43 protein-coding genes, 2 tRNA genes and 1 pseudogene are annotated in these 45560 nt (G+C 72.6%); 19 read left to right on the top strand and 27 right to left on the bottom strand.

The genetic code is table 11. The annotated features are described in order from the left end of the window. Positions 1-72: 72 nt before the first annotated feature. The 3 genes from IEZ31_RS48415 to IEZ31_RS48405 are packed head-to-tail and all read right to left on the bottom strand — an operon-like array spanning position 73 to position 3433. A complete protein-coding gene (locus IEZ31_RS48415) occupies positions 73-1545 on the bottom strand; it encodes a hypothetical protein (protein WP_190256894.1) in 1473 nt (490 codons plus the stop codon). Further along, the gene (locus IEZ31_RS48410) at positions 1542-2660 is read right to left on the bottom strand and encodes a hypothetical protein (RefSeq protein ID WP_190256893.1); all 1119 of its coding nucleotides are present in this window, start codon (positions 2658-2660) and stop codon (positions 1542-1544) included. Before IEZ31_RS48410 ends, IEZ31_RS48415 begins: the two co-directional genes overlap by 4 nt. Further along, on the bottom strand, positions 2657-3433 hold the full coding sequence (locus tag IEZ31_RS48405; protein WP_190256892.1) for a hypothetical protein: 777 nt from the start codon (positions 3431-3433) through the stop codon (positions 2657-2659). Before IEZ31_RS48405 ends, IEZ31_RS48410 begins: the two co-directional genes overlap by 4 nt. A 191-nt stretch (positions 3434-3624) precedes the next feature. Here IEZ31_RS48405 and IEZ31_RS48400 point away from each other — a divergent pair, with 191 nt between their 5' ends. The 6 genes from IEZ31_RS48400 (at position 3625) to IEZ31_RS48375 (ending at position 10428) form a co-directional block, all read left to right on the top strand. Then, a complete protein-coding gene (locus tag IEZ31_RS48400; RefSeq protein WP_190256891.1) occupies positions 3625-3948 on the top strand; it encodes a helix-turn-helix domain-containing protein in 324 nt (107 codons plus the stop codon). 55 nt (positions 3949-4003) lie between these two features. Beyond that, positions 4004-5059: an endonuclease domain-containing protein gene (locus IEZ31_RS48395; RefSeq protein WP_190256890.1), complete on the top strand. Its 1056-nt coding sequence runs from the start codon at positions 4004-4006 to the stop codon at positions 5057-5059. A 6-nt stretch (positions 5060-5065) separates the two neighbouring features. Continuing rightward, positions 5066-5728: a hypothetical protein gene (locus tag IEZ31_RS48390; protein WP_190256889.1), complete on the top strand. Its 663-nt coding sequence runs from the start codon at positions 5066-5068 to the stop codon at positions 5726-5728. Further along, positions 5725-8829, top strand: a complete 3105-nt coding sequence (locus IEZ31_RS48385; RefSeq protein WP_229837011.1) for an ATP-binding protein — start codon at positions 5725-5727, stop codon at positions 8827-8829. Before IEZ31_RS48390 ends, IEZ31_RS48385 begins: the two co-directional genes overlap by 4 nt. Before the next feature lie 154 nt (positions 8830-8983). Continuing rightward, positions 8984-9520, top strand: coding sequence for an RNA polymerase sigma factor (locus tag IEZ31_RS48380; protein WP_190256888.1), 537 nt, complete (start codon positions 8984-8986; stop codon positions 9518-9520). After that, a complete protein-coding gene (locus IEZ31_RS48375) occupies positions 9517-10428 on the top strand; it encodes a CU044_5270 family protein (protein ID WP_190256887.1) in 912 nt (303 codons plus the stop codon). The genes IEZ31_RS48380 and IEZ31_RS48375 overlap by 4 nt, the downstream gene beginning before the upstream one ends. Before the next feature lie 45 nt (positions 10429-10473). Here the strand turns inward: IEZ31_RS48375 and IEZ31_RS48370 are convergent, their stop codons facing one another. After that, on the bottom strand, positions 10474-11967 hold the full coding sequence (locus IEZ31_RS48370; protein ID WP_229837010.1) for an arabinofuranosidase catalytic domain-containing protein: 1494 nt from the start codon (positions 11965-11967) through the stop codon (positions 10474-10476). 167 nt (positions 11968-12134) lie between these two features. Here IEZ31_RS48370 and IEZ31_RS48365 point away from each other — a divergent pair, with 167 nt between their 5' ends. Beyond that, positions 12135-12545, top strand: a complete 411-nt coding sequence (locus tag IEZ31_RS48365) for a hypothetical protein (protein ID WP_190256886.1) — start codon at positions 12135-12137, stop codon at positions 12543-12545. Here IEZ31_RS48365 and IEZ31_RS48360 read toward each other — a convergent pair. Together IEZ31_RS48360 and IEZ31_RS48355 are read right to left on the bottom strand one after the other, a co-directional pair. Continuing rightward, positions 12526-13212, bottom strand: a complete 687-nt coding sequence (locus tag IEZ31_RS48360) for a response regulator (RefSeq protein ID WP_190256885.1) — start codon at positions 13210-13212, stop codon at positions 12526-12528. The two genes, IEZ31_RS48365 and IEZ31_RS48360, sit on opposite strands and share 20 nt — an antisense overlap. After that, a complete protein-coding gene (locus tag IEZ31_RS48355) occupies positions 13209-14381 on the bottom strand; it encodes a sensor histidine kinase (RefSeq protein ID WP_190256884.1) in 1173 nt (390 codons plus the stop codon). The genes IEZ31_RS48360 and IEZ31_RS48355 overlap by 4 nt, the downstream gene beginning before the upstream one ends. A gap of 169 nt (positions 14382-14550) precedes the next feature. Between IEZ31_RS48355 and IEZ31_RS48350 the strand changes: the two genes are divergently transcribed. Together IEZ31_RS48350 and IEZ31_RS48345 are read left to right on the top strand one after the other, a co-directional pair. Further along, complete coding sequence (locus IEZ31_RS48350; protein WP_190256883.1) at positions 14551-16710, top strand: MMPL family transporter; 2160 nt, start codon at positions 14551-14553, stop codon at positions 16708-16710. Between the two features lie 44 nt (positions 16711-16754). Then, positions 16755-17189, top strand: a complete 435-nt coding sequence (locus IEZ31_RS48345; RefSeq protein WP_229837008.1) for a GNAT family N-acetyltransferase — start codon at positions 16755-16757, stop codon at positions 17187-17189. Here the strand turns inward: IEZ31_RS48345 and IEZ31_RS48340 are convergent. Further along, positions 17153-17608 carry a MarR family winged helix-turn-helix transcriptional regulator gene (locus tag IEZ31_RS48340; RefSeq protein WP_229837006.1) on the bottom strand — a complete coding sequence of 152 codons (456 nt, stop codon included), beginning with the start codon at positions 17606-17608 and terminating at the stop codon, positions 17153-17155. The genes IEZ31_RS48345 and IEZ31_RS48340 overlap by 37 nt on opposite strands. Before the next feature lie 94 nt (positions 17609-17702). Between IEZ31_RS48340 and IEZ31_RS48335 the strand changes: the two genes are divergently transcribed. Continuing rightward, entirely contained in the window at positions 17703-18119 is a 417-nt protein-coding gene (locus IEZ31_RS48335; protein WP_190256882.1) for a MarR family transcriptional regulator, read from the top strand. On the opposite strand, the gene IEZ31_RS48330 is transcribed toward IEZ31_RS48335, so the two are convergent. The 3 genes from IEZ31_RS48330 to IEZ31_RS48320 form a co-directional block, all read right to left on the bottom strand. Next, the gene (locus IEZ31_RS48330; protein WP_190256881.1) at positions 18116-18400 is read right to left on the bottom strand and encodes a hypothetical protein; all 285 of its coding nucleotides are present in this window, start codon (positions 18398-18400) and stop codon (positions 18116-18118) included. The two genes, IEZ31_RS48335 and IEZ31_RS48330, sit on opposite strands and share 4 nt — an antisense overlap. 17 nt (positions 18401-18417) lie before the next feature. Next, positions 18418-18490 (bottom strand) — tRNA-Met (locus IEZ31_RS48325). Beyond that, positions 18481-19260, bottom strand: coding sequence for an alpha/beta fold hydrolase (locus tag IEZ31_RS48320; protein ID WP_190256880.1), 780 nt, complete (start codon positions 19258-19260; stop codon positions 18481-18483). The genes IEZ31_RS48325 and IEZ31_RS48320 overlap by 10 nt, the downstream gene beginning before the upstream one ends. Positions 19261-19308: 48 nt before the next feature. Between IEZ31_RS48320 and IEZ31_RS48315 the strand changes: the two genes are divergently transcribed. Continuing rightward, entirely contained in the window at positions 19309-22248 is a 2940-nt protein-coding gene (locus IEZ31_RS48315; RefSeq protein ID WP_190256879.1) for an AfsR/SARP family transcriptional regulator, read from the top strand. 11 nt (positions 22249-22259) lie between these two features. Here IEZ31_RS48315 and IEZ31_RS48310 read toward each other — a convergent pair whose 3' ends face one another. The 6 genes from IEZ31_RS48310 to IEZ31_RS48285 form a co-directional block, all read right to left on the bottom strand. Further along, positions 22260-22811 (bottom strand): dihydrofolate reductase family protein, encoded by a 552-nt coding sequence (locus IEZ31_RS48310; RefSeq protein WP_190256878.1) that lies wholly within the window; start codon positions 22809-22811, stop codon positions 22260-22262. 137 nt (positions 22812-22948) lie between these two features. Beyond that, positions 22949-24619 (bottom strand): ankyrin repeat domain-containing protein, encoded by a 1671-nt coding sequence (locus IEZ31_RS48305; RefSeq protein ID WP_190256877.1) that lies wholly within the window; start codon positions 24617-24619, stop codon positions 22949-22951. A gap of 26 nt (positions 24620-24645) precedes the next feature. After that, positions 24646-24718, bottom strand: a tRNA-Arg gene (locus IEZ31_RS48300). A gap of 14 nt (positions 24719-24732) precedes the next feature. After that, positions 24733-25254: a hypothetical protein gene (locus IEZ31_RS48295; RefSeq protein WP_190256876.1), complete on the bottom strand. Its 522-nt coding sequence runs from the start codon at positions 25252-25254 to the stop codon at positions 24733-24735. Positions 25255-25275: 21 nt separating this feature from the next. Further along, complete coding sequence (locus IEZ31_RS48290) at positions 25276-25764, bottom strand: SRPBCC family protein (protein ID WP_190256875.1); 489 nt, start codon at positions 25762-25764, stop codon at positions 25276-25278. Beyond that, the gene (locus tag IEZ31_RS48285) at positions 25761-26102 is read right to left on the bottom strand and encodes a metalloregulator ArsR/SmtB family transcription factor (protein ID WP_190256874.1); all 342 of its coding nucleotides are present in this window, start codon (positions 26100-26102) and stop codon (positions 25761-25763) included. The genes IEZ31_RS48290 and IEZ31_RS48285 overlap by 4 nt, the downstream gene beginning before the upstream one ends. Before the next feature lie 50 nt (positions 26103-26152). Between IEZ31_RS48285 and IEZ31_RS48280 the strand changes: the two genes are divergently transcribed. Next, positions 26153-26656: a GNAT family N-acetyltransferase gene (locus IEZ31_RS48280; RefSeq protein WP_190256873.1), complete on the top strand. Its 504-nt coding sequence runs from the start codon at positions 26153-26155 to the stop codon at positions 26654-26656. On the opposite strand, the gene IEZ31_RS48275 is transcribed toward IEZ31_RS48280, so the two are convergent. Together IEZ31_RS48275 and IEZ31_RS48270 are read right to left on the bottom strand one after the other, a co-directional pair. Then, the gene (locus tag IEZ31_RS48275; RefSeq protein WP_190256872.1) at positions 26637-27797 is read right to left on the bottom strand and encodes an aromatic ring-hydroxylating oxygenase subunit alpha; all 1161 of its coding nucleotides are present in this window, start codon (positions 27795-27797) and stop codon (positions 26637-26639) included. The genes IEZ31_RS48280 and IEZ31_RS48275 overlap by 20 nt on opposite strands. A gap of 53 nt (positions 27798-27850) precedes the next feature. After that, positions 27851-30367 (bottom strand): LamG-like jellyroll fold domain-containing protein, encoded by a 2517-nt coding sequence (locus IEZ31_RS48270; RefSeq protein ID WP_190256871.1) that lies wholly within the window; start codon positions 30365-30367, stop codon positions 27851-27853. Between the two features lie 737 nt (positions 30368-31104). Here IEZ31_RS48270 and IEZ31_RS48265 point away from each other — a divergent pair. Beyond that, positions 31105-32703, top strand: coding sequence for a glycoside hydrolase family 64 protein (locus IEZ31_RS48265; protein WP_373294811.1), 1599 nt, complete (start codon positions 31105-31107; stop codon positions 32701-32703). Further along, positions 32700-33167 (top strand): ribonuclease HI, encoded by a 468-nt coding sequence (gene rnhA, locus IEZ31_RS48260; RefSeq protein ID WP_190256870.1) that lies wholly within the window; start codon positions 32700-32702, stop codon positions 33165-33167. Before IEZ31_RS48265 ends, rnhA begins: the two co-directional genes overlap by 4 nt. On the opposite strand, the gene IEZ31_RS48255 is transcribed toward rnhA, so the two are convergent. The 5 genes from IEZ31_RS48255 to IEZ31_RS48235 all read right to left on the bottom strand — a co-directional run bounded on the left by IEZ31_RS48255 (position 33154) and on the right by IEZ31_RS48235 (position 38212). Further along, positions 33154-34050, bottom strand: coding sequence for a carbohydrate-binding protein (locus IEZ31_RS48255; protein ID WP_190256869.1), 897 nt, complete (start codon positions 34048-34050; stop codon positions 33154-33156). The two genes, rnhA and IEZ31_RS48255, sit on opposite strands and share 14 nt — an antisense overlap. 155 nt (positions 34051-34205) lie before the next feature. Next, positions 34206-35408 (bottom strand): MFS transporter, encoded by a 1203-nt coding sequence (locus IEZ31_RS48250; RefSeq protein ID WP_190256868.1) that lies wholly within the window; start codon positions 35406-35408, stop codon positions 34206-34208. Continuing rightward, a complete protein-coding gene (locus IEZ31_RS48245; RefSeq protein WP_229837003.1) occupies positions 35405-36049 on the bottom strand; it encodes a TetR/AcrR family transcriptional regulator in 645 nt (214 codons plus the stop codon). Before IEZ31_RS48245 ends, IEZ31_RS48250 begins: the two co-directional genes overlap by 4 nt. After that, a complete protein-coding gene (locus tag IEZ31_RS48240; protein WP_190256867.1) occupies positions 36050-36610 on the bottom strand; it encodes a sugar O-acetyltransferase in 561 nt (186 codons plus the stop codon). A 516-nt stretch (positions 36611-37126) separates the two neighbouring features. Next, on the bottom strand, positions 37127-38212 hold the full coding sequence (locus IEZ31_RS48235; RefSeq protein WP_229837002.1) for a glycoside hydrolase family 6 protein: 1086 nt from the start codon (positions 38210-38212) through the stop codon (positions 37127-37129). A 124-nt stretch (positions 38213-38336) separates the two neighbouring features. Between IEZ31_RS48235 and IEZ31_RS48230 the strand changes: the two genes are divergently transcribed. After that, a complete protein-coding gene (locus IEZ31_RS48230; protein ID WP_190256866.1) occupies positions 38337-40271 on the top strand; it encodes a glycosyltransferase family 2 protein in 1935 nt (644 codons plus the stop codon). Here IEZ31_RS48230 and IEZ31_RS48225 read toward each other — a convergent pair. Genes IEZ31_RS48225 through IEZ31_RS48215 form a run of 3 tightly spaced genes read right to left on the bottom strand, consistent with a single transcriptional unit; the run spans position 40268 to position 41905 of the window. Further along, complete coding sequence (locus IEZ31_RS48225; protein ID WP_190256865.1) at positions 40268-40888, bottom strand: hypothetical protein; 621 nt, start codon at positions 40886-40888, stop codon at positions 40268-40270. The genes IEZ31_RS48230 and IEZ31_RS48225 overlap by 4 nt on opposite strands. A 1-nt stretch (position 40889) precedes the next feature. Next, positions 40890-41492 carry an RNA polymerase sigma factor gene (locus tag IEZ31_RS48220; protein ID WP_229837001.1) on the bottom strand — a complete coding sequence of 201 codons (603 nt, stop codon included), beginning with the start codon at positions 41490-41492 and terminating at the stop codon, positions 40890-40892. Next, the gene (locus IEZ31_RS48215; protein ID WP_190256864.1) at positions 41489-41905 is read right to left on the bottom strand and encodes a hypothetical protein; all 417 of its coding nucleotides are present in this window, start codon (positions 41903-41905) and stop codon (positions 41489-41491) included. Before IEZ31_RS48215 ends, IEZ31_RS48220 begins: the two co-directional genes overlap by 4 nt. Before the next feature lie 73 nt (positions 41906-41978). On the opposite strand from IEZ31_RS48215, the gene IEZ31_RS48210 reads away from it, so the two are divergent. Next, positions 41979-42989, top strand: a complete 1011-nt coding sequence (locus IEZ31_RS48210; protein ID WP_190256863.1) for a M4 family metallopeptidase — start codon at positions 41979-41981, stop codon at positions 42987-42989. Between the two features lie 50 nt (positions 42990-43039). Here the strand turns inward: IEZ31_RS48210 and IEZ31_RS57755 are convergent, their stop codons facing one another. Next, positions 43040-43468 carry a MarR family winged helix-turn-helix transcriptional regulator gene (locus tag IEZ31_RS57755; RefSeq protein ID WP_229837000.1) on the bottom strand — a complete coding sequence of 143 codons (429 nt, stop codon included), beginning with the start codon at positions 43466-43468 and terminating at the stop codon, positions 43040-43042. A gap of 48 nt (positions 43469-43516) precedes the next feature. Between IEZ31_RS57755 and IEZ31_RS57750 the strand changes: the two genes are divergently transcribed. The 3 genes and pseudogenes from IEZ31_RS57750 to IEZ31_RS58715 all read left to right on the top strand — a co-directional run. Then, positions 43517-44623: a substrate-binding domain-containing protein gene (locus IEZ31_RS57750; protein ID WP_229836999.1), complete on the top strand. Its 1107-nt coding sequence runs from the start codon at positions 43517-43519 to the stop codon at positions 44621-44623. A 219-nt stretch (positions 44624-44842) separates the two neighbouring features. Further along, on the top strand, positions 44843-45058 hold the full coding sequence (locus IEZ31_RS48195) for a hypothetical protein (RefSeq protein WP_190256860.1): 216 nt from the start codon (positions 44843-44845) through the stop codon (positions 45056-45058). Between the two features lie 29 nt (positions 45059-45087). Next, positions 45088-45560: pseudogene (locus tag IEZ31_RS58715) on the top strand (hypothetical protein); the annotation flags it as partial.

Below are 45560 nucleotides of genomic sequence, written 5' to 3'. Positions count from 1 at the left end.
CGCTTCGCTCCGGCCGCATGCCTTCCAAACTGAGCCCACGATGACCGGCCCCTCCGCTTCGCTCCGGACCGGTCATGACCAGGCCTCCACGGCGTCCTCCTCGGTCGGCTGCGGCGACGCGGGCGGGCCGCCGTGCGTCCACGGCGTCTCGGCGGCGGGCGGGAACTGCCCGGCGGGCTGGTAGGCGTCGGTCAGCGTGCTGTAGGTGACCCACTCGCCGCGGGCGGGGACGCTGCCGGCCGGGGCCTGCAACGAGCGTCCCATGCCGCCGGTGAGCTCCAGCAGCACCTCCAGGCCGTCCGCGGTCGGCGTCAGCGCCAGGATCTCGGCCTTCTGGGCCGGCCGGGCCGGCGACTGCACCGAGACGCCGGTGCCGAGCCGCAGCCCGTCCCGCGTGCGGACGGTGACGTGCGGCCGCAGCCTGCGCCGGGCGCCGGACGCGTCGACCCGGTCCGGCTCGGCCGCCACCACCTCGCCGGCGAACGCCTCGCCGGACAGCCGGTACTCGGCCATGACCAGCGGGTCGTCGAGCGCCCGCTGGGCGTCGTACTGCGCCTGGGCCCGCTCCAGCCGGGCCAGCCGGCGGGCCGCGGCGACGGCCCCGTCCCGGCGCGGCTGGGGCACCGGGTTGTCGCCGGCCAGGTGGTGGACGTAGTCGGTGTAGGCGTCGCGGTCCTCGGCCCAGCGCGACTCGACCCGCGAGCCGGCCGGCAGCGCGCGCAGCAGTTCGAGGCCGCGCCACATGAGCCGCCAGGTCGGCGCGAGCTGGCTCTCCAGCACCGCCTCCAGCGCGGCCCGCGCGGCGGGGGCGCCGCCGCTGCGGGCGTACCGGTTGATGGCCGGCTCCAGCTGTGCCTTGTCGAACACCGGGTCGGTGGCCGGGCCGGCCGGCGGCCAGCGCTCGGGGTCCTCGGCGTCGAGCGCCGCCTCGAACGGCGAGCGCCCGGCGGGCGGGTCGATCCAGGCCATCAGCGCGGCCAGGTTGGCGTCCTCGACCGCGCTCTGCCCGGTCGCCCAGTGCGCGCCGAGCTCGCCGGTGAGCGCGAGCATGAGCGCCGAGCCGGGGTGCTCGGCCCGCTCGGCGAAGAACGTCAGCCACTTGCCGAGGGTGGGCACGACCCGGTCGACGGCATACTCGCCGTAGGTGCGGCGCAGGCGGGTCGAGCGCCCGAAGAGCCGCACGAACTCGACGCCGCCGGGGTTGGGCACGACGAGCTGCGGCGCGTCGGTGGACCGGCGGCGTCCGCGCTGCTCCTCCTGGTGGCGGGCGAAGCCGTCCACGTAGGACACGAGCAGCCGGCCGAGCGCGGCGGCGAAGGCGAACCGCTGGTCGCGGTTGCGCGGCTGGGGAACGATCAGCAGCCGCGGCGCGGCGGGGTCGTCGCCGGCGAGCGCCGCCAGCGGGGCGTTGGCCTCGCCGGCCAGCGCGAGCGGGATGAGGACGAGCGGCCGGTCGGCGACGTGCGTGTGGCGGACGGTGGTGAGCCGCTGGGCCGTCTCGTCCCGGACCGCCAGGGCACGCGCGAGGGAGGTCAGCGACGTCATGCCGGCAGCCCGAAGCACTCGTTGCGCAGGCGCAGGGCTGCCCGCAGTACACCCGCCGCCTCATGCTGCTCGGGAGAGGGAGCGAGCCGGCCGCCGGCCAGGGCGAGCGCCGTGTCGATCCACTCGACGCTGCCGAGCTCCTCGCTCACCGACCGCCCCAGCGCGTGGGTGGTGCCCCGGGCCTCGTCGCGGCAGAAATACGACAGCTCGCACATCGCGAGGCAGTCGGGGGAGTAGCGGGCCGGGATGTGCCCCAGCGCCGAGCGCAGCTCGCTCTCCGGTCGGGTCGGGCTGCCGTCGCGGTCCGGCACCAGGTCGAAGGTGAGCTCCTCGTCGAGCGGCTCCAGCAGCGTGTCGATGCGCTTCATCCGGGCCAGTTGCCGTTCGAGGACGGTGAGCTGGCGGCGCACGTCGACCTTGGTGGCGACCGCGTGGTTGGAGAAGTTCTCGGGATTCACCAGGACGACGTCGTGCGAGACGCGCCCCGGGTCCTCGCCGAGGTCTTCGAGCAGCCGGCGCAGCGCGATCACGTAGACCGCCGACTGGACCGCCGCCGCGGCGACCTTCCCGCCGTCGGCCTGCCCGTCGATGACGGCGAACGACTTGATCTCGACGATGTAGAAGGTGCCCTCGTAGCGGAACGCGATGAGGTCGGGCTCCAGGAACACCTGCCGCCCGCCGACGGGCAGGCGCAGCAGCGGGTGGTCGAAGAGGGTGCCGCCGGCCTGGGGCGCTGCCTGGATGATCCGGCGAGCGAGGGCGTGGCGGACCTCCGGCGAGGTGTTGCCACCGGCCTCCTCCAGGTCGTGGTACGCCACCTCGGGGATCGACAGGTCGAGCACCTCGCGCAGCATCCGCAGCAGCTCGGCGCAGCCGTTGGCCTTGACCTGGCCCTCGAACGCGCGGGTGCGGGTGATCGTGAACGGCGACTGCCCGTAGGGCGGGGGGAACCCGACCCGGGCGGCCACCCGGCGCTTGTCGACGCCGGCCGAGTCCATGACGGCCCGGCGGGAGCACGCGGGGTTGGTGGTGAGCGCGGCGATCGTGCGGGCGTTGTGCGGCACCGGCGGCACCGGGCCCCGCAGCTGGTCGAGCCGCTGTTCGGTAGTGGTCACGGCTGTGCTTCCTCCACCGGCTTCAAGGGACTGCCGAAGAGGCGGCCGACGTCGTCGAGCTGGGCGCGGGCCCGCGCGGCGGCCGCTTCGCGGTGCGACCGGTCGGTTGCGGCGTGGGTGCTGAGTTCGGCCTCCGCGGCGCGGATGACCGCGGCGGGCTTCGCCGACCCGATCCCGTCGGCGGCGCCCGGGATGTTCTCGGCGAACAGCCACAGCAGCCGGGCGGTCGCGCGGTCGACGTCGACTCGCTCCGCGTGCCGGGCGATGTTGATGGCGGCGTTGAGGAAGTCGACGCGCGGGCTGAGCGCGCCGATGACGCGCTGCTCCAGCTCCCACGTCGACACCGCCAGCAGCCCGCGCACGGGTGCGAGGCGGTCGGCGGTGAGCGCGGCGCACAGATAGTACGGCCGGGCGAACGGCGCGGTGCGGAACGAGCGCTCCTCGTCGCGCCGCAGGCTGGTGAGCTTGTCGCCGCGCATGTCGCCGCCGAAACAGGCGCTGTAGACCTGGGCGATCAGCTTCGGCGCGGCCGGGACGGTCAGCAGCGTGAGGGCGCTGTGGACCTGCTCGCGCAGCGGCACGAGCCGCGGCCCGGCGGGTTGCCCGTCGTCGGGCGCCATGGCGTCGAGCGCCTCGTCCCAGGCCTCTTCGAGCGCGCGCAGCTCGGCCCGGAGCATGGCGACGCGCGGCCGGTCACCCGCCGCGGCGGCCTGGCGCATCTGGGCCCGCAGCGGCTCGATCTGCCGCTCCAGCTCCTCAGCGTCCTCGGCCACGCATCGAACCCTACCGCGCTCCAGCATTTTCCAGCAATCCCCCGCATTCACCCGGAACGATTGGGTCGTTCGGCCGATCCTTCCCGGGGTTTCGCCGGCCTTTGTCCGCCTTCGTGGCATCTATTGCATTGGATGGCTCCAGTATGTTCCAGTAAGTTCCAGTAAGAACTCGGCAATCACGGGAGGCAGACATGGAGCGACTGGCCGAGACACTGCTGCGCGGCCTGCAAGCATCGGGCCTGCGGCCGGTGCTCGTGTACGACCTGGAGTCGGCGGGGGAGACGGTGGTCGTGGCGGTGGTGTCCCCGGACCGCCCGTCGACGGGCTGGGCCGCCTTGAGCGACCGCGAGCGGGACGTGGCCCGGCTGGCGGGCCGGGCGATGACGAACCGCCAGATCGCCCGCCGGATGGGCATCTCGCAGCACACGGTGAACTACCACCTGCGCCAGGTCTTCCGGAAGCTGGGCATCGCGTCGCGCGTGAGCCTGGCCGGTCACATCCCCTTCCCGGAATGACTCGGTTGAAGAGCCGACTGTGGGTGATCAGGCCATCGGCATACGGTCGGCGACTATGACGACCGGGGTGCGGTGGTGGGCCGAGCCACCGCCCGGCCGGACCAGCTACCTGGCCGACGTGGATCCCGACCTGCTGAGCGTCGGGCTCGACCCGCTGCCCGCGGGCGCCCCGGCGGTGGTGCGGTTCCATCCGGCCGCCGGCCGGACCGTCGCGCAGTACGTCGGCGCCTTCCTGGACGCCCTCGACCGCGCCGCCGTCGAGCTGTTCCCGCGCTGGCTGCCGGGCGCCGAGCGGCTCGACGGCCGCTCCGAGCTGGGCCTCGCCGCCGCCCGCGCGCTGGCCGGCCGGCTCGCCGCGCAGTCCGAGCACTTCGGCCCGTTCCTCGCCGACACCGCCGACCGCGCGCTCCGGGGCGCGCCCGCCGCCCCGGGCCGGTTCCCGGCCGAGGTCCGCGCGCGGGGCCTCGGCAGCATCCTGGCCTCCGCCTACTCCCGCTTCGCGGCGGCCGTGCTCATCGACCTGCCGGCCGAGCTCACACCGGATGACGAGCGCGCCCTGGTCGGGGCGGCGGAGTGGCTCGCCGGCCACGGCCGGTTCACGGTCTGGCTGGCCGGCCCGGCGTTGCGATTCGTCGACCGCATCCCGACGGTTCGGATCACGTTGCCGGTGTACCTCAAGGATCTGGCCGCCGGGCCCGCACTCTCTCCCGCCGCCGCCGAGCCGCCGCCGGCCCTGTTGACCTGGCCGCCGCTTGCCGGCCTGCCGCGCGCCGACAGCCCGGCCGAGCAGGCGCTGGAGCGCGCGCTGGCACCGCACGACTGGGCCGCGGGCCGGTGCTGGAACCACGAGTTCGACTGGCATCTGCTCGCCAAGACGTACCGCCTGGACCTGTTCTGGCCGGCCGACGGCGTCGTGGTCGAGGTGGACGGCGACGACCACCGCTCGCGCTGGAAGTACGCCGACGACCGCCGCCGCGACGTCCAGCTGCAACTCCTCGGCCACGACGTCCTGCGCTTCACGAACGAACAGGTGCTCCACGACCCGACGGCCGCGGCACTGACGATCCGCGACCTGCTCCAGCTCCGCCGCTCATCCCACTCCCCGAAATGAGGCCCGATGCCAACTGTCCCGAACCTCAGCCCAAACCAGATCCTGGCGCTGGTCGTCTTGATGTCCGAGGCCCGCGAGCTCAACAACAGCGAGCTCAAGGAACTCGCCGGCTTCTCGCTCACCGGCGCGGACAACGCGAAACTGGAGAAGAAGCTCGGCCTCGTGGCGACCGACCGATCGCATCGGCCGTTCTCCCACCAGCTCACCGACGCCGGCTGGGCGGTGGTCCGGGAACTGCACACGATGGACCTGTCGAAGCAGCGCGGGTCGTCGTCGCGGACGATGCTGACGCTGCTCGGCAACATCAACCGGGCCGTGGATCAGCTGCAGGCCACACACGGAGTGTCGATCAGCCTCGGCGAGTTCTTCCGCCAACTGCCTGCTTCTGAGGGCGCTGCTGGTGCCGTGGACCCGGTGGCGATGGTCCGGGCGGCCTACGCCAGCCTGGTTGCGCGGCCGGGCGAGTGGGTGGGCCTGGCCGACCTCCGCGACAAGCTGCCCGACCTGAGCCGGGGCGAGGTGGACGAGGCACTTCGCGGGCTGCTGGACGAGGACGGCGTCCGGATCATTCCGGTCGCCAACACCAAGGCGCTCAAGGAGCGCGACCGCGCCGCCGCCATCTCCATCGGCGGAGAGGACAGCCACCAACTGTCGATCGGCCGGCCGTGATTCCCGCCGCGGAGCGCGCCGCCCTGGAGGCCCTGCACTTCAACCCGGCCCCGACCCCCGACGACATCTGGCGGCCCTCGCCTTACGACGTGCCGGAGCTGCACGAGCGCGCCGTACGGGAGATCCTGAGCGGCGTCAACAAGGCGCGTCGTAGCGACACCGAGACCCCGCTCGGTGTGGCGCTGCAAGGTCGTGCCGGCGCCGGCAAGACGCATCTGCTCGGCGCGGTGCGGGACACCATTCAGCGGGCCGACGGCGGCGGGTACTTCTTCCTGGTCAACATGATCAGCGGCCGTACCTTCTGGGAAAGCACGGTCCAGGGCCTCATCGGCGGCCTGGCGCGCGACGCGATCGGCTCGGGAGCCCAGCTCAAGACGTTCCTGCGCCGCCTCACCGCCCAGCTCGGCATTCCGCCGGAGGTTCGCGACGCGATCGCCGGCAACGCGGCGCTGACCCGCGACCACCTCGACGTGTTCATCGGCGGGCTGCGCCGGTTCGACGCCGCCACTGGCCGGGAGTGTCAGGACACGGCCCGCGCGCTCGCGCTCTACAACTCCCGGAGCTTCGACCACCAGGACGTCGGCCTGGCCCACCTGATCTCGGAGCCGACCGAGCCGGCGGACCGCACCGACTGGGGGTTCACGGCGACCGTCCGCAAGCCGCAGGAAGTGGTCAGCGACATCTCCCGGCTCATCGCGCTGACGCTCAGCCCGAGCGTGATCGCGATCGACCAGCTCGACACGCTGTTCGCTCAGACCACCATCACCATGTTCGAGCGCAACGTCAGCCTTGACCCGGAGCAGCAGGCGGTCGTCGGCGCCATCGCCGACGGGCTGCTGAACCTGCGGGACGTCACCCAGCGCACCCTGATCGTGATGTCCTGCCTGCCCGACACCTGGGAGCTGCTGAAGAAGGGCGCGCCCGGGCCGGTCATCGAGCGGTTCCGGGAGACGCTGCTGCCCGACCGGATCCGCAGCGCCGAGATCGCCCGGATGATCGTGGAGAAGCGGTTCTCGGCGACCTATCGGGAGGTGGGCTTCACCCCGCCGTACCCGACCTGGCCGATTCAGCCGGAGGCCTTCGACGCGGCCCGGGACTTCACACCGCGCGCCCTGCTCCGCCGGGTCGACCACCACCTCCACCGCTGCCTGGACACCGACGAACTGGTCGAGCTGGACCGGTTCCCGGACGTCGAGCCGCCGGTGGTCGTCCGGCACACCACCGGCGATCTCGGTGAGCTCGACGCGACGTTCGCGCGGCTGGTCGCGGAGGCCGACGTGAGCGAGGCGCTCAGCAAGTACTCGGAGGATCTGCACATGCCGGCCCTGCTGGCGGCCGGCATCAGCGCGTGGATCGACGAGCAGGCGCCCACCGGCGTCGTCTACAAGCAGGACTCACCGCCCCCGAGCACCAACCCGCCCCTGCACGGCCGCCTCATCCAGGTGCTCGACGAGGCGACCGAGAACGAGGCCCACTGGGGATTCCGCTCCATCGCCCACGACCATGCGCGGGCGGTCATCTCTCGTGTTCACAATGCGCGGGTTCTGGCCGGGCTCGACCGGAAGGTCCCGCAGCGCAAGTTGATCCTGTTGCGCCGCGAGAACTGGCCGACCGGGCCGCGGACCAGGGAGGTCATCGAGGGTTTCCGGGCCGAGGGCGGCATCTGGCACCGGATCGACGACGCGGACCTGAAGGTCTTCGACGCGCTGCGCCGGATGCAGGCCGTGCCGCACGCGCTGTTCGGCGAGTGGCTGGTCGCGCGGCGGCCGGCGAGCCGGACGCGGCTCTTCACCGAGATCCTCGGAGCAGCACCGCCGCCGGCCCCGTTGTCGCCCGCTGCTGTCGCGGCACCGACGCCGGGCCCCGCGGAGGACGACCGCACCGTCCGGCTCGGGAAGGTCATCCAGGACGAGGCGCCGTTCGTGGTCAACCTGGAGTCGCTGCGCCGCCACACGGTCATCTTTGCCGGCTCCGGCTCCGGCAAGACCGTGCTCATCCGCCGGCTGGTCGAGGAGTGCGCCCGAAAGGGCGTCTCGGCGATCGTGCTCGACCCGAACAACGACCTCGCCCGGCTCGGGGACCCGTGGCCCGAGACGCCCGCGGGCTGGGGCCCGGGCGACGACGAACGGGCGCGGGACTACCTCGACCACACCGAGGTCGTCGTGTGGACGCCCGGCGTCGGGGGCGGCCGTCCGCTGAGCTTCCAGCCGCTGCCGGACTTCGGGCCGGTGCGCGACTCGCCGGACGAGTTCGACCAGGCCGTGCGGGCCGCGGTCGACGCGCTCGCCCCACGCGCGGGCGCCGGCGGCACCACCAAGCTTGCCGTCCAGAGCAAGGCCGTGCTGACCGAGGCCCTGCAGGCCTACGCCCGGGGCGGCAAGGTCGGGCTGGAGGGCTTCACCGACTTCCTCGCCGATCTTCCGGACGACGTCAGCCGGATGGCCAGGGCGGGCAAGCTCGCACACGACCTCGCCGAGACGCTGAAGGCGGCGATGGTCAACGACCCGCTCTTCGGCGGCAAGGGGGCGGCGGCGGATCCCGCAGTGCTGCTGACACCGTCGCCGGGAAAGCGAGCCCGGGTCTCGGTGATCAGCTTCATCGGCCTCATGTCCGACGAGGAGAAGCAGGGCTTCGTGAACCAGCTGCAGCTGGCGCTGTTCACCTGGCTCAAGCGTTACCCGGCCGGCGACCGGCCCCTGGGCGGCCTGTTCATCATGGACGAGGCCCAGACGCTGGCGCCGTCGACCGGGACCACCGCCTCGACGGCGAGCACGATCACGCTGGCGTCGCAGGCGCGGAAGTACGGGCTGGGCCTGGTCTTCGCCACCCAGGCCCCGAAGGGCCTGCACAACCAGATCTCGGGCAACGCCACGACCCAGTTCTTCGGCCTGCTGAACTCGCCGGCCCAGATCGACGCGGCCCGCGAGCTGGCTCTGGCGAAGGGCGGCCGGCTGCCGGACATCGGGCTGCTCGGCAGCGGCCAGTTCTACGCGGCCGGCGAGGGCTTCTCGTTCGTCAAGGTGCGAACGCCGCTCTGCCTGACCCACCACCCGAAGGCGCCGTTGTCCCCGGAAGAGGTCATCGAACGGGCCCGCCGCTGATCGATCCGGTCGTCGCCCCGGCTCGCGGCCGCCGAACGGCCGCCGAGCCGGGCGACGCTCTTTTTGTCACCGGCACGAAGTCGGCGGTAAGAAGCGTGCCTCGGGGCGCATTACCTCGTGACGAGAGATCCTCGGCGCTGGAGGAGTGCAGCTTGTGGAGCATCCCGATGAAGGTCGCTGGTTCACCGCTCTCTACGGGGAGTTCCGGCCGCGAGTGTATGCCTATGCGGTCAGCCGGGTCGGGCGGGACCTTGCCGACGACGTCGTCGCGGACACGTTTCTCGTGGTGTGGCGGCGGCTCGACGCCGTGCCGGCGGTGCCGTTGCCGTGGTTGCTCGGCGTGGCGCGCAACGTCATCCGCGAGCGGTATCGCGAGGAGGTCCGGCAGGTGAGCCTCGCGGCCGAGATGCGGGCCTGGGTCGAGGAGGCGCAGGCCGACGTCGCCGACGGGGTGACCGAGAAGGCGGCGATGCTCGCGGCGCTCGCGCGGCTCGGTGACGACGACCGGGAGCTGCTGACCCTCGTGGCCTGGCACGGGCTCGGCGCCCGGGAGGCCGCGAAGGTCGTCGGCTGCTCCACGGCCACCTACTTCGTCCGGCTGCACCGCGCCCGGAAGCGGCTCGAGCAGGCGCTCGCCGGGTCGGCTCGTCGCCCACCGGTATCCCGACCGACCCAGGAGTACAGTCGATGAGCAAGATCATGCGTTCCTTAGCCGAGGCTCGCCCGAGCCGGCTCACGCCCGAGCCGGCGCCCGACGATCTTTCGATGATCATGTCGTACCCCAGGCAGGCCGAACGCCGCCGCACCCCGGCGCGACGCCTCGTGCTGGCGGGGGCCGGGCTGGCCGCGATCGCCGCGGTCACGGCGGCGGTGGCGCTGCGGCCTTCGACTCCCGGCGATGTCAGCGCTGCGCCGTCGACTGCCGCTTCGACCGATCTGTTGTTGGTCGCCGCGCAGCACAACGACGGCAAGGCCGTCGAGAGCGGCCGCTACTGGGTCGTGCGCGCCGAGCATGGCTCGCCCGGCATGACCGTCGAGCAGTGGCTCGCCACGCGGGCCGGCGACCCCTCGGTCGGGTACTTCCGCGGAACGTCGGGCGGGTGGACGGTACGCCCGATGGAAGGACACACCGCGGACAACAACTTCCTCGTCGCCGGGCTGCCCCGATCCGCGGCGCAGCTGGCCGGCCTGCCGACCGAGCCCGGCGCGCTCAAGGCGCGGCTCCTGGACTGGTATGCGGAGAAGGGCACGACGGAGAGCCGCGACGAGTTCCTCTTCTACGCCGGTGCGGGCCTCGTGCTGGACCTGCCGGTCCCGGCGCCGGTGCGCGCGGGCGCCTATCGGATGCTCGCCCAACTGCCCGGCATCGAGGTGCTCGGCCCGGTGACCGACGCGCTGGGCCGTGGCGGGGCGGCGGTCGGCTACAGCCGGCGCGGCGACGGCGGCTCGGTCGGCCAGCAGCGGCTGGTCATCGACCCGGCGACGGGCGAGGCGCTCGCGCGGGAGTCGTGGACGGACGGCGTCCGCCTCTCGTATACGGCGATCCTCAAGGCGCGCTGGTCGGACGGCACCCCGCCGGCCGCTTCCGAGCTGGACTGACGGTGGAGCTGGGGCGCGGTCGGCTGACCGCGCCCCAGAGCCTGGTCAGGGTGCGATCGCCCAGAGCTGGCAGGTGTTGTTCAGCCACATCCAGAGCTGCACCTTCGTGCCGTTGGCGGTGCCGCAGTTCTGGTCGTCGAGGACCATGCCGCTGTTCTCGACCACGAGCTCGTAGCGGCCGTTGCCGGCGGGGATGACCGCCCACTGCTGGCACAGGTTGCCCAGCGACTGCCACAGGTTGGTGGCGGTGCCGAGCGCCAGGCCGCAGTTGACGGCGTCGAGGACCTTGTTGGCGTTGACGTTCGTGATCGTCCACTTGTTCGCGCCGACGCTGTTGAAGCGCCACTGCTGGCAGGTGTTGCCCAGCGCCTGCCAGACGTCGATCTGGGTGCCGTTGGCGGTGCCGCAGTTCACCGCGTCGAGCACCTTGCCGCTCGCGAGGTTCGTCAGCCGGTAGGTGGAGCCGTTCGCCGGGAACGTGACGCTCTTGCTGTAGCCGACCGAGACGATGTTCGCCTGGACCGAGTTCTCGGTGGCGTCGGTCGGGTAGCCGCTGGTCATGACGCCCTCGAAGAACGAGCCGACGGAGCCGTTGCTGTTGTCGCCGCCGATGCCGAGGATGATCGCGCCCTGCTTGGTCATCGGACGGTACCCCGACTGGCTGGGCAGCGCGCCGTTGTACCGGGTGGCCAGGCTGCCGGACTGCGCGTTGCCGTCCTTGATGGCGTACGTCGTCGTGCCGTTGTTCTTCAGCATCGCCGTCACGAACGCCGTGCTGCGCCCGGTGTTCGCGGTCCAGGAGCCGTCGCCGCCGGCGAACAGGCCGTTCTCCAGGTCGGCCGCGACGCGCGGGCCGCCCGCGCACGGCGAGAACCAGCACAGTGTGCCGAAGTAGATCGCGTCCATGTCACCGTTGCCGGTGTCCATGTTGTTCGTCTCGGCGTTGCCGTAGTCGAAGCAGCAGCGGTCGTTGAAGTGCGTGCCCTCGGTGACCATGTACATGCCCTCGGGCTGGCTGCCGGTGGCGACGCCGTTGGTGGCGTTGTTGCGGTAGCCGTTGCCGGCTGAAATGTACACGCCGTAGACCTTGTGGCCGCCCGCCGTCACCGGCAGGGCCGCGGCGTTGGCGCCCTGGTCGGCGGTCGGGTTCGCGCCGCCGCCGGGCGCGATCGTCAGGTCGTTGTGCCGGGAGGTCTGGTCGTAGATGCGCACGATCGTGCAGTACGTGCCGGAGCAGAACGAGTCCTGCGTCGCGGCGTTGGCGTAGCCGCCGGCGCTCAGCACGCCGATGTTCGCGGTCGCGCCGTCCGACCAGCGGCGCACCTGGTACAGCGAGCCGTTGTACGAGCCGAACAGGGCGCGGGTGGTGCTGTGCGCGGCGACGCAGGGCGTGCCGCCGCTCGCGTAGATGTCGCAGGGCAGCGTGCCGGCCGCCTGCGCCGTGCCGGGCGCGGCGATCAGCGCCGCGGCGACGAGCGCCACGGCGGCGACGCTCGGGAGGACGGTGCGCCGCAGCCGGCGCGAGGACCAGAAACCCATGGCGGGGGCCTCTCTGGGATGTTAGCGCTCACATTTCGTTGCTCGGGCCGGGGACAGATATGAGCGGACATTGGGTGTCATGAGTGTTATCGCTCACATCGACGGTGTCAAGCGGCTGCCGGCCGACTGCACGCCGCCTGCAATGCCCCGCCCGCATCGTGAGTGGCATGACGCCGCGACTGGAGCGCTACCAGAACCGTTTCGAACGCGAGCCCCTGGACTACCGCCCGTCGTCGGCGACGACCGCGGCCGTCCTGCTGGTGATCATCGGCTCGCTGGGCGTCGTGCTCGGGATGTCGATGGTGAGCAACGCGTCGCTGGCGGGCTCCTGGCTCCTGGTGCTGGTCCTAGCCGCCATCGGCGTGCCGGCGACCGAGGCGATCGGTGGCATCGGCGTGTGGCAGGGCCGCCGCTGGGGCCGCTGGATGGCGCTGTTCGGCTGCGGCGCCAACCTGCTGGCCAGCGCGGTCTTCCTCTTCAACGGCGCGCCGCTGATGGGCCTCATCGGCTGCGCGCTGTACCTCGGCCTGTGCCTGCAACTCTGCCTCGACTCGATCATCAGATGGTGTCACCCCTGACCCGTGGACCGTCGCCCGGTCGCACCAGCCCTGTCTCGTACGCCAGGATCACCGCCTGCACCCGGTCCCGCAGCCGCAGCTTGGCCAGGATCCGCTTCACGTGCGTCTTGACGGTCGACTCCTCGACGCTGAGCAGCTCGGCGATCTCACCGTTCGTCCGCCCCCGTGCCACGGACTCCAGCACCTCCCGCTCCCGTGGCGTCAACTCCATCAGCCGCCGTCCGGCCACCGGATCCGGCTGCGGCTGCCGGGTCATCCGGTCGATGACCGTGCGGGTCACCGCCGGCGACAGCAACGACTCGCCCGCCGCGACGGTGTGGATGGCCGCGATGAGCTGCTCCGGCTGCGTGCGCTTGAGCAGGAACCCGGACGCCCCCGCGCACAACGCCCCGAACACGTAGTCGTCGTCCTCGAACGTCGTCAGAATCAGGATCCGCGCCGCCGACCCGCCCGCCACGATCTCGGCGGTGGCGCCGATGCCGTCGAGCTGCGGCATCCGCACGTCCATCAGCACCACGTCCGGCTCCTCGCGGCGCGTCAGCTCGACCGCCTGCCGACCGTCCGACGCCTCCCCGACGACCACGATGCGGTCGTCGACCGACAGCACGGCGCGCAAGCCCGCCCGCATCAGGTCGTCGTCGTCGACGACGAGCACTCGCAACGTCATGCCGGGACGCTGTCGGAGGCTAAGTGCGGCAGGCAGGCCGACAGTCGATATCGGCCACCCACCTGCTCGGTGCGTAACGTGCCGCCGAGCAGCAGCGCCCGCTCCCGCATGCCGACGATGCCGTGGCCGCCGCCCGTCGCCGGCGCGCTGCTGCGGGCGGGATTGGTGACGGTGATCTCGACGGCGCCGCCGGTGCAGCGCACCGACACGTCGGCGCTGCCGTCGCCGTGCCGCGTCGCGTTGGTCAGCGCCTCCTGCAGGATGCGATACGCGGCGGAGGCCACACTCCGCGGCACCGCAGCGACAGAACCCGCGACGTGGGACCTCAGCACCAGTCCGCCCGCCCGGAAACCGGCCAGCAGATCCTGGATCGCCGCCGGGCCGGTCGGGGTCAGGTCGCTCTGCCCGTCCTCGCGCAGTGCGCGGACCAGCCGGCTGATCTCGTCCATCGTGCCCCGCGCCACGTCCTCGATGGTGCGCAGCGCCTTCCTGGAGCACTCCGGGTCGCGCTCGTGCAGCAGCCGCGCCGCGCCCGCCTGGACCAGGATGACGCTGATCGCGTGGCCGGCCGAGTCGTGCAGCTCCCGCGCGATGCGGGTGCGCTCCTGGGCCGCGGCGAGCCGGTGCTCCCGCTCGACCTCCAGCTCGGCGCGCACCGCCCGCTCCTCGAGCGCGACGATGCGCTCGCGCCGGAGCCGGCTCCGGTCGCCGGCGATCCAGACGGCGCCGAACATGAGAGCCAGCGCGCTCAGCTCGACGGTGATGTCGGACAGGTTGTCGCCGGCGATCGAGTAGATGACGACGAGCGCCGGGCCGAACCCGACCACCGCGGCCAGCGCGCCCCGCCGCCGGACCGGATCGGCCGCGCCGCTGTAGCGGACGGCGACGGTGTAGCCGGCGAGCGCCGCGCCGAGCGGGAAGTCGAGCGGATAGTTGAGGACGAGCATCGTGAGGGTGCCCACGGTCACGGTCGCGTAGACGGTCATCGGCGCCCGCTCGCGCAGGGTCAACGGCACGGACGCGACGAGGGCGAGCATGACGCCGACCGGGTCGAGCGGCGTCGCCAGCGGGCTCGGCGTCCCGAAACCGCCCGCGCCCAGCGTGCCCAGCGCGATCGCCAGGGTGACCCCCGCGATCGTGCCGTCCACCAGCAGCGTTCGCCTGTCCATGCCGCAAGCGTAGAGAGCCGGACCGCCGGGTGCGACGCTCCGTGGAGGGATCTCGAGTCCCCCCACGGTGGTACCCGAAGATCCCTGGCGCGAGCGATGCGCCCCGGCGCCCGGCGCTCATACCGTTGCCGGCGAACGACTTCCGGCCGACCGCAAGGAGCGCACAGCGATGGACAACCGCACCGTCTTCACACGGCTCGCGGCCCGTTCCTACCGGCACCGCTGGCTCGCGCTCGTCGCCTGGGTCGCCGTGCTGGCCGCGGTCACCGTCGCCGCACAGGTCGTCGGCGGCGACTTCCGCAACGACTTCTCGCTCCCCGGCGCGGAGTCGCAGCGCGCCCTCGACACGCTGCAGGAGCGCGCACCGGAGCAGGCGGGAGCGACCGTCCAGGTGGTCGTCGAGCGCACCGGCGGCCTGGCGGCCCCACCGGTGCGCGAACAAGTGGAAGCGATGCTCGCCGAGGTGGCCGACCTGCCCCGCGTCGCCGCCGTGCGCGGCCCCTACGCCGACCCGAGCGCCATGTCCGGCGACGGCACCATCGGCTACGCCACGGTGGTGCTCGACGCCCCGTCGGAGCAGGTGCCGGCGGAGGACGTGCGCCGCATCATCGACGCCGCCAAGGCCGCCGGCGGCGACGGCCTGCGCGTCGAGCTCGGCGGCGATCCCGTCCGCAACGCGCAGGAGAGCGAGGGCGGCGGCCCGGCCGAAGGCGCCGGGATCCTGGCTGCGCTGGTGATCCTGGTGTTCCTCTTCGGCTCGCTGCTCGCCGCCAGCCTGCCGATCGTCATCGCGGTGTTCGCGGTCGGCAGCGCGATCGGCCTCATCACGCTGGCCTCGCACCTCGCGACCGTCGCCGACTTCACGGTGCCGCTGATGCTGCTCGTCGGGCTCGGCGTGGGCATCGACTACGCGCTGCTGGTCTTCTCGCGATACCGCGGCGAGCTGCTCCACGGCGCCGACCGCGAGGCCGCCGCGCGCACCGCGCTCGACACCGCCGGCCGCACGGTCTTCTTCGCCGGGTGCACGGTCATCGTCGCGCTCCTCGGCCTCATCGCCCTCGGGCTCGGCTCGCTGCAGGGGGTCGCGGTCGCGATCGCGGTGACGGTGCTCGTCACGATGGTCGCATCGCTGACCCTGCTGCCGGCGCTGCTCGCGGTGGTCGGCGGTCGCGTCGAGCGCGGCCTGCGCAAGCGGGCCGAGCGCACCGAACGGTCGGGACGGGCCGGCCGGCGGGAAGGCGATCGCTGGCGCGCCTGGTCCGCGCTCGTGGAGCGCCGGCCGTGGATTTCTCTGGTACTGGCCGTCGGCGCTCTCGTCGCCCTCGCGTGGCCGGCGCTCGGCATCCGGCTCGGCTTCGCGGACGCCGGGACGGACGCGCCGTCGGCGACCTCGCGAGCCGCGTACGACCTGCTGGCCAAGGGCTTCGGCGCCGGCTTCAACGGCCCGCTCGTGATCGTGGTCCGCGGTGACGACGCGACGGCGGCGAGCGTGGCGCGCGCGGTGTCGTCCACGGACGGCGTCGCGGCCACGACCTCCCCGCTGTCGTCGGGCGACGGCCTGTCGACCATCATCGCCTTCCCGGAGACCGGGCCGCAGGACGCGCGGACCGCCGAGCTCGTCGACCGGCTCCGTTCGCAGACCCTGCCGCCGTTGGCGGCGAGCAGCGGCGCGACGCTGCTCGTCGGCGGGAGCACGGCCGCGGTGGTCGACTTCGCCGACGCGGTGGGCCGGCGGCTGCCGGTGTTCGTCGGGCTGGTCGTCGGGTTGTCGGCCCTGCTCCTGCTCGTGGTGTTCCGCTCGGTGCTGATCCCGATCAAGGCGGCGCTGCTCAACCTGCTGAGCGTCGGTGCCGCGATGGGCGCCGTCACGCTCGTGTTCCAGGACGGCCGGTTCGGGGCGCAGCCCGGGCCGATCGAGGCGTACGTGCCGGTCATGATCTTCGCCATCGCCTTCGGGCTGTCGATGGACTACGAGGTCTTCCTCCTCGCCCGCATGCACGAGGAGTGGCAGCGCACCCGCGACGCCGCGTCGGCCGTCCGGGAGGGCCTGGCGACGACGGGCCGGATCGTGACGGCTGCGGCGGCCATCATGGTCCTGGTGTTCGGCTCGTTCCTGCTCGACCCGGGCCGGATGCTGCAGCAGTTCGGCTTCGGCCTGGCGGTGGCGGTGCTGCTCGACGCGGTCGTCATCCGCTGCCTGATCGTGCCCGCGGTGATGCACCTTCTCGGCGCCCGCGCCTGGTGGCTGCCGCGCCGGCTCGACGGCTTACTGCCGCGCGTGGCCATCGAGTCTGCTTCCGAGCCCGCTCCCGAGCCCGCCGGGCGCTGAGCCGCGCGTTGCCGGCGGGGCGGGCCTCGCGGATCATCGTGGTTGTGATCGAGGTGCGGGAATGTCTGACTGCCGATGCGGCGGCGGTCGCGGAGTTGGCGGGGGAGCTGGCGCAGTCGTTCCCTTTCGTGCCGGAGCGGTTCGGCGAGAGCTACGCGGCGCTGCTCGGTGACGATGCCGCCTGCCTGCTGCTGGCCGTCGACGGCGGCGACGCGGTGGGCTATCTGCTCGGGTTCCGGCACCTGACGTTCTACGCCAACGGGCCCGTCGGGTGGGTCGAAGAGATTCTCGTCCGGTCCGACCGGCGATCGAGCGGGGTCGGGCGGCTGCTGATGGACGAGTTCGAGCGGTGGGCCGCGCGGCGCGGCTGTGTGCTGGTCGCGCTCGCCACGCGGCGGGCCTCGGCGTTCTACCTCGCCCTCGGCTACGACGAGTCGGCCAGCTACTTCCGCAAGGTGTTGCCGTCCCAGGAGCCGTGATGCCGGACGAGCCGGGTCAGCAGGTCCACCAGCTGCTCCCGCTCGGCGTCGGTCAGCGGCGCCAGCACGTCGCGCTCGGCCGCGGCCAGGAGCTCGTCCAGGGCCAGCAGCTGCCGGTGGCCCGCCTCGGTGAGGGTGATGACGTTCTGGCGGCGGTCTGCCGGATTCGGGGACCGGTCGACCTGGCCGCGCTCGGTCAGCTCGTTGATGACCGCCACCAGGTCACTGCGGTAGATGCCCGTGCGCTGGCTCAGCTCGGCCTGGCTGGCCGGGCCGAACTGTTCCAGCGTCGACAGCACCGCGTAGTGCCACTTCCGCGCGTCCGCGGTGGCCAGACCCTCGTTCACCCGGCGGTCGGCGTGCATCGCGGCCAGCGACAACAACCGTGTCGGGCGCCTGCTCAGCGTGCTCTCGCTCACGCCGGCGATCGTACCCCTTGCGTTAGTCACACTAACGACCTAGCTTCGTTGGTGGCACGAACGTTAGTCGGACCAACAAACCTGGGAGATCGAGATGAGCAGCGAGTTCACCACCGCCGTCATCGGGCAGACCGAGAAGGCCCTCAACGCGATCCTCGACCGGCTGCTCGCCGGGCGGAGCCTCACCGAGCCACAGTGGGTGGCGCTGACCCTGACCGTCATGGGCGGCGACGCGCGGCGGATCGCCGGGGCGCTCAAGGTCGACGAGGCCGCGGCCCGGCAGCGGCTCGCCGAGCTGGCCGAGGGCGGGCTGGTCCGGCTCGACGCCGCCGGCGCCGCGACCGCCACCGAGGCCGGCCGGGCGCGGTGGAGCGAGGTCCGCGCCGAGATCGGGCCGATCACCGAGCGGCTGTGGGGCGACCTGCCGAAGGCCGACCTCGACGTCACCGGCCGCGTGCTGGGCACGATCCTGGACCGCGCCAACCAGTACCTGGCCAGGCCTGAACTTTAGGTGCAGCGCTGGGTGAACTGCGCCGGGACGGACTTCGTGGAGGGGCTGGTGGCGCGCAGCGTCATCGTGTGGGTGCCCGCGTCGAGGGGGACGGGCGTCCGGGAGGCCGGCGGCGCAGCGGCGGAGGAAGGGAAGGAGGAGGGCGTCTGGGCGTCGGGCGACAGCGGCGGGGCGGGGACGCGGCGGATCGCGGTGCCGTCCGAGGGCGAGGAGCAACCCGCGACCGCCCACACCGCCACGGCCGCCGCGGCACCGCCGAGGAGCCAGCCGGGTCGTTGCATGGAACGGCAGCTTAGGGCAGGGCCGACCGGAATCGAACCGGCGTCCTCCGGATTATGAGTCCGGCGCGTCGACCTCTGCGCTACGACCCTGCCTTCGCACACAGTACGGCCTCCTCCAGGAACTCCTCGATCATCGGGGCCAGCGCCTCGGCGCGGTGCGGGATCGTGGTGTGGGTGGTGCCCGGCAGGATCGCCAGGCGGCAGGCGGGCAGGCCGGTCAGGTCGCCGGGCACGCCGCCGCCGAGCAGCCGGAACATCTGCACCGCGTGCTCGGGAGTGACGATGTCGGCGTCGCCGAGCACCAGCATCGTCGGGGCGGCGAGCGCGCGGATCTGCGCGGCCGTCCACGACGGCAGGTTCGCGTCGAGGACCTTCATCTTCGTCACCAGGTTCGCCCAGCCGGCGGGATCGGGCGCCGTCCGCAGGTACTCCTCGTGGAACTCCGAACCGTGCAGGTGCTCCGGCTGGAGGTCCTGAATGCCCTCCAGCAGCCCGGGGTACACGCCCCCGAGGTCGAAGCTCACCGATGCCAGCACCAACCGGCCGACGCGGGACGGGTGGTCGGTGCCGAGGCGCAGGCCGACCGACGCGCCCATGCTCCAGCCGAAGACGTCGGCCCGGTCGAGGCCGAGGCGGTCCAGCAGCTCGACGACGTCGGAGGCGAAGTGCTCGATGGTGAAGGGCCGGTCGATGTCGGGCGTGCGGCCGTGCGCCTGCAGCTCCACCGCAAGAACCCGCCGCGTGCGGGCGAGGACCGGCAGGATCTGGCCGAACGAGGTACCGATGCCGGACAGCGCGCCGTGGATCAGCACCAGCGGGCGCTCTCCGCCGCTGCCGTGCGTCTCGAAGTAGAGGTCCATGCAGCGACGATGCGCCGCCGCGCTTTCGGTCCGCTTACGATGGGCGCCGTGCAGTTCGGCGTGCTCGGGCCGCTCGCCGTCAGCACCGACGCCGGCGAGCCGGTGGTCGTGCCCGGCACGAAGGTGCGGATGCTGCTGGCCGACCTGCTCGCGCATCGCAACCGGGTGGTCTCCGCCGACCGGCTCATCGACGACCTGTGGGGCGACGACCCGCCCGCCAACGCCGCCGGCGCGCTGCAGGTGCGGGTGTCGCAGCTGCGCAAGGCGCTCAACGACGCCGAGCCGGGCGCGCGTGACCTGATCGAGTCGCGGCCGCCGGGGTACCTCCTGCGTGCCGTCATCGACGCGGACCGATTCACCCAGATCGAGCCCGAGGCCGCCCTGCGGCTGTGGCGGGGCGAGCCTTACGCCGACTTCGCGGACGAGGAGTTCTGCCGTGCCGAGGCGACCCGGCTGAAGGAGCAGCGGCTGGTCGCCCTGGAGCGGCTCGCCGAGGCCCGGCTGGAGCGCGGCGAGCACGACCTCGCCGTCGCCGACCTGGCCGAGCTCGTCGCCCAGCACCCGCTGCGGGAGGGGCTGCGCGCGCTGCACCTGCGCGCCCTCTACGCCGCCGGCCGCCCGGCCGAGGCCCTCGACAGCTACGCCGACCTGCGTGAACGGCTCGCCGAGGAGCTGGGGCTCGACCCCGGGCCGGAGCTCGTCGCGCTGCACCGCCGGATCCTGCGGCAGGACGCCGGGCTGAGCGCACCGCCGCGCGCCGCCATCGTCCGCAACAGCCTGCCGGCCCGGCTCGACGAGCTGGTCGGGCGGGCCGAGGCGCTCGCCGAGCTGCGCACGGTGCTGCCTGCCGAACGGCTCGTGACGCTCATCGGGCCCGGCGGAGTCGGCAAGACACGACTGGCGATCGAGGCCGTTCGGTCACTGGACGGCGTGCAGCTGGTGGAGCTCGCGCCGCTGCCGGCCGGCGACGAGCACCTCGCCGAGCACATCCTCGGCACCCTGGCGATCCGCGACACCACCGGCGACGCCGCCGAGCGACTGATCTCGGCGCTGCGGCACGCGAAGACGCTCCTGCTCGACAACTGCGAGCACGTCATCGAGCCGGTCGCGGCGCTGGTCGCCCGGCTGCTGCGGGACGTGCCGGGGCTCCGCGTGCTCGCCACCAGCCGCGAGCCGTTGGGGCTGGCCGGCGAGGTGCTCTGGGAGGTACCCCCGCTGCATCTGCCGCACGACGACCACGACGTCGACGCCGTGCGGCGCTCGCCCGCGGCGCGGCTGTTCGCCGCCCGGGCCGCCGCCCAACAGCGCGGGTTCCGGCTCGACGCCCGCACCGCGCCCGCCGTCGCGCAGCTCTGCCGCCGCCTCGACGGCCTCCCGCTTGCGCTGGAGCTGGCCGCGACCCGCGTGCGCGCGTTCGGCGTGCAGGGCGTGCTCGACCGGATCGAGCTCGTGTCGACCCGGCAGCGGGACGTGCCGCCGCGCCAGCGCACCATGACCGCCGTCATCGGCTGGAGCTGGGACCTGCTCGACCCGGCCGACCAGCAGGTCCTCGCCGGGCTCGCGGTGTTCGCCGACGGCTGCGCGCCCGAGGCCGCCGAGCGGATCTGCGGCACCGACCTCGACGCGCTCGGCCGGCTGGTCGACCGCTCGCTCGTCGTCGCCGACGGCGGCCGCTTCCGCCTGCTGGAGACGGTGGCCGCCTTCTGTCTCCCGCGTCTGCTCGACGTCGATGGGCTGCGCGCCCGGCACGCCGCGTACTACACCGAGCTCGCCGAACTGGCCGACCCGCGGCTGCGCGGCCCCGACCAGCAGGAATGGCTCGCACGGCTCGACGCGGAGACCGGCAACCTGCGCCTGGCCCTCGCGCACGGCGGCGGGCTGCGCCTGGCCAACGCCCTGACCTGGTACTGGTTCCTGCGCGGCCGCTTCACCGAGGCCCGCCGCGCGCTCTCCTCCGGCGGCTCCGCGGCCGAGGTCGCGGCGGCCGCGCCGTGGCGGGCCGGGTTCGCGCTCCTGCAGGGCGACCCGGTGGCATCCCTGGACGCGGCGTTGGTCGATGCCTCCCCGCGGGCGGCGTGGTTCGTGGCACAGGCGGCCGTCGATGCCTCGCTGCTGCCCACCGCGCCGGACGACCCGTGGACCGAGGCGGCGGTGCTGGCCTCGCGGGCCATGCACGCCCATGCCGCAGGGGATTTGACGGTACTGCGGGAAGCCGCCACCCGCAGCGCCGCCCTCTTCGCCGAGATCGGCGACCGGTGGGGACGGCTGCAGGCCAACGACTGGCTCGGCGGGCTGGCCGAGATGCGCGGCGAGCACGAGCGGGCCGCGGCCCTGCATCGGGAGGGGCTGCGCTGGGCCGAGGAGCTGTCGCTGTGGCCCGACGTCGGGAGCAAGCTGTCCTGGCTGGCCTGGATCGCGGTGCAGACCCGCGACTACGGCGCCGCCCGGGAGCTGGCCGAGCGCGCCTACGCGCTGGTCGTCGAGCACGGTGCGCCGTCCGCGGTGGTGTTCGCGGAGCTGTCGCTCGGCATCGCGTGCCGGCGCTCGGGCCAGCTGGACCTGGCCGTTGCGCACCTCGGCGGGCTGGTGGAGGCGGGCCGGCGGGAGCCGCGGCCGGCGCTCTACCTGCCGATGGTGCTGGTCGAGCTGGGGTACGCGCGCTCGGAGCAGGGCGACCCCGCGGCCGCGCTGCGGCTGCACCTGGAGGCGTTCGACGTGGCCACCGCGGGCGGCTGGCCGCGGGACGCCGCGGGGGCGCTGGAGGGCATCGCCTCCGCGGCGCCCTCCCCTGTGATCGCCGCCCGGCTGCTGGGTGCCGCGGCGGCGGCCCGGGAGTCGCTGGACGCGCCGGCGTCGCCGGCCGAGCAGGACGATCTGGACGAGGTGTCGACGCGCCTCTGCGCGGCGTTGGGCGCTGCTGCGTTCGCGTCGTCGGTGGCCGAGGGACGACGGCTGAGCCCGGGCGAGGCCCGGGCCCTGCTGTCGTAGTGCTCTCCGGTTCAGGAGGCCTTGGGGCGGTACGACACGATGATCACGCCGCTCTTGTGCACGCGGGTGTCGATCAGCTCGAAGGCCGCCTTCACGTCCTTCAGCGGCGTGCTGACGCTGTCGCCGCCCTCGATGACCGGGCAGATCCAGAACCGGACCTCGTCGACCAGCCCGGCCTTGACGAGCTGCGTGGTGACCGAGCCGTACCCGTACTGCAGGATGTCCCTGCCCTCCTGCGCCTTGAGCCTGCGCACCTCCTCGACCAGGTCGCCCTGCAGCACCTCGGAGTTGTTCCAGGCCGGGTCGGTGAGCGTGCGGGAGACGACGTACTTCTTCACGTGGTTGAAGTACGCGGCGCCGGTGGTCGGGTCGCTCTCGTCCTGCAGCGGCCAGGCGGCGGACATGCCGTCGTAGGTGACCCGGCCCATGATGAGCGCGTCGGCGTTGTCGGTCTGCATTCCGGCGAACTCCATGGCCTCCTCGTCGAAGTACGGCGACGTCCACGCCGGGTTCTCGATGACCCCGTCGAGGGTGATGTAGGTCGAGTTGATGAGCTTCCGCATCTGGACTCCTCGGTATCGTCCGGCTGTTCGCTGTTGACACCCATGACCCTGCCGGGGCGCCCTTACGATTCGCTTCAGGTGCGCTTTCGCCGGCTGCGGGGCCTTCTCGTCGGGTCAGACGAGCCGGGCAGCCGCCTTCAGAGTCGGGACAGGAAGGTGAGGTCCTGCCAGTCGTTGCGGGCGCCGGCGATGTACGACGGGTAGGCGCCGTACTCGGTCTCGGCCCTCGGGTCGGCGCCGCAGTCCAGCAGGAGGCGCATGAAGTCGGGGTGGCCGCCGTTCATGGCCGCCAGGTAGAGGGGGGTGCGGCCGATCTTGTCCCGGGCGTCGACCGGCACGCCGTCCTGGAGCAGGCCGGGCACCACCCGGCGGAAGTCGACCCACATCCCCATGTGGAGGAGGGACCAGCCGTTGGGGTCGCGCATCAGCGGGTCGATCACGCCGTCCGCGAGGGCCGAGAGGAGCCAGTCGGTGTCGCCGTGCTGCATGCGGTGGCGCACCTCGCGGACCGTCGCCGACAGCGTCCGCGGGAGGTGGCCGGTGCCCGTGGTCCAGGTCAGGTGCACCGCGAAGCAGCCGGCGCTCGTTCCGCCGAGGGCGCGGAGGGTCTCCTCCCGCAGTACCTCCGCCTCGGAATGGTCCTCCATCCGCAGCCTGCCGCCGGAGACCGACACGGTGTGCCAGGTGCCCTGGCAGCGGACCCGGGCCGCCGCGGGCTCGGCGGGGCGCGGGGGAGTGCGGGGAGGGCTGGCCGGCAGCGCGGGGAACAGCGCCTCGCGGATCAGCGGGTGCAGGTCGCCGGGGGTGCGGTGGCCGGCGGCGATGAGGATCAGGTCGGCGGGTACGCCGTCGGTGACCACCCGGAGCGGGATCTCCAGGTAGTCGCCGAGGTCGGCCGCGGTCGCCTTGAGCGCGCCGGGCAGGGCCGCGAACGCCCGCGCCGCGTCGGAAGCGGCCGAGGCCGCGGAGGGTGAGGGCGCGCCGCTTCGCCACGGGGACGCGTCCGCCGGGATGTCGAGGTCCAGCCGTGCGCCGTACAAGGTGTTCACCTGGGGGGAGCCGAACGCGCTCGATGCCAGGCGCAGCTCCTCGGCCAGGCCGACCGGGCAGGCCGGGCCCACGCCGCCGTGCCGGAGGGCGTCCGGGTCGACGTCCGTGACGTCGAAGCCGCACTCCTCCCAGGCGCCGACCAGGTCGCCGGCGGCCAGCTGGAGGTAGACGCGCTCGGTCCGCGCCGCCAGGTCGTCGCCGATGCCGAGCGCTTCCGGCGGTAGCGGGCGGCCGTCCGGGGTCAGCAGGGGCATCCTCGTCGCGGAGCCGCCCCACGCCGCCCGGAGGCGCGCCGTTTCGCGGATGTCCCAGGTGTGGCGCGGTGCCACGTACCACCGCTCGTCCTCCAGCTCCTCGAACGTCGTCACGTCGAGGCGGAGGCGTTGCGGGCCCGCCGGGGACTTCGGGTGGCGGACCCGCAGCAGTGGGCCGACGTTGGCGTCCGTCAACGGGGCCAGCACGGCGCTCACGCGGGGATGCAGGGTCGTCATGCCGCCGCGGTGTCTCGGGAGGTGCCACCACAGCAGGTCGAGGCACAGGTGGTGGAGGTTGTCCTCGAGCTCGTCCGCGGCCACGCCGCCGAACCGCTCCCGCGTCGCGGCCAGGTCGATGTCCACCTCGGTGCGGGCCAGCTCCGCGGCCCGGCGCCAGTCGCCCGCCGCCCGAGCCTCGGCCGCCGCCTCGACCACGTGCGGCGGCAGGGCCTCGGCCCGGATCCGCCGCCACTGTGGGATGTCTCGGCGCAGCGTCGTGAGCACGGTTCGACCTCCGGGTGGGCAGGGCGGTAGGCCGACCGGATTCGAACCGGCGTCTTCCATCTACGCAAGCTGGTGTGACGACCTCTGCACTACGGCCTACCGCGCCCCGCAGCCTAGTTCATCGCCGTCCGGACGAACGTGGTCAGGGCCTCCGGCGGCAGGCCCAGCCAGCGGGCCCGCTGCACGGCCATCAGCAGCAGGTGGGCGACCATCCGCTCGCGCCACTCGCGCTGGCCCGCCCACTCCCACAAGCGCTCGAAGCCCAGGTCGCCCGCCTCCAGGCCGTAGCCGACGCGCAGCTCCGCGGCCAGTTCGGCGATCGCGGCCAGGCGGCTCGCGCCGGGGCGGGCGCACTGCAGGGCCGGCAGGTTGAGCCAGCAGCCCGCCGGTGGGTCCGACGCCAGCACGTCGAGGGCCGGATCGTGGGCCCCCGTGAACAGGACGTCGAAGACGTACAGCGGCTGCCCGGACGGGCCGATCAGCTCCACGTCATGATCGGCGGACAGGCCCAGCAGGCGGCGCGCCTCGAAGTCGGCCAGGCGGGGTGTGGTGACCACCGCCTCGCCGACGTGGGGGACGGTGACCCGCCACGTTCCGCCGGTCGGGCCGATCAGCAGTGCTCGATTTCGATCCACGCGAAGCAGGGTAGGGGCGGGTCAGGCGCCCCGCAGGGACTCGTAGTGCGACTGCATCGACGGGTAGTAGTCGTCGAAGGACGGCAGCGGAGTGTCGTCGCGGGAGGCCACCAGCTGGTCCAGGTAATACTCCCAGCCGGGGCCGACCTCACCCAGGCCGTCGAGCGACGTGAGGTGCTGGACGAAGCGCAGCTCGGTCTGGGAAGCCGAGGGCGAGGACAGCAGCAGCTCCATGTGCCACGAGCCGTGGTCGTCCACACTGGACAGCGCCAGGCGGGTCGGCGGCTCGCAGGCGTCGATGGTCATGTCCATCCACGGGGACGACGGCTCGAACGACATCTGGACCTGGATCGTCCTCCCCGGCCCGGGCGTGCCCTTCCACGAGCCGAACCAGCGGGCCGTCCGCTCCGGCTCCGTCACGCTGGCCCACACGTCGTCGATCGGCGCGCGGAACGAGCGGGTCAGGACGAGATCCTTGCCGAACAGTCGGCCGGTCGGTTCACGGGTCATGCCGAACGCTCCCTCAGAGAAGATTCGCGGCGGGTGCGGTGCACCTCGGTCGCCAGGGCATCCAAGCGGTGCTCCCAGCCGTCGGGACGCCCGAGCTGGGTCAACCACTCGACCAGCGGCGCGATCGGCGCCGTGTCGAGCTCGTAGAGACGCTGCCGCCCGACCAGCGTGTCGCGCACCAGCCCGCTCTCCCGCAGCACGCGCAGGTGGCGGCTGACCGCGGGCCGGCTGATCGGGAAGTGGCCGGCGATCTCGCCGGCCGGCACCGGCCCGGACCGCAGCAGGGTGAGGATGCTGCGGCGCACGGGATCGGCGACGGCCGCCGCGACCAGGTCCACGGCGAAAGCGTAACCAATAGGTTACGTGAATCGCAAGCCATACTGGGCGCATGGACATCCGGATCGCCCAGGCCACCGACGTCGAGCGACTCGTCGCCCTCGTCCAGTCCGCGTATCGCGGCGACGCCAGCCGCGCCGGCTGGACCACCGAGGCCGACCTGCTCGACGGCCAGCGCGTCGACGCCGACATGGTGCGCCAGGCCATGACCGAGGGCGTCGTCCTGATCGACGGTGACGCAGCGGCGTGCTGCCAGCTGGAGCGGCGCGACGGCTACGCGTACTTCGGGATGTTCGCCGTCGACCCGGCCCGGCAGGGACAGCACCGGGGCAAGGCGATGCTCGCCGAGGCCGAGCGCTACGTCAGCGAGGAGTGGGGCGCCGAGGAGATGCGCATGACGGTCATCGTGCAGCGCGAGGACCTCATCGCCTGGTATGTGCGGCGCGGCTACGAGCGCACCGGCGAGGTGTCGCCGTTCCCCTACGGCGACGAGCGCTTCGGCAAGCCCCGCCGCGACGACCTCGCGTTCGAGACGCTCACGAAGAAGCTGGGCTGACCGCCGCGCGCAGGGCCGCGGCCGGGTCGAGGTAGGCGCTCGCGACCAGGGAGATCCACTGGTAGACGGCGTCCTCGTTGGAGGCGAGCGGGCCGGGGACGAAGTGCGGGGACGACACCCCGCGCTGCACCGACTCGCACGCGGCCCAGTCCTGCCGGTTGGTCAGGTCCCAGAAGTCGACCGCGTACGCCGTCGCATCGATCGACGGTTCGAAATACCAGCTGCACTCGATCGCCGTCCGTCCGGGCTCGATCGGCGTCAGGCGGTGCGTCATCACGTAGTCGGGGTGGGCCGAGATCAGCAGGTTGGGGAACAGCGCGACGTAGAGGATCGTGCGCCGCGGTGCGCCGTCGATGAACGCGCCGGCGCCCCGCCCGTCGAAGGACATCGTCTCGGCGTGGTCGCGCAGGTCCATCGTGCCGCCGACCCACGCGCCCGGCAGCGCCCAGTTGTCGCCCGAGGTCGGCGGGGAGACCTTACACAGCTCGGGGTGGATCAGGGGGCAGTGGTAGCACTCCTGGTAGTTCTCGACGATGACCTTCCAGTTGGCCGCCACCTCGTAGACGTGCCGGTCCCCGAGTTTCAGGGTTTCCAGGTTGTACGGCGTGAGCAGCCCGTCGAGCACCCCGACGTACTCGTCCACCGGCGGGGCGGCCGCGCCGGCGTTGACCAGCACCCAGCCGTGCCGCACGGCGGCCCGCAGCTCCACCAGCCCGAGCGCGGCGGCGTCGAAGTTGGCCACGCCGGCCATGTGCGGCGCCGTCGCCAGCGACCCGTCGAGCTTGAACGCCCAGCCGTGGTAGGGGCAGACGGCCGAGGGGCGATCGGCCGCCGACCCGTCGGGCAGCAGCTCGTGCCCCCGGTGCCGGCACACGTTCGCGAAGGCACGGACGCCGCCGGGGCCTCCGTCGGGGCCGAATGTCAGCAGTACACCCACATCCCCAACGGTCACGGCACGCTGGGTGCACCCGGCGGACAGCTCGGCGAGCCGCCCGACACAGGTCCATCCGCCGGCGAACAGGTGCCGCCGCTCCCACGCCAGGACCGAGGGGTCGGTGTAGGCCGCCGCGGGGAGGGTGAACGACTCCCCGAACGGCCGCAGCGCCGCTTCGAGGGCCAAGGGGTCGAGCGGTGCCGCCATAGCAACCATGATGGCGCCGGCGAACCCGCCGGCGCCACCACGATCACTTTCGGTTAGTTTCCGGAGGCATACAGCTCGCGGATCTCGGTCGGTGACAGGGCGCGGTCGTACAGGTGCACCTGGTCGACCGTGCCGTCCAGGTAGTCGACCGGGTTGCCGCCGTACTTGCCGCGGCCGATCACCGTGTTGCCGGTCGGGCCGGCCTGCGGCAGGCAGGCGCTGGCCGTGCCGGCGAGCTCGCCGTCGACGTACAGCCGCAGCTCGCCCTTGACCGTGTCGCGGACGCCGACCAGGTGGTACCACTGGCCCACGTTCGGCTTCGTCGGACCGAGTGCGCGCACGCCCGCGAAGCTCATCGCGAAGCGCTGGTCGGCCCCGCTGTACTGCAGGAAGAAGTCGCTGTTGGTGGGCCCGTCCTGGCTGACGACGGTCTGGAAGGCGCCGTCGGCCTTGTCGAGCTTCACCCACGCGGCGGCGGTGTAGTCCGACGCGGTGTTCAGCAGCGGCTTGCCGATGTCGATGTACTGCGAGCCGCCGTCGACCGACACGCCGTTGCCGTTCTTGCCGGCCACGAAGGCGGCGCCGCCCACGAGCGAGCCGTCGTTGTCGCCGGCCGCGTCGGCCGCGGTCGTCCCGCCGGTCTCGTCCAGCGGGTAGAACGCGATGCCGGTCAGCCCGGGCGTGCCCGCCGGCGGCTGCGGGACGTTGCCCGCCGACCCGTCGGCGCCCTTGATGACCTGCTCGTTGACCGCCTTGACCTGCTTGAGGTCCATCTTGGTGACCTGGCGGTCGTAGGTGAAGAACCCGTTGAGCTCGGCCTCCACGTCGGTGATCTGCGTGTAGATCGACGCGCTGATGCCGCACATCTTCGCGCTCGTCAGCACGGCCTTGGTGTTCTCGACGTACTTGCTGGTGAGCGCGGCCTTGTCGGGCGTCATCTCGTAGGCGAACCCGTCGCCGAACCACATGTGGTTGGACGTCTTGAGGCCGAACCCGCCGTGCTCGCCGTCGATCGCCACCCGGTCGCCGCTCGGCGCCGGTGACGCCGGCCCGACGTACTGGTGGAAGTCGATGACGTCGCCGCGGCCCGAGTCGCCGTGCGAGTTGCAGCAGTTCACCCCGCTGTGCGCGTTGACCAGCCGGGTCGGGTCCTGGGCCTTGACCTCGTCGGCGATGCGCCCGGTCGCGGCCCGGTCCCACTCGCCCCAGCCCTCGTTGAACGGCACCCACGCCACGATCGACGTCCAGCTCTGGTGCTCGCGGACCATCTCGTGCAGCTCCGCCTCGAACTGGTCGCGCCACTGGGCCGGGATCGGCCCGGTGTTCGCCGACGGCATGTCCTGCCAGATCATCAGGCCGAGCTTGTCCGCCCAGTAGTACCAGCGGTCGGGCTCCACCTTGATGTGCTTCCGCACGGCGTTGAAGCCCATCGCCTTGTCCTGCTGCAGGTCCCACTTGAGCGCCGCGTCGGTCGGCGCGGTGTTCAGCCCGTCGGGCCAGAAACCCTGGTCGAGGTTGGCCAGGTTGAACAGGATCTTGCCGTTCAGCGCGATGCGCAGCTTGCCGTCCGCCCCGCGCTGGGTGCCGATCGAGCGCATCCCGAAGTAGGAGCCGACCTGGTCGACCTGCCTGGTGCCCGACACCAGCGTGACCTGCAGGTCATACAGGAACGGATCGTCCGGCGACCACAGTTTCGCATTGGGTACCGGCACGGCGAGCTCGGCGCCTGCGGCGCCGGTGACCCGCCCGACGACCTTGTTGCCGTTCTTGGCCACCGCCTGCACCTGCAGCCCGGCGGTGTCGCCGTCCACGTTCGCGGTCAGCCGGAGCACGCCCGCGGCGACGTCCGGCGTGAGCTTCAGCCCGGTGACGCTCGCGGCCGGCACCGGCTCCATCCAGACCGTCCGCCAGATGCCGGAGCTGCCCTGGTAGAAGATGCCGCGATCGCCGACCCGGCGCTGCTTGCCGATCGGCTGCCCGGTCGCGTCGGTGAGGTCCTCGGCCCAGACGATGAGCTCCTGCGGGCCGCTCGCCGTCAGGGCGCCGGTGACGTCGACGTCGAACCCGTCGTACCCGCCGCGGTGCGTGGCCACCTGGGTGCCGTTGACCCACACCTTGGCGTCGTAGTCGACCGCGCCGAAGTGCAGCACCAGGCGCTGGCCGGTGCCGACGTTCCACGTCGCGGGGACGCTGAAGGTCCGGCGGTACCACATCCGGTCCTCGTGCCGCTGGATGCCGGACAGCGCCGACTCGATCGGGTACGGCACGAGCACGCGTTCGCCGAGGCTCTGGCCGGTGGGCACGGCCTGCCCGACGTTGGCGCGGGCGAACTCCCACACGCCGTTGAGGTTCTGCCACTTGTCGCGGGTGAGCTGCGGCCGCGGGTACTCGGGCAGCGCGTTGTTCGGTCCGACCTGCCCGGTCCACTTCGTGGCGATCGGCGGGATCCCGACGTGCCAGGCGGGCGCGTCGGGCAGCGGCGGCGCGGCGGCGGCCGGGGTGGCTAGGCCGACGGCGACGGCGGTCGCGGCGGCGATGAGGGTGTGCCGGATACGTCTGGGTCTGGACATGCGGGGGCGCTCCTTCGGGGGGTGTAGCGAACCATCGAAGCGAACCCATACCAACAAAGTCGACCAGGTACCGTCAAGGTCTCACGCGAACTTCTCCTTGATTCGACATGTTCGAACACCGGGCCGCACCCTGCGTCGGCTGGTCGGTTTAGACGTTGGTCGATCTACCCTCAATTTGATCACCGGAATTGCGGGTAGATCGACCAACGTCTTAGCGGATGTCGACCCGATCGAGGGGGATGCAGCGCTTCCTGCCGCGGCTTGGGGCGGCGCCCACGACGGCGAACCGCGGACCGCGGTGCTGCCCGGGCGCCCGGTATGGCCGTGTCCATGATCCATGGAGACTTCCGGCTGTCATGGCAACCGGATCGCTCCATGGATCATGGGCGCGACGCCGCGAGCGGCCGGCCAGTCGGCGTTCTCCGGCCGCGAAACATGATATTTCGGCCTTCTCGGCCGCGCCCGAGGCGGCCTACGCCTCGCCCTGGGCCGCGCCGGCGCGGGGTGAACCGGATCCCTGGGTTGGCGACCGAGTGCAGGCGGGCGCGGGTGCGCACGCGGCGGTCCGACAAGACGTACGTACGGTTTGCGAAGCCCAGGCTCAATGGAGACTTAACAATCCGTTTGGTTCTGCGTGAATGTGTTGACCACCCTGCCGGTCGGCCCGCACGCTCCCGAGAGCGCTCTCACGAACGACCGTGGAAACGACCGGGGAAACGACCGTGGAAGGAACCACCGTGCGGAATCGGACGAAGACGAAGCTGCTGGGCGGGCTCGCCGCCCTTGCCGTTGCCGTGCCCGTCGGCATCGCCGCGATGCCCGGCGCCGAGGCGGTCGGCCCCAGCCGGCTGCCGTTCACGGTCGCGAACAACACCGGCCGCTCGGAAGCGGTCTACCTCTACGTGATCGCGGTCAACCTTACCACCGGCCGCCTCGGGTACGCCGACGCGGGCGGCACGTTCACGAACTGGCCGGCCGGCGGGAACCCGCCCACGCCGTCGCCCGACGTCGCGATCAGCGGGCCCGGCAACGGCGGCAGCGTCACCGTCCAGTTGCCCCGCGGGATGTCCGGCCGGGTGTACATGTCGCTCGGCCAGAAGCTCAAGTTCTTCAACACCCCCGACGGGCTCGTGCAGCCGGCCCCGTGGGCGGCGGGCGACCCCAACCACGACATCCTCTTCGACTGGAGCGAGTTCACGTACAACGACGCCGGCCTGTGGCTCAACAGCTCGCAGGTGGACATGTTCGCCGTGCCGCACTCGGTGTCGGTGACCGGCGCCGACGGCACCGTGCAGAAGACCGGCGAGCTGGTCAACGGCGGCCGGCAGAAGGTGATCGACGGGCTCAAGGGGCAGGCCGGCTGGGGCAACACCGTCGTCACGCGGGGCGACGGCACGGTGCTGCGCGTGCTCGCGCCCGGCAAGGCGGCCGACGCCGGGTTGTTCAGCCCGACATACCTCGACCCCTACATCACGAGCGCCTGGAACGCCTACACCACCAAGACGCTCACCGTCGTGCCGTTCGGGGACCGGCCGGACGTGCGCTACTTCGGCCGTACCACCGGGAACACCATGGTCTTCACGAACTCGTCGGGACAGCAGGTCGCCTCGTTCGCCAAGCCGTCGACCGCGAACGTCTGGGGCTGCGACGGCGCGCTGGCCGCCCCCAACGACCAGGTCGTCGGGCCCATCGCCCGCTCGCTCTGCGCGGCGCTGCACCGCGGCACGCTCGGCACCATCGACACGCAGCCCGGCGGCGGACCCGCCGACTTCTACAAGAGCGCGCTGACCAACCACTACTCGCGGGTGATCCACGCGAACATGGCGGACGGCAAGGCATACGGATTCGCGTTCGACGACGTCCAGAACCAGGAGTCGCTGGTCCACCACGGCGACCCGCGCTCGGCCGGGATCACGCTGTCACCGTTCGGAACGACGGCGGGGCCGTCCACCGCGATGCTGGCCACCAACTGGCACGGCAAGTGTATCGACGTGCCCAACTGGAACTTCGCCGACGGCCAGCGGCTCATCGTCTGGGACTGCCACGGCGGCAGCAACCAGCGCTGGACCTTCACCGGCGGCACCCTGCGCACCGAGAACAACAAGTGCATGGACGTGGCCTGGGGCTCGACCGCCAACGGTGCGGCCATCCAGATCGCCAACTGCAGCGGCAACCCGGCCCAGCAGTTCGTCCTCAGCGCGGCGGGCGACCTGGTCAACCCGCAGGCGAACAAGTGCGTCGACATCGCCGGCTGGAACCCGGACAACGACGCGGTGCTGGTTCTGTGGGAGTGCACGGGCGGCGCGAACCAGAAGTGGCACGCTATAGCGTCATGACGGTGACGGTGGTCGAGATCTACACGGACGGCGCATGCAGCGGGAACCCCGGCCCCGGCGGCTGGGGTGCCCTGCTGCGCTACGGGGACCGCGAGCGCGAGCTGTGCGGCGGCGAGGCCACGCCGACGACGAACAACCGGATGGAGCTGATGGCGCCGATCCGGGCGCTGGAGACGCTCACCCGTCCGGTGGTGGTCCGGCTGTACACCGACAGCTCCTACGTCCGCAACGGCATCATGTCCTGGCTGCCCCGCTGGAAGCGCAACGGCTGGCAGACCGCGGGCAAGCAACCGGTCAAGAACGTGGATCTCTGGCAGCGCCTGGAGGAGGCCTGCGCCCGCCACACCGTCGAGTGGCACTGGGTGAAGGGGCACGCCGGCCACCCGGAGAACGAGCGCGCCGACCGGCTGGCCGCCCAGGGCATGCGCGAGGCCCTGGCCGAGGTCCGGGCTACGGGGCGCTGACGACGATCCGGTCCACCGACGGGGCGAGGGCCTCGGGGTTGCTGATCGTCACCGTGTTGGCACCCTTGGTCAGGGTCAGCTGGACGGTGGCGCTGGTGCAGCAGCTCAGTCCCGCGTTGGTGGACACGGTGGTACCGCTGCCGCCCCCGACAGTCAGCACGGCGTCCCGCGAGCCGTTCAGGCCGTCGAGCGCGACGTACAACGTCACCGCGTACGGGCCGGCGTCCGGCACCGTCACCGTGAACGACAGCGTGCCGGTGCGGTTCTTCGAGCGGCCGAGGTTGTGCACGACCCGCCCGCCGGACGCGCCCATGTAGGTGTCGACCGCGGCGCCGCCGCCCAGGCTGCCCGACTCGGCCTCGATCGCGACCGACTGGAACGCCGCCCGCGAGGCCGGGGCCGTCTTGCTCGGCGAGGGTGAGCGGGACGACGATCGGCTCGCCCGGGGGCTGCTCCGGCTCGGGGACCCCGTCGCGCTCGGGACGATGGCCGGCACGACGTCGCCCTCGGGCGCTCCTCGGTCGGCCCGCTCGTCCGGCGGGCCGGGCCGCAGGAACCAGCCGACGGAGACGACCACCGCGAGCGTCACCACGGCGGCGACCAGGAAGACCGGCCAGCGGCGGTGGCGCGGCTCGGCCAGCGGCTCCGGCTCGGGCAGCGTGACGATGCCCAGCTCGGTGGTGTCAGCGATCGCCGGCGCATTTGGTGTGTTTTGTGTGCCGGGAGCCGCGCCGACCGTGGCTCGTCCGGCCGTGAACGTGACCTCGTCCGCCACAGGCATCTCGGCGGTCTGTCCTGAATCGGCCTCCGGGGTGTGGACGGCCGGCTCGGGAAGCCATCGCCCGGTACGAAGCCGGCTGGTGTCGCCGTCATCTCCGGTCATTCGCCCTCCGCTTCGCTCCGGTCGCCTGACCTCCAGGCTGTGCCTATGATGCCCGGCCCCTCCGCTCCGCTCCGGACCGGTCATTTCGGGGTCTTCCTCCATCGATCGGGACCGCGTCAAGTATCCGCGCGGCCCCGATCGACGGCATCCCGGGGTCAGGCCTCCGCGGGTTCGGCGGGCTGCGGCAGCGGCCGGATCGCCCCCGCGACCAGCGTCGCGACGCCCAGCACGACGGCCACCGCGATGAGCGCGCGGGCGACGCTGAGGTGGTCGCCCAGGAAGCCGATGAGCGGCGGCCCGCCCAGGAACGCGCAGTACCCGATCGACGCCACCACGCTCACCCGCGGCGCCGCGAACTTCGGGTCGTCCGAGGCCGCGCTCATGCCGACCGGGAAGCCCAGCGACGCCCCGGTACCCCACAGCAGCGCGCCCACGAACGCCACCGGCGTCGACGGGCCGAACACGAACAGCAGCAGGCCGGCCAGGCTGATCGCGGCGAGGGTGCGGACGACGGCCACCCGGCCGAACCGGTCGAGCAGGGCCGGGCCGAACCAGCGCCCGGCCGTCATCGCGGACAGGAACACCGCGAACGTGAGCGTGCTGACCGCGGCCGGAGCCTGGTGGTCGTCGATGACGGCGACCGCGATCCAGTCGATGCCGGCGCCCTCGGCGAACGCGAACGCGAGGACGAAGACGCCGACGAGCAGGGTGCGGGTCTCGGTCCAGAAGCGCAGGGTGCTGCCGTTCGTCGTACCGGACTGCTCCGAGGGACCGTCGGGGATGAACCGGCGGACCGTGAACGCGGTGGATGCCCCGGCGACGAGGGCGATCACGATGAGGTGGAGCGTCACCGGCACGTGCAGCGCGACCGCCGCGGTGCCGAGGAGCGCGCCGGCGACGGTACCGACGCTGTATCCGGCATGGAAGCGCGGCATGATCGACCGGCCGAGGCCCTGCTCGACCACCGCGCCCTGGACGTTCATGGCCACGTCCCAGGCGCCGTTGGCGAACCCGAAGAGGAACAGGCCGGCGACGACGGGCGCGACGCCGAGGTGGTACCCGGCGCCGACCACGCTCAGCGCGACCGCGAGCACGGCGGCCATCGCGGTCACCGTGCGGCGCGAGCCGAGCCGGGCAACGAGCTGGCCGGACAGCACGAGCGACGTGATCGAGCCGCCGGCGATCGCGAGCAGCACCAGGCCGAGCTGCGAGGGCCCGAGCCCCAGCTCGTCACGGACCTGCGGGATGCGGGTGGCCCAGCTGGCCATGGCGACGCCGGCCCAGATGAAGGCGGCATAGGTGGCGCGGGTCGCGCCGCGGAGCTCCTGGCCGGTCGGCCGGTCGAGGGCGGTGGTCACTGCGGCGGTTCCCCAATGGTGCGGGCGACGATGGCGCGGATCTGCTCCCGCGACACCGGCGAGGTGGACAGGGTCTTGTGCATCACGAGCCCCTCGATGAGCGCGTCGACGCCACGGGCGGTGGTCGGGTCGACGAACCGTTCGAGGACGGAGCGGCTGGTGCGCATCCAGTGCTCGGTGACGTCGCGGAGGGATGGTTCGCGGAGGGCGGCGAGGTACAACTCGTAGGCGACGGCCCACTCACGGTTGTCGGCCCCGGCGTCGCCGTTGATGAGATCGGTGACCGCCTCGACGAACTGCTCGTGCGTCTCGACCGCGTCGAAGTGCGCCGCGTAGACGGCCGACATCCGTTGGGCGTACTTGGCGAAGGCCTGGGCGCGCAGGTCGTCGAGGCTGCTGAAGTGGTAGGTGAGCGACCCCAGCGGCACGTCCGCCGCGGCCGCGATCAGCCGGTGGGTGGTCCCGGCGACGCCGTGCTCGGCGATGACCTCGATCGCCGCGTCGACGATGCGGTCCTTGCGGTCGGGGTCGTGCCGCCGGGGCCGCTTGCGGTCGGGCTCGCGCGTCGCCGCGTCGACGATGCGGTCCTTGCGGTCGGGCTCGCGCGTCGCCGCTTCGCGGTCGTGCTCGCTTCGGCGCACCTACAGCTCGCGGATCACGCGGGCCGGCGAGCCGACGGCGACCACGTTGGCCGGCAGGTCCTTGACGACGACCGCCCCGGCCCCGACGACGGTGTTCTCCCCGATGGTGACTCCCGGGCCGACGATGACCCCGCCGCCGAGCCACACGTTGTCGCCGATGACGATGGGCTGCGCGGCCTCCCACTTGTCCCGCCGCGGCCCGGGCTCGAGCGGGTGGGTGGCCGTGAGCAGCTGCACGTTGGGCCCGATCTGCACGTCGTCGCCGATCGTCACGGTGGCGACGTCGAGGCTGATCAGGCCCCAGTTGGCGAAGCTGCGGGCGCCGATGCTCGTCTGGTACCCGTAGTCGCACTGGATCGGCGGCCGCACCCAGCTGCCTTCGCCGAAGGCCCCGAACAGCTCGGCGTAGAGTTTGAGCAGCTCCTGGTGGTCGCCCGGATCGGTGGTGTTGATCCGGTGCGTGAGCCGCTGGGCGCGCACCGAGTCCCGGTGCAGCTCGGGATCGTCGGCGATGTAGAGCTCCCCGGCCAGCATCCGCTCACGCATGCTCTTCTCGGTCATGTGTACAAACGTACACTCGCTATGTACATCTGTACACTATGTCGTGGGGGCCGGCTCCTGTTTGACGTTGGTCGATCTACCCTCATCTCGATCATGAAACCCGAGGGTAGATCGACCAACGTCGTCAAGCTGTTCCGCCGGCTCGGGTGGCGCCGGTCGCGGGAGCCCAACGCTGAGCGTGGTCGAGGCCGGGTGCCGGCCGGCAGGGTCGCCGATTTGGGCGACATTTCCGACATGTCGCGCAGAGGGCTGCGAGGAGTCCACGAGCCGGACCCGCCGCCCGTACTCGGCGAGGGCCGCCCCCAGGCGTTGACGGTAGCCGGGCGAAGCCGTCGACGTCGGACGCGCTCATGACGCTTCGATAGAGCCGGCGACCGGGCCCGGGGCTCGTGATCGACGGAGAGTTCTGGCTGCCATGGCGACCAGAAGGCTCCATCGATCACGGAAGCCGGCGGCCGGCCATCGCGGTGGGGCGACGTATCCGCAATATTCGTCGAGAGCGGCCAGTGGGCTCGGTTACGAGCGCTTGGCCAACGACAGGGCGTAGTCGGGCCACCACTCGCCCGCCTCGGGCTCGCCCGGCCGGCAGGCGCCGTCCGACTCTCCCGGGCGCTTCACCCACAGGAGAGCGTCCAGGCGCGGCTGGCCCGTCTCGATCGTCGGGGCCTGGCCCAGCAGGCGGTCCGGCGGGTTGCACCACCGCGGGCCGCCGTTGATGTCGCCGTTGCCCGGGACCGGGCCCGCGCCGTTGCGGCTCGTGTCGACGACGAAGTGGGTCTTGCCGCCCAGTGCGTCCGAGACCGCGTTGCCGTAGGTCACGTTGTCCGTGGTCGTGATGAAGTTCGCCACGTTCAGGGCGAAGCCGTCGGCCGTCGCCACGCCGGCCTGCTGCAGGGCCGTGGCCAGGCGCTTCACGTCCGTGATCCACCTGGGGTTGCCGGCGTCGATGTAGACGGTGGCCTTGCCCGTCGACTTCAGGACCGAGACCGCCTCGGCCAGCAGGGCCAGGCGGTCGGGCTCCTGGTTGCAGCCCTCGACCGCGTGCGCCACCGCGTCCGGCTCCAGCACCACGATCACCGGGCGACCCTTCACGCCCGCGGCGAAGGCATGGATCCACGCGCGGTACTCGTCCGATGACCCCGCGCCGCCGGCGCTGAAGTTGCCGCAGTCGCGGTGCGGGATGTTGTACGCCACCAGCAACGGTAGTTGCCCCTTCGCGGCCGCCCGGCCGACCACGGCGTCGACCTTGGACGTCACGTCGCCCTCGCCGCCGATCCACTGGGCCGCCGGGCGGTCGGCGATCTTGCGCAGCTCGGCCGCGTCGGCGGCGCGATCGGCCTCCCACTGGGCCGCCTGGGTGGCGGCCGGGCCGGTGCCGTCGACGAAGAACGGCCTGCCGACCAGCGGGTTGCCCGGAGCGGGCGGCCCGGCCAGCGGCGAGGCGTTCTGCGCGGCGCGGCCGGGCTGCTGGCCGCCCGTCGGGGTCGAGGGCGCCGGGGTGTCCGTTGTGCCGCACCCGACCAGCAGAACCGCCGTGACCGCCGCCGTGCCCAAACGCGCCGCCAGCGCCCCCACGCCGATACGCGCCGCATTCGCCGCCACGACAGAACGTGCCCTCGCCGCCGTATCCGTCACTGCGGGAGACTAACCCAGGCGTGCAAGCGAGGCGGATGACTATGCTGGCGGGTCTGACCGAACCCCCACCGGCCAGCAGCGAGGGAACGCCGTGACGGAACCATTCGAGATCCCGGTCTACGGGCGTTCCTGGGCCCGGCTGGAGAGCTTCAGCCGGCTCGCCGGGCCGCTCAACCCGCCGCCCACCAACGGACCGTACCGGGTCCGTTACCGCAACCAGCGCCAGCGCGTCGCCGGCTCGATCGCGATCGCTTTGCTGAACATCTGCTTCGAGGTGGTGTTCTGCGTCTGGCTGCTGCAGCCGGCGCACTTCGCCCAGACCAACCCGGGGCCGGTCGCCGAGGCGGCCGGTTACGCGAACGTGTTCGTCATCTGCTCGATCGCCATCGTCGAGCTGTTGCGCCTGGTCAATGTCCTGTCGCTGTCGCTGGCGTCGATCACCGCGCGCGATCCCGTGCCGGTGACCCCCGATCCGCGGCTGCGGCTGGCGTTCCTCACCACGATCGTGCCGAGCAAGGAGCCGATCGCCGTCGTGCGGGACACCCTGCGCGCGGCCAAGCGCATCCGGCACCGGGGCGTGTTCGACATCTGGCTGCTCGACGAGGGCAACGACGACGAGGTCAAGCGGGTGTGCGAGGAGCTGGGGATCCGGCACTTCACCCGCAAGGGGATCGAGCGGTACAACCAGAAGAAAGGTCCATTCCGGGCCCGCACCAAGCACGGCAACTACAACTCCTGGGTCGACGCGCACGGGGACAAGTACGACGTCCTGCTCTCGGTCGACCCCGATCACGTGCCGCTCGCGAACTTCGCCGAGCGGATCGTCGGTTACTTCCGCGACCCGGACGTCGCCTACGCGGTCGGGCCGCAGTGCTACAAGAACGGTGAGGCGTTCGTCACGCGCGCCGCCGAGTCGCAGCAGTTCCCGTTCCACAGCGTGATCCAGCGCGCGGCCAACCGGTACGGGACCTCGATGCTCGTCGGCACGAACAACGCGATCCGGATCTCGGCGCTGCGCAGCATCGGCGGGCTCAGCGACTCGATCACCGAGGACATGGCCACCGGCCTGACGATGCACACGACCCGCAACCCGGCGACCGGGCGGCGCTGGAAGTCGGTGTACACGCCCGACGTGCTGTCGGCCGGCGAGGGCCCGTCGAGCTGGAACGACTACTTCAGCCAGCAGCGGCGCTGGTCGCGCGGCACGTTCGAGATCCTGCTCAAGACCTTCTGGCGGCGGTTCTGGCGGCTCTCGCCGGGCGGGATGCTGCACTACACGCTGATCACCACGTTCTACCCGTCGATGGCGATCGGCTGGCTGCTCGGCATCGTCAACGCGGTGCTGTTCCTCGGGCTCGGCGTGAGCGGCATGACGATCAGCCCGCAGCTGTGGTTCGCCCTCTACGTCGACGCGACGGCGTTCTCGCTCTGGTTGTACATCAACAACCGGCAGTACAACGTGAGCCCCTACGAGTCGCCCGACTCCCGCGGCATCAAGGGCATGCTCATGTCGATCATCGCCGCCCCGATCTACGCCATCCAGTTGCTCAGCACCCTCGGCCGGCGGCCCGCGCGGTTCGTCGTGACGCCGAAGGGCGAGAGCAGCAGCCGCGACGGCCTGCGCACCTTCCGCAACCACATCGGCTGGCTGCTGTTGCTCGTCGGCGCGATCGTGGTCTCGTTCGTCCGGGAGTACAGCGCGCCCGCCTCGCTGCTGTGGCCGAGCCTGGCGCTGCTCGTGTGCGTCGCGCCGCTGGTGCTGTGGCGGCTGGACTCGCGACTGGTCTACCACCAGCAGCAGGAGCCGAGCCGCCGGCGCCGGCGCAACCGGCGCGAGGCGGTGCCGCAGGCCGGCACCCCGGAGCACGCCGGCGACATTACGATGGAGATCCCGCGCGCGCTGCTGGAGGAGCGGCTCCGCGCCCGCCAGGCCGGCCAGCAGCACGAGGACGTCGGCGCCACGATCATCATGCCGAAGATCGATGCGCCGCCACGGGTACCGCGGCAGCGCGACCTGGGCGACTAACTGTTCGTGCGGCTCGGCTTCTTGCCGTTCGGGACGCCCGGACTGGGATTGCCCGGCTTGGTGGACGGCTTCTCCGCCGGCCCGGTCGGCGCCGACGGCGACGGCCCGCCCAGCAGCGTCCGGCAGTACTCCGTGATGGCGTGCTCACCACCGATGACGGTCGCGAGCGTGCGCCGGTCCGCCCCGGTCACCGGCGGCGCGTGCGGGTCGGCCCGGAACGCCTCCCAGGCCCGGCACGGCGCCACCAGGTCGGCCGGCGTCGGCGACGGGCGGCCCTGGCTGGGCGCCGGCCGCGACGGTTCGTCCCGCTCGGGGGCCGGCACGCCGGACAGCAGCTCGTGCACCGTGCGCTGGATGGGGTCGGGGAGCCGCCCGGTGCCGGCCGCGTACGCCGCCGAGCCGAACGACACCCCCAGCACGGTCGCGACCGCCAGCACCGCCAACCGCCGCTCCCGGCGGCGCGGCGGCGCGGCGGCGCCGTAGGCCCGGCGGTACCCGGCGACGGCCGCGTCCTCGCCGGCCAGCTCGTGCGGCCGGCCCGGTGCCGCGGCCGCGGCGAGCAGCGACGCGACGGGGGCGGGCAGCCGGTCGAGGTCGAGTTGGTCGAGGTCGCGCATGTCAGCCTTCTTCTCGCCCGAGGTGCCGGGCCCGCACCTGCGGATGCTCGGCCAGCCGGCGCAGGCCGCGCATGGCGGCGACCCGCACCGCGCCCGGCCGCTTGCCCAGCACGCGGGCGGTGTCCGCGACGTCGAGGCCGCCGACCACCCGGAGCAGCACCGCCTCCGCCTGCTCCTTGGGCAGCGTCCCGATGAGCTTCAGTGCCCAGTCGGTGCCGTCGAGCTCGATCACGTCGAGGGCCACGTCCCGGACGGCGACGCTGCCGACCAGCTCGGCCACGTCCTCGGTGGCCTCCTCGCGCCGCCGCCAGGCCCGGCGGTTCTCGTCGATCCCGCGGTGCCGGGCGATCCGGAACAGCCACACCCGGAACGAGGTCGGGTCGCCGTTGAAGCCGGCCACGTCGCGGGAGACCTGCAGCCAGGTCTCCGACGCCACGTCCTCGGCCGCCTCGCCGCAGACCACCCGCAGGTACCGCAGCACGGGCGGGTGCAGTATCCGCCAGAGCGCGGCGAAGGCGTCCGGGTCGCCGGCGACCGCCCCGGTGAGCGCGGCGGCGAGATCCTCCGCCGGGCCGGCCCGCTTCGACATCAACGACGCGGTCATCGCGCCGTCGCCAGGGCCGCGGCCTGGCCGGTGCGGGCCATCGCCTGCCAGCGCTGCCGGCCGCCCAGCAGCGCGGCGACCGAGGACTGGACGACCACCAGGTAGAGCAGCTGGCGGTACACCACCTGCTGCAGCGGGACCGTCCACAGCGGCGTCGCCGGTTCGCGGTCCAGGCGCAGCGCGTAGGCGGCGGCCAGGACCTGCAGGGCGGTGAACCCGCACCAGACCGCGGCCAACTGCCACAGCGGGAGGAAGGCCAGCCCGTAGACGGCGTAGACGTCGACGAGCGGGGCGGTCAGCGGCAGCAGGATCTGGAACAGCGCGCCGGCGATGACCAGCACGCCGAGGGCCGCGCCCAGGACCGTGAACAGCCTGCGGCGCCGGCCCGTGCCGTCCACGAACACCGGTTCCACGTCGTGAAAGAGCGGCGACCGGCCGCCGGACGTTACGCGTAACACCGCGGCCCCCGGCACCGCTCCTTCCACCATGCGACGAGTCCTGCCCGCTGTGGTGCTTCTGGCCGCGCTCCTGCCCGCCTCCGCCGCCCACGCGGCGGTCACCTCCGCCACCGCCACGGTGTTCGCCCCGAACCCGGTGCAGGCGCTCGGCCGGCAGGACCTCACGGACGCCAAGGACGCCGACCTGCCGGAGTTCGCGGCCGCGTACCGCCGGGTGACCCTGACCGACCTGGACGGCTCCGGCAAGCTGGCCGGCCGCTACGTCGTGGTCAAGAGCTCGACCGGCAAGGCGGCCACGCTGTCCGGCGGCGCGTTCCCCGACTGGCACCGCGACGCCGACCAGTTCGAGCAGGTGATGGGGTACTACTGGGTCACCACCGCCCAGCACTACCTGCAGCACCTCGGCTTCGGCTCGACGCTGCGGCCGGTGAACCAGCGGCAGATCCAGCTGCGCATCGACCAGTACGGCGGCGACAACTCGTTCCTCCGCGAGGACAAGGCGAACATCACCCTCGGCAAGGGCGGCGTCGACGACGCCGAGGACGCCGAGGTGATCGTCCACGAGTACGGCCACTCGGTGCAGGACGGGCAGGTGACCGGCTTCGGCACGACCCTGGAGTCGGGCGCGATCGGTGAGGCCTTCGGCGACTACCTGGCGGTGGCGGTGACGAGCTGGGCGACCGGCGTGCCGACGCTGACCCCGGAGGCGTGCGTCGCCGACTGGGACTCGGTGTCGTACACCGCGCGCACGCCGCACTGCCTGCGCCGCCTCGACGGCACCAAGCACTACCCGGAGGACGTCGTCGGCGAGGTCCACGCGGACGGCGAGATCTGGTCGCGGGCGCTGTGGGACATCCGCACCGCGCTCGGCGACACCAAGGCGACCACGCTGATCGTCGAGGCGCAGTTCGCCTTCACGCCCGACATCACGTTCGCGGCCGCGGCGCGGGCGACGGTCGACGCCGCGCAGCGCCTCTACGGCCCGGCCGCGGCCCAAGCGGCGCGCGCCGCGTTCACCGCCCGCGGCCTGCTCCCATAAGCCTGCCTCCCCCGTAAAGCCCGGGGCGAGAGGTCGCCCTCCCGCCCCTCTCAGCGCAGGGCCTCGATCAGGCTGGTGAGCGAGCGCATGAGCTCCTCGGCCCGCTCGGCGCCGAACGCGGCCTCGACGGCGCGGTGGTGCGCGGTCGCGGCGTGCTCGAGCCGGGCCACGAGCCGGGTCCCGCTGTCGGAGAGGTACACCGCCACCCGGCGCCGGTCGCTGGGGTCCTGCCGCCGGTAGACCAGCGCGGAGTCGACCAGCCGGTCGACCGCCTTGGTGAGCGTCGGGTGCGGCATCAGGGCCGCCTCGGCGAGGTCGCCCATGGAGTGGCCGCGGCCGTCCGACAGCGCCTGGAGGATCCGCCACTGCTCGACGGTCATGCCCTCGGCCTGCAGCGCGGTGGACAACCCGCGGTTGACCGCGCGCTCGGCCTCGCTGAGCACATATCCGAGATGCGACCGGAGACCAACCGCCGTCACGTCATCACCCCTCTTCTCCGCGGACTGCTGATTGAAGATACTCGGCGCGTGGACGAGGTCACGTTGATCTCCGACCCGCTCGAGGCCCGGCTGCTCGCCCCCGAGCCGGGCCGGGCCGTGCGCGTGGGCCTGGCGGTGCCGGTGTCGGGAACGCTGGGCATGATGGGCCCGGCCGTCCAGAGCTGCGCGGGTCTCGCGGTGGCGGAGCTCAACGCCGCCGGCGGTCTCCTGGGTCTTCCGGTGGAGTTGGTACTGCTGGACGCCGGCCGCGAGCCGCGCGAGGTCGCCGCCGACGCCGCCGAGCTGGTCCGCGCCGGCGCGATCGCCGGGCTGGTCGGCACGCACGCCAGCGACGTGCGCGTCGAGATCGTCAAGGCGCTCGCCGGTCAGGTCCCGTACGTGTACACCCCGCCGTACGAGGGCGGCGAGTCCGCGCCCGGCGTGTACCTGCTCGGCGAGACGCCCGGCCGCCAGCTGCGACCCGCGCTCGGCTGGCTGGTCGGCGCGCGCCGCGCCCGCCGGTGGGCGCTGATCGGCAACGACTACGTCTGGCCGCGCCGCCTCAACCGGGCCGCGACCGAGTACCTGCACGCGGTGGGTGCGGCGGTCGTCGCCACGCGCTACGAGCCGCTGGGCTCGCTGGACCCCGAGCCGCTGCTCGACCTGCTGCTTCGCGTTCGGGCGGATGCGGTACTGCTGACGCTCGTCGGCAGCGACCTCGTCGCCTTCAACCGGGCGTTCGCCGGCACCCGGCTCGACCATCGCGTCCTGCGGCTGTGCGCGGCGCTGGAGGAGAACGGGCTGCTCGGCGCGGGCGGTGACACGACCGGCGAGCTGTACGCGGCCATGGGGTACTTCGGCAACGTCGCCACCGACGCCGGGCTGGACTTCGTCGAGCGGTACACCCACCGCTACGGCTGGCAGGCACCCGTCCTCAACGGCCACGCCCAGGCCTGCTACGACGGGGTCCGGCTGCTCGCCGCGCTCGCCGAGCGGGCCGGCAGCCTCGACCCGGCGCAGATCGACGCCAACTCCGACGGCACGACGGTCACCGGCGCCCGGGGCCGGCTGACGGTCGCCGGCCGGCACGTCGACCAGCCCGTGTACCTGGCCCGCGCGGACGGCCTCGACTTCGACGTGCTGCAAGCGTTCTGACTTGTCATCCGGTTGGGCCGCCTCGGGCGCCCTTGCCGACTGACAACGCGACTGCACCCCGCTCGCTACCGTATGTGAACCAGCCCGGTACCCCGGGCTGGCGGGAAGGCAACGATCCGCCGGGCGTTCATCTGGTCGCCCATAGGCCCGGCGGGGAGCCAGTGGCGAAACCGGCCCCGAAACTCCAGTTTTCCCATGGGAGATCCGGTGCGCCGAGTCATGCCTGAATTGCCCAAGAAAGTGGTGCTTGGTGCCGTCGCCGTCATCGCGGCGCTCGCCGTTGCGCTGGGGATCGGGCTGTACGTCGGGCAACACGGATCGGCACCGCGCACCCCGGCCGCGGAGAGCCGGCCCGCCCAGGAGGGCGAGGTCGTGCCGCCTCCGGCACCGCCGCAGCTCAAGCCGTCCGAACGCGTCGTCGTCACCAGCAAGTAGCGAAGTACCACCGAGAATCGGGAGAGCCCGTGTTCCAGTCCAAGAAGCAGAAGATCGCCGCCATCGGCGCGACCGCCGCCGCCGTGCTGGTCGGGGTGGGCGCCGCCGCGTACGGCGCCGTGCCGGACAGCGGCACGGGCGTCATCACCGGCTGCCGCAACACGAGCACCGGTGCGCTGCGGGTCATCGACTACCAGGGCGGCCAGCGCTGCAAGACCGGCGAGCAGCGGATCACCTGGAACAACACCGGCCCGAAGGGCGCTACGGGCGCGACCGGCGCGCAGGGTCCGCAGGGTGCGCAGGGCATCCAGGGCGTGCAGGGCCCGAAGGGCTCGACGGGCGCCACCGGCGCGCAGGGCCCGGCGGGCGCGGCGGGCGCCAAGGGCGCGACTGGCGCCACCGGCGCGACTGGCGCTGCGGGTGCCCAGGGTGCTCAGGGCGAGAAGGGCGAGGCCGGTGCCGCGGGCGCTCAGGGTGCTCAGGGCGAGAAGGGCGAGGCCGG

This window comes from Dactylosporangium sucinum, assembly GCF_014647515.1.
Classification (GTDB): Bacteria; Actinomycetota; Actinomycetes; order Mycobacteriales; family Micromonosporaceae; genus Dactylosporangium; species Dactylosporangium sucinum.
Note: the sequence above shows the minus strand (reverse complement) of the source record. Positions and strands in the feature narration are given on the sequence as shown.

Bases quoted from the DNA above. Each gene is read 5' to 3' on its own strand.
- IEZ31_RS48415 (WP_190256894.1), bottom strand. From the start codon at position 1,545: ATGACGTCGCTGACCTCCCTCGCGCGTGCCCTGGCGGTCCGGGACGAG.
- IEZ31_RS48400 (WP_190256891.1), top strand. From the start codon at position 3,625: ATGGAGCGACTGGCCGAGACACTGCTGCGCGGCCTGCAAGCATCGGGC.
- IEZ31_RS48395 (WP_190256890.1), top strand. From the start codon at position 4,004: ATGACGACCGGGGTGCGGTGGTGGGCCGAGCCACCGCCCGGCCGGACC.
- IEZ31_RS48390 (WP_190256889.1), top strand. From the start codon at position 5,066: ATGCCAACTGTCCCGAACCTCAGCCCAAACCAGATCCTGGCGCTGGTC.
- IEZ31_RS48375 (WP_190256887.1), top strand. From the start codon at position 9,517: ATGAGCAAGATCATGCGTTCCTTAGCCGAGGCTCGCCCGAGCCGGCTC.
- IEZ31_RS48370 (WP_229837010.1), bottom strand. From the start codon at position 11,967: ATGGGTTTCTGGTCCTCGCGCCGGCTGCGGCGCACCGTCCTCCCGAGC.
- IEZ31_RS48365 (WP_190256886.1), top strand. From the start codon at position 12,135: ATGACGCCGCGACTGGAGCGCTACCAGAACCGTTTCGAACGCGAGCCC.
- IEZ31_RS48360 (WP_190256885.1), bottom strand. From the start codon at position 13,212: ATGACGTTGCGAGTGCTCGTCGTCGACGACGACGACCTGATGCGGGCG.
- IEZ31_RS48355 (WP_190256884.1), bottom strand. From the start codon at position 14,381: ATGGACAGGCGAACGCTGCTGGTGGACGGCACGATCGCGGGGGTCACC.
- IEZ31_RS48350 (WP_190256883.1), top strand. From the start codon at position 14,551: ATGGACAACCGCACCGTCTTCACACGGCTCGCGGCCCGTTCCTACCGG.
- IEZ31_RS48335 (WP_190256882.1), top strand. From the start codon at position 17,703: ATGAGCAGCGAGTTCACCACCGCCGTCATCGGGCAGACCGAGAAGGCC.
- IEZ31_RS48330 (WP_190256881.1), bottom strand. From the start codon at position 18,400: ATGCAACGACCCGGCTGGCTCCTCGGCGGTGCCGCGGCGGCCGTGGCG.
- IEZ31_RS48320 (WP_190256880.1), bottom strand. From the start codon at position 19,260: ATGGACCTCTACTTCGAGACGCACGGCAGCGGCGGAGAGCGCCCGCTG.
- IEZ31_RS48310 (WP_190256878.1), bottom strand. From the start codon at position 22,811: ATGCGGAAGCTCATCAACTCGACCTACATCACCCTCGACGGGGTCATC.
- IEZ31_RS48290 (WP_190256875.1), bottom strand. From the start codon at position 25,764: ATGACCCGTGAACCGACCGGCCGACTGTTCGGCAAGGATCTCGTCCTG.
- IEZ31_RS48280 (WP_190256873.1), top strand. From the start codon at position 26,153: ATGGACATCCGGATCGCCCAGGCCACCGACGTCGAGCGACTCGTCGCC.
- IEZ31_RS48275 (WP_190256872.1), bottom strand. From the start codon at position 27,797: ATGGCGGCACCGCTCGACCCCTTGGCCCTCGAAGCGGCGCTGCGGCCG.
- IEZ31_RS48270 (WP_190256871.1), bottom strand. From the start codon at position 30,367: ATGTCCAGACCCAGACGTATCCGGCACACCCTCATCGCCGCCGCGACC.
- rnhA (WP_190256870.1), top strand. From the start codon at position 32,700: ATGACGGTGACGGTGGTCGAGATCTACACGGACGGCGCATGCAGCGGG.
- IEZ31_RS48255 (WP_190256869.1), bottom strand. From the start codon at position 34,050: ATGACCGGAGATGACGGCGACACCAGCCGGCTTCGTACCGGGCGATGG.
- IEZ31_RS48240 (WP_190256867.1), bottom strand. From the start codon at position 36,610: ATGACCGAGAAGAGCATGCGTGAGCGGATGCTGGCCGGGGAGCTCTAC.
- IEZ31_RS48225 (WP_190256865.1), bottom strand. From the start codon at position 40,888: ATGCGCGACCTCGACCAACTCGACCTCGACCGGCTGCCCGCCCCCGTC.
- IEZ31_RS48220 (WP_229837001.1), bottom strand. From the start codon at position 41,492: ATGACCGCGTCGTTGATGTCGAAGCGGGCCGGCCCGGCGGAGGATCTC.
- IEZ31_RS48210 (WP_190256863.1), top strand. From the start codon at position 41,979: ATGCGACGAGTCCTGCCCGCTGTGGTGCTTCTGGCCGCGCTCCTGCCC.
- IEZ31_RS48195 (WP_190256860.1), top strand. From the start codon at position 44,843: ATGCCTGAATTGCCCAAGAAAGTGGTGCTTGGTGCCGTCGCCGTCATC.